The sequence below is a fragment of the Paenirhodobacter ferrireducens genome, from assembly GCF_004022265.1.
GTDB classification, from domain to species: domain Bacteria; phylum Pseudomonadota; class Alphaproteobacteria; order Rhodobacterales; family Rhodobacteraceae; genus Rhodobacter; species Rhodobacter ferrireducens.
In genome coordinates this window covers 54029-108933 of sequence record NZ_SAVB01000019.1, presented here as the reverse complement: position 1 = coordinate 108933, position 54905 = coordinate 54029, and the positions used below count along the sequence as shown (strand labels likewise).

The 54905-nt window shown below is 69.4% G+C and carries 52 protein-coding genes and 1 pseudogene (2 of these 53 running past the window's edge); 28 read left to right on the top strand and 25 right to left on the bottom strand.

The features are described from left to right. Positions 1–475, bottom strand: the 5' portion of a protein-coding gene (locus EOW65_RS13925) for an FAD-binding oxidoreductase (RefSeq protein ID WP_128150422.1). Its footprint begins 911 nt before the window's first position; only the first 475 of its 1386 coding nucleotides appear in the window; its start codon is at positions 473–475; its stop codon lies beyond the left edge, outside the window. 229 nt (positions 476–704) lie between these two features. On the opposite strand from EOW65_RS13925, the gene EOW65_RS13920 reads away from it, so the two are divergent. Further along, a complete protein-coding gene (locus EOW65_RS13920; protein WP_128150420.1) occupies positions 705–2093 on the top strand; it encodes a bifunctional enoyl-CoA hydratase/phosphate acetyltransferase in 1389 nt (462 codons plus the stop codon). Then, positions 2090–3265 carry an acetate/propionate family kinase gene (locus EOW65_RS13915; RefSeq protein ID WP_128150418.1) on the top strand — a complete coding sequence of 392 codons (1176 nt, stop codon included), beginning with the start codon at positions 2090–2092 and terminating at the stop codon, positions 3263–3265. The genes EOW65_RS13920 and EOW65_RS13915 overlap by 4 nt, the downstream gene beginning before the upstream one ends. A gap of 65 nt (positions 3266–3330) precedes the next feature. Here EOW65_RS13915 and EOW65_RS13910 read toward each other — a convergent pair whose 3' ends face one another. Beyond that, positions 3331–5130, bottom strand: coding sequence for an aminopeptidase P family protein (locus EOW65_RS13910; RefSeq protein WP_128150416.1), 1800 nt, complete (start codon positions 5128–5130; stop codon positions 3331–3333). Next, complete coding sequence (cobT, locus tag EOW65_RS13905) at positions 5130–7004, bottom strand: cobaltochelatase subunit CobT (RefSeq protein ID WP_128150414.1); 1875 nt, start codon at positions 7002–7004, stop codon at positions 5130–5132. Before cobT ends, EOW65_RS13910 begins: the two co-directional genes overlap by 1 nt. A 199-nt stretch (positions 7005–7203) precedes the next feature. On the opposite strand from cobT, the gene EOW65_RS13900 reads away from it, so the two are divergent. Continuing rightward, complete coding sequence (locus EOW65_RS13900; RefSeq protein WP_128150412.1) at positions 7204–7788, top strand: NADPH-dependent FMN reductase; 585 nt, start codon at positions 7204–7206, stop codon at positions 7786–7788. A gap of 94 nt (positions 7789–7882) precedes the next feature. Here EOW65_RS13900 and cobS read toward each other — a convergent pair whose 3' ends face one another. After that, positions 7883–8857 (bottom strand): cobaltochelatase subunit CobS, encoded by a 975-nt coding sequence (gene cobS, locus EOW65_RS13895; RefSeq protein ID WP_128150410.1) that lies wholly within the window; start codon positions 8855–8857, stop codon positions 7883–7885. Positions 8858–9009: 152 nt separating this feature from the next. Here cobS and EOW65_RS13890 point away from each other — a divergent pair, with 152 nt between their 5' ends. Further along, positions 9010–9978: a DUF808 domain-containing protein gene (locus EOW65_RS13890; RefSeq protein WP_128150408.1), complete on the top strand. Its 969-nt coding sequence runs from the start codon at positions 9010–9012 to the stop codon at positions 9976–9978. Between the two features lie 183 nt (positions 9979–10161). Here EOW65_RS13890 and EOW65_RS13885 read toward each other — a convergent pair whose 3' ends face one another. Continuing rightward, positions 10162–11166 carry a Hint domain-containing protein gene (locus EOW65_RS13885; protein WP_128150406.1) on the bottom strand — a complete coding sequence of 335 codons (1005 nt, stop codon included), beginning with the start codon at positions 11164–11166 and terminating at the stop codon, positions 10162–10164. Positions 11167–11331: 165 nt separating this feature from the next. Here EOW65_RS13885 and EOW65_RS13880 point away from each other — a divergent pair, with 165 nt between their 5' ends. Together EOW65_RS13880 and EOW65_RS13875 are read left to right on the top strand one after the other, a co-directional pair. Beyond that, on the top strand, positions 11332–12111 hold the full coding sequence (locus EOW65_RS13880; protein ID WP_128150404.1) for an SDR family oxidoreductase: 780 nt from the start codon (positions 11332–11334) through the stop codon (positions 12109–12111). A gap of 61 nt (positions 12112–12172) precedes the next feature. Further along, positions 12173–13261, top strand: a complete 1089-nt coding sequence (locus EOW65_RS13875) for an ABC transporter ATP-binding protein (protein ID WP_128150402.1) — start codon at positions 12173–12175, stop codon at positions 13259–13261. A gap of 167 nt (positions 13262–13428) precedes the next feature. Here the strand turns inward: EOW65_RS13875 and EOW65_RS13870 are convergent, their stop codons facing one another. The 7 genes from EOW65_RS13870 to gltX all read right to left on the bottom strand — a co-directional run bounded on the left by EOW65_RS13870 (position 13429) and on the right by gltX (position 20504). Then, complete coding sequence (locus tag EOW65_RS13870; RefSeq protein WP_164880103.1) at positions 13429–14688, bottom strand: M23 family metallopeptidase; 1260 nt, start codon at positions 14686–14688, stop codon at positions 13429–13431. 50 nt (positions 14689–14738) lie between these two features. Then, complete coding sequence (locus tag EOW65_RS13865) at positions 14739–15407, bottom strand: protein-L-isoaspartate(D-aspartate) O-methyltransferase (RefSeq protein WP_128150398.1); 669 nt, start codon at positions 15405–15407, stop codon at positions 14739–14741. After that, positions 15404–16192 carry a 5'/3'-nucleotidase SurE gene (gene surE, locus EOW65_RS13860; protein ID WP_128150396.1) on the bottom strand — a complete coding sequence of 263 codons (789 nt, stop codon included), beginning with the start codon at positions 16190–16192 and terminating at the stop codon, positions 15404–15406. Before surE ends, EOW65_RS13865 begins: the two co-directional genes overlap by 4 nt. A 308-nt stretch (positions 16193–16500) precedes the next feature. Beyond that, positions 16501–17160, bottom strand: coding sequence for an SDR family NAD(P)-dependent oxidoreductase (locus EOW65_RS13855; RefSeq protein WP_128150394.1), 660 nt, complete (start codon positions 17158–17160; stop codon positions 16501–16503). A gap of 75 nt (positions 17161–17235) precedes the next feature. Beyond that, positions 17236–17655: a DUF1284 domain-containing protein gene (locus EOW65_RS13850; protein WP_128150392.1), complete on the bottom strand. Its 420-nt coding sequence runs from the start codon at positions 17653–17655 to the stop codon at positions 17236–17238. Positions 17656–17732: 77 nt separating this feature from the next. Then, positions 17733–19028: a citrate synthase gene (gene gltA / locus EOW65_RS13845; RefSeq protein ID WP_128150390.1), complete on the bottom strand. Its 1296-nt coding sequence runs from the start codon at positions 19026–19028 to the stop codon at positions 17733–17735. A gap of 75 nt (positions 19029–19103) precedes the next feature. Continuing rightward, positions 19104–20504, bottom strand: a complete 1401-nt coding sequence (gene gltX / locus EOW65_RS13840) for a glutamate--tRNA ligase (RefSeq protein WP_128150388.1) — start codon at positions 20502–20504, stop codon at positions 19104–19106. Between the two features lie 122 nt (positions 20505–20626). Here gltX and EOW65_RS13835 point away from each other — a divergent pair, with 122 nt between their 5' ends. Then, positions 20627–22750 carry a ComEC/Rec2 family competence protein gene (locus tag EOW65_RS13835; protein WP_240664689.1) on the top strand — a complete coding sequence of 708 codons (2124 nt, stop codon included), beginning with the start codon at positions 20627–20629 and terminating at the stop codon, positions 22748–22750. Here the strand turns inward: EOW65_RS13835 and lexA are convergent. Further along, positions 22744–23436, bottom strand: coding sequence for a transcriptional repressor LexA (gene lexA, locus EOW65_RS13830; RefSeq protein ID WP_128150385.1), 693 nt, complete (start codon positions 23434–23436; stop codon positions 22744–22746). The genes EOW65_RS13835 and lexA overlap by 7 nt on opposite strands. A 135-nt stretch (positions 23437–23571) precedes the next feature. On the opposite strand from lexA, the gene trmB reads away from it, so the two are divergent. From trmB to EOW65_RS13765, 13 genes and pseudogenes are all read left to right on the top strand, one after another. Beyond that, positions 23572–24300 carry a tRNA (guanine(46)-N(7))-methyltransferase TrmB gene (gene trmB / locus EOW65_RS13825; protein WP_121534747.1) on the top strand — a complete coding sequence of 243 codons (729 nt, stop codon included), beginning with the start codon at positions 23572–23574 and terminating at the stop codon, positions 24298–24300. Positions 24301–24390: 90 nt separating this feature from the next. Beyond that, a complete protein-coding gene (aroA, locus tag EOW65_RS13820; RefSeq protein ID WP_128150383.1) occupies positions 24391–25737 on the top strand; it encodes a 3-phosphoshikimate 1-carboxyvinyltransferase in 1347 nt (448 codons plus the stop codon). A 121-nt stretch (positions 25738–25858) separates the two neighbouring features. Then, positions 25859–26443 (top strand): (d)CMP kinase, encoded by a 585-nt coding sequence (locus EOW65_RS13815; RefSeq protein WP_128150381.1) that lies wholly within the window; start codon positions 25859–25861, stop codon positions 26441–26443. Between the two features lie 36 nt (positions 26444–26479). Further along, complete coding sequence (locus tag EOW65_RS13810) at positions 26480–27067, top strand: hypothetical protein (RefSeq protein WP_128150379.1); 588 nt, start codon at positions 26480–26482, stop codon at positions 27065–27067. 222 nt (positions 27068–27289) lie between these two features. Beyond that, the gene (rpsA, locus tag EOW65_RS13805; RefSeq protein WP_128150377.1) at positions 27290–28969 is read left to right on the top strand and encodes a 30S ribosomal protein S1; all 1680 of its coding nucleotides are present in this window, start codon (positions 27290–27292) and stop codon (positions 28967–28969) included. A gap of 224 nt (positions 28970–29193) precedes the next feature. Beyond that, positions 29194–30323: pseudogene (locus EOW65_RS13800) on the top strand (IS3 family transposase). A 368-nt stretch (positions 30324–30691) separates the two neighbouring features. Then, positions 30692–31702 carry an ABC transporter substrate-binding protein gene (locus tag EOW65_RS13795; RefSeq protein WP_128150375.1) on the top strand — a complete coding sequence of 337 codons (1011 nt, stop codon included), beginning with the start codon at positions 30692–30694 and terminating at the stop codon, positions 31700–31702. An 80-nt stretch (positions 31703–31782) separates the two neighbouring features. Beyond that, positions 31783–32649, top strand: a complete 867-nt coding sequence (locus EOW65_RS13790; protein ID WP_164880102.1) for an ABC transporter permease — start codon at positions 31783–31785, stop codon at positions 32647–32649. Continuing rightward, positions 32646–33431 (top strand): ABC transporter permease, encoded by a 786-nt coding sequence (locus EOW65_RS13785; RefSeq protein ID WP_206364070.1) that lies wholly within the window; start codon positions 32646–32648, stop codon positions 33429–33431. The genes EOW65_RS13790 and EOW65_RS13785 overlap by 4 nt, the downstream gene beginning before the upstream one ends. Further along, a complete protein-coding gene (locus EOW65_RS13780) occupies positions 33428–34513 on the top strand; it encodes an ABC transporter ATP-binding protein (protein ID WP_128150371.1) in 1086 nt (361 codons plus the stop codon). Before EOW65_RS13785 ends, EOW65_RS13780 begins: the two co-directional genes overlap by 4 nt. Before the next feature lie 99 nt (positions 34514–34612). Next, positions 34613–35254 (top strand): cupin domain-containing protein, encoded by a 642-nt coding sequence (locus tag EOW65_RS13775; protein WP_128150369.1) that lies wholly within the window; start codon positions 34613–34615, stop codon positions 35252–35254. A gap of 50 nt (positions 35255–35304) precedes the next feature. After that, complete coding sequence (locus EOW65_RS13770; protein WP_128150367.1) at positions 35305–36600, top strand: NAD(P)/FAD-dependent oxidoreductase; 1296 nt, start codon at positions 35305–35307, stop codon at positions 36598–36600. Between the two features lie 112 nt (positions 36601–36712). Further along, complete coding sequence (locus EOW65_RS13765; protein ID WP_128150365.1) at positions 36713–38137, top strand: aldehyde dehydrogenase family protein; 1425 nt, start codon at positions 36713–36715, stop codon at positions 38135–38137. 37 nt (positions 38138–38174) lie between these two features. Here the strand turns inward: EOW65_RS13765 and EOW65_RS13760 are convergent, their stop codons facing one another. From EOW65_RS13760 to EOW65_RS13725, 8 genes are read right to left on the bottom strand one after another with little or no spacing between them, the layout of a single operon-like run. Then, positions 38175–38960 (bottom strand): TonB family protein, encoded by a 786-nt coding sequence (locus EOW65_RS13760; protein ID WP_128150363.1) that lies wholly within the window; start codon positions 38958–38960, stop codon positions 38175–38177. Further along, positions 38957–39397, bottom strand: a complete 441-nt coding sequence (locus EOW65_RS13755) for an ExbD/TolR family protein (RefSeq protein ID WP_128150361.1) — start codon at positions 39395–39397, stop codon at positions 38957–38959. Before EOW65_RS13755 ends, EOW65_RS13760 begins: the two co-directional genes overlap by 4 nt. Positions 39398–39400: 3 nt before the next feature. Next, entirely contained in the window at positions 39401–39781 is a 381-nt protein-coding gene (locus EOW65_RS13750; RefSeq protein ID WP_128150359.1) for an ExbD/TolR family protein, read from the bottom strand. Further along, complete coding sequence (locus EOW65_RS13745; RefSeq protein WP_128150357.1) at positions 39775–40458, bottom strand: MotA/TolQ/ExbB proton channel family protein; 684 nt, start codon at positions 40456–40458, stop codon at positions 39775–39777. Before EOW65_RS13745 ends, EOW65_RS13750 begins: the two co-directional genes overlap by 7 nt. 24 nt (positions 40459–40482) lie before the next feature. Beyond that, positions 40483–41250: an iron ABC transporter ATP-binding protein gene (locus tag EOW65_RS13740; protein ID WP_128150355.1), complete on the bottom strand. Its 768-nt coding sequence runs from the start codon at positions 41248–41250 to the stop codon at positions 40483–40485. After that, the gene (locus EOW65_RS13735) at positions 41247–42197 is read right to left on the bottom strand and encodes an iron chelate uptake ABC transporter family permease subunit (protein WP_128150353.1); all 951 of its coding nucleotides are present in this window, start codon (positions 42195–42197) and stop codon (positions 41247–41249) included. The genes EOW65_RS13740 and EOW65_RS13735 overlap by 4 nt, the downstream gene beginning before the upstream one ends. Then, complete coding sequence (locus EOW65_RS13730; protein ID WP_128150351.1) at positions 42187–43140, bottom strand: ABC transporter permease; 954 nt, start codon at positions 43138–43140, stop codon at positions 42187–42189. The genes EOW65_RS13735 and EOW65_RS13730 overlap by 11 nt, the downstream gene beginning before the upstream one ends. A 2-nt stretch (positions 43141–43142) precedes the next feature. After that, complete coding sequence (locus EOW65_RS13725) at positions 43143–44042, bottom strand: siderophore ABC transporter substrate-binding protein (protein ID WP_128150349.1); 900 nt, start codon at positions 44040–44042, stop codon at positions 43143–43145. A gap of 121 nt (positions 44043–44163) precedes the next feature. Between EOW65_RS13725 and EOW65_RS13720 the strand changes: the two genes are divergently transcribed. Continuing rightward, positions 44164–44457, top strand: a complete 294-nt coding sequence (locus tag EOW65_RS13720; RefSeq protein ID WP_128150347.1) for a DUF2218 domain-containing protein — start codon at positions 44164–44166, stop codon at positions 44455–44457. 11 nt (positions 44458–44468) lie between these two features. On the opposite strand, the gene EOW65_RS13715 is transcribed toward EOW65_RS13720, so the two are convergent. Both EOW65_RS13715 and EOW65_RS13710 read right to left on the bottom strand, forming a co-directional pair. Continuing rightward, positions 44469–45338, bottom strand: coding sequence for an alpha/beta hydrolase (locus tag EOW65_RS13715; protein WP_240664688.1), 870 nt, complete (start codon positions 45336–45338; stop codon positions 44469–44471). After that, positions 45338–47416, bottom strand: coding sequence for a TonB-dependent siderophore receptor (locus EOW65_RS13710; protein WP_128150345.1), 2079 nt, complete (start codon positions 47414–47416; stop codon positions 45338–45340). The genes EOW65_RS13715 and EOW65_RS13710 overlap by 1 nt, the downstream gene beginning before the upstream one ends. 139 nt (positions 47417–47555) lie before the next feature. Here EOW65_RS13710 and EOW65_RS13705 point away from each other — a divergent pair, with 139 nt between their 5' ends. Further along, positions 47556–48485 carry a helix-turn-helix transcriptional regulator gene (locus EOW65_RS13705; RefSeq protein ID WP_128150343.1) on the top strand — a complete coding sequence of 310 codons (930 nt, stop codon included), beginning with the start codon at positions 47556–47558 and terminating at the stop codon, positions 48483–48485. A 59-nt stretch (positions 48486–48544) separates the two neighbouring features. Here EOW65_RS13705 and EOW65_RS13700 read toward each other — a convergent pair whose 3' ends face one another. Beyond that, the gene (locus tag EOW65_RS13700) at positions 48545–49756 is read right to left on the bottom strand and encodes a cytochrome b/b6 domain-containing protein (RefSeq protein WP_128150341.1); all 1212 of its coding nucleotides are present in this window, start codon (positions 49754–49756) and stop codon (positions 48545–48547) included. A gap of 150 nt (positions 49757–49906) precedes the next feature. Between EOW65_RS13700 and fabD the strand changes: the two genes are divergently transcribed. Then, positions 49907–50836 carry an ACP S-malonyltransferase gene (fabD, locus tag EOW65_RS13695; RefSeq protein WP_128150339.1) on the top strand — a complete coding sequence of 310 codons (930 nt, stop codon included), beginning with the start codon at positions 49907–49909 and terminating at the stop codon, positions 50834–50836. An 80-nt stretch (positions 50837–50916) separates the two neighbouring features. Here the strand turns inward: fabD and EOW65_RS13690 are convergent, their stop codons facing one another. Beyond that, complete coding sequence (locus tag EOW65_RS13690; protein ID WP_128150337.1) at positions 50917–51108, bottom strand: hypothetical protein; 192 nt, start codon at positions 51106–51108, stop codon at positions 50917–50919. 173 nt (positions 51109–51281) lie between these two features. On the opposite strand from EOW65_RS13690, the gene fabG reads away from it, so the two are divergent. The 5 genes from fabG to mltG form a co-directional block, all read left to right on the top strand. Then, positions 51282–52019 (top strand): 3-oxoacyl-[acyl-carrier-protein] reductase, encoded by a 738-nt coding sequence (fabG, locus tag EOW65_RS13685; RefSeq protein WP_128150335.1) that lies wholly within the window; start codon positions 51282–51284, stop codon positions 52017–52019. 172 nt (positions 52020–52191) lie between these two features. After that, complete coding sequence (locus tag EOW65_RS13680) at positions 52192–52425, top strand: acyl carrier protein (protein WP_068765186.1); 234 nt, start codon at positions 52192–52194, stop codon at positions 52423–52425. A 67-nt stretch (positions 52426–52492) separates the two neighbouring features. Further along, on the top strand, positions 52493–53071 hold the full coding sequence (thpR, locus tag EOW65_RS13675) for an RNA 2',3'-cyclic phosphodiesterase (RefSeq protein WP_128150333.1): 579 nt from the start codon (positions 52493–52495) through the stop codon (positions 53069–53071). Positions 53072–53135: 64 nt separating this feature from the next. After that, a complete protein-coding gene (fabF, locus tag EOW65_RS13670; RefSeq protein ID WP_128150331.1) occupies positions 53136–54395 on the top strand; it encodes a beta-ketoacyl-ACP synthase II in 1260 nt (419 codons plus the stop codon). After that, on the top strand, positions 54395–54905 hold the 5' end (the start) of the coding sequence (gene mltG / locus EOW65_RS13665) for an endolytic transglycosylase MltG (RefSeq protein ID WP_128150329.1). The gene runs 656 nt beyond the window's last position; the window shows 511 of its 1167 coding nt (coding positions 1–511); the start codon lies at positions 54395–54397; the stop codon falls past the right edge of the window. Before fabF ends, mltG begins: the two co-directional genes overlap by 1 nt.

Sequence of the window (54905 nt, the reverse complement as noted above, 5' to 3'; positions counted from 1 at the left end):
CGCGCATCGTGCCATAGCGCACCGTGGTCGTGCCCGAGGCGCGGGTCGAGGCCATGCCGCCCAGCGTCGCATTCGCGCCCGGATCGACCGGGAAGAAGAGGCCCGTCGCACGCAGCTCGGTGTTCAGCTCCTCGCGGGTCAGGCCGGGCTGGATCCGCACCAGCCGGTCCTCGGCGGACAGATCGACGATGCGGTTCATCCGGGTGAAGTCGACGGTGATGCCGCCTTTGAGCGGCAGTGCATGGCCTTCGAGCGAGGTGCCCGCGCCCCAGCCGGTGACCGGCACGCCCTCGGCCGCGCAGATCTTCATCAGCGCCGCCACCTCTTCGGTGGTCTCGGGATAGACCACCGCATCGGGCGGCGTCAGCGGGAACCAGGCCTCGGAATGGCCATGCGCCTCGCGCTCGGGCCGGGTCTGCGTGAACCGCGTGCCGAACAGCGCCTCAAGCGCCGTGATCGCCGCTGCGAGTGCCATTTTCACCTCCGCGAAATCCAAATCCGGTTCCGTCTTATGACGTTGCGGCGGCCGGCGAAAGAGGCGGGAAAAAAACATGCGCGGCGAACCGCTCTTTGTCGTCGATCAAGGTTCGCCGTCGCGGCGCGCGCTAGAAGCGGGCCGGATGCCGCGGCGCAGCGTTGCGGTTGCAGAGACCCCGTCCGGTGGCCGATGATGCCGCGGACGACCAGACCGAAAGGAACGCGCGATGATTCTGGAAAACCGGATGTGGGACGAGTTGCAGCCGGGCACGAGTGCCGAGCTGCGCCGCCTGTGCACCGCCGATGACTTCTACGTCTTCGCCGCCGCCTCGGGCAATTACAACCCGTTGCACCTGGCGGCCGAGGATGGCGACGGCGACGGCAAGCGCGAGGCGGTGGCGCCGGGCATGTTCGTGGCCTCGCTGATCTCGGCGGTGCTGGGCAATTTCCTGCCCGGCCCGGGCACGGTCTACAAGACCCAGACGCTGACCTTCCACGCCCGTGTGGTCGAGGGCGAAGAGCTGATCTCGCGCGTCACCGTCACCGCGAAGGATGCGGACGGCACCATCCATCTGCGCACCGAGGTGCGCCGTGTCGAGGATGACGCGCTCGTCGTCGAGGGCGAGGCGACGGTGGAGGCGCCGACGGTCAAGCTGCGCTTCGACGAACTCGAGGTGCCCGGGCTGATCGTGCAGCGCCACCGCCATTTCGCGGCGCTGCTCAATGTCGCCGAGGGGCTGCCTGAGCTCGACACCGCCGTCGTCTGCCCGGTCGAGGAGCACGCCCTTGACGGCGCTCTGATCTCGGCCGAGCGCAAGCTGATCCGTCCGATCCTGATCGGCGACGGTGCCAAGATGGCGCGCGCGGCGGCCAGCCTTGGCAAGTCGCTCGACGGCTACGAGGTGATCGACGTGCCGACCGATGCGGCGGCGGCGCGGCTCGCCGTCGATCTGGTCAATCAGGGCCGGGCGAATGCGATCATGAAGGGGCATCTGCACACCGATGACCTGCTGCACCCGATGCTCGACAAGGCGGCGGGGCTGCGCATCGGGCGCCGCTTCACCCATGTCTTCGTGATGGACGTGCCGGGCGTTCCGCATCCGCTGCTGGTCACCGACGCGGCGATCAACATCGCGCCCGACCTCGCGACCAAGGTCGACATCGTGCAAAACGCGATCGAGCTTGCGATCTCGCTGGGCATCGAGGTGCCGAAAGTGGGCGTGCTGTCGGCGGTCGAGACGGTGAACCCGGCGATCCCCTCCTCGATCGATGCGGCGCTGCTGTCGAAGATGGCCGAGCGCGGCCAGATCAAGGGCGGCGTCGTGGACGGGCCGCTCGCCATGGACAATGCCGTCGACATCGGCGCGGCGCGCACCAAGGGGCTGCGCGGCGCGGTCGCGGGCCATGCCGAGGTGCTGGTGGTGCCGGGCATCGACTCGGGCAACATGCTGGCCAAGCAGCTCGCCTATATCAGCCATGCCGAAGGGGCGGGGCTGGTGCTCGGTGCGAAGGTGCCGGTGATCCTGAACTCGCGGTCCGACAGCGCGATGGCGCGGCTGGCCTCGGCCGCGGTCGCGGCCATCCACCACAACCGGGTGAAGGGGGGGGCGAAATGAGCACGCGCGCGATCCTGACCGTCAACTCGGGCTCCTCCTCGCTCAAGCTTGGGCTCTTCACCGAGGAGCTCGAGACCCTCGCCATGTGCCACGTCGACCGCATCGGCCGGCGCGAGGCGGCGATGAAGATCCGCGATGCGGCGGGGCGCAACCTGCCGATGCCGGAGCACGCGCCCACGGCCTTCCGCACCAACGGTGCCGCGCTGCGCACCGCGCTTGAGGTGTTTCAGGCGGACTTCCCCGGGCTCGAGGTGATCGCCGTCGGCCACCGTGTGGTGCATGGCGGGGTGAACCATGCCGAGCCGCTGCGCCTGACCGAGGCGACGATGAAGGAGCTCGCGCGCCTTGCCCCCTTCGCGCCGCTGCATCAGCCGCACAACCTTGCCGGTGTGCGTGCCGCGGTCGACACCTTCCCGGGCGTGCCGAACATCGCCTGTTTCGACACCGCCTTCCACCGCGAGCACCCCTTCGTCAACGACACCTACGCGCTGCCGCGGCGCTATTACGAGAAGGGCGTGCGGCGCTATGGCTTCCACGGGCTGAGCTATGACTACATCACCGGCGAGCTGGCCCGGACCGAGCCCGAGCTCCACAAGGGCCGGGTGGTGGTGGCACATCTGGGCTCGGGCGCCTCGATGTGCGGGATGAAGGGTGGCCATCCGATCGACACCACGATGGGGTTCTCGGCGCTCGACGGGCTGCCGATGGGCACCCGCACCGGGCAGATCGACCCGGGCGTTCTGCTCTATCTGATGGATACCGACGGGCTCGACAGCCACGGGCTGTCCGAGCTCCTTTACAAGGAGTCGGGGCTGCAGGGGCTGTCGGGGGTGTCGAACGACATGCGCACGCTCGAAAGCTCGGACGATCCGCATGCACAGGAGGCGATCGACTATTTCTGCTTCCGCATCCGGCGCGAGCTTGGCGGCATCGCGGCGGCGCTTGGCGGCATCGACGGGCTCGTCTTCTGCGGCGGCATCGGCGAGAATTCGGCCAATGTCCGCGCCCAGGTCTGCGAGGGGATGGAGTGGCTGGGTATCACCCTCGATGCCGAGAAGAACGTCACCCATGCGCGCGAAATCTCGACCGGCAAGACCCGGGTGCTGGTGATCCCGACGAACGAGGAAATCGTCATCGCCCGCGCCGCGGCGCAGGTGCTGGAAACGCTCTGAGCGCAGGGGCCGGAAACCGGAAAGGGCGGGTTTCCCCGCCCTTTTTCACATCCCTGAGCCGCGCGTCACAGCGGCGCGCAGGCCGCCTCGAGCCAGGCACGGGTGGGGGCGCTCACCAGCGGTGCGACGCGGGCCAGCACCTCGGCGTGATAGGCGTCAAGCCAGGCGCGTTCCTCGGTGCTCAGCATCTCGGCGAGGATCAGCCGGCGATCGATCGGCACCCAGGTGAGGGTGCGGAAGCACAGATGGTCGCGCCCGTCGCCAAGCTTCGGTGCCTCTTCGATCAGCAGCAGGTTCTCGATGCGGATGCCGAAGGCGCCCTCGCGGTAATAGCCCGGCTCGTCCGACAGGATCATGCCCGGGGCGAGCGTGACGTCGGAAATGCGCGAGATCCGCGCCGGGCCCTCGTGCACGCACAGCGCCGCGCCGACGCCATGGCCGGTGCCGTGGTCGTAATCGAGCCCCGCCTGCCACAGCGGTGCCCGCGCCAGCGCATCGAGGTCGCGCCCGGCAAGGCCGCGCGGCCAGCGCGCGCGCGCCACCGCGATCATCCCGCGCAGCACGCGGGTGAAGGGGGCGCGGGCGTCGTCACGCACCGGGCCCACGGCCAGGGTGCGGGTGATGTCGGTGGTGCCGTCGGGATATTGCGCGCCGGAATCGACCAGCAGCAGCTCGCCCGGGGTGACGGCGCGGTTCGTGTCCTCGGTCACCCGGTAATGCACGATCGCCCCGTTGGGGCCCGCGCCGCAGATCGTGTCGAAGCTGATGTCGAGCAGCACGCCGGTTGCCCGGCGGCAGTCCTCGAGCCGCGTCACCACGTCGATCTCGGTCAGCCCGCCCTTGGGCGCCTCGGCATCGACCCAGGCGAGGAACTCGGCGAGCGCCGCGGCATCGCGCAGATGCGCGGCCTCCATCCCGGCGACCTCGGCCGGGTTCTTGCGCGCCTTCGCGGCAATGCAGGGATCTTCGCCGGCAATTGCCGGAATGCCTGCGGCCTCGAGCAGCCGCCAGACCGCCAGCGGCGCAGTGGCCGGGTCGACCTGCACCGGGCCCGCAAGATCGGTCAGCGCCTCGCCGAAGGCGTCGAAGGGGGCCAGCCGCACCTCGGGTCCGAGATGGGCCAGAAGCGCCGCGTCGAACTTGGCGGGGTCGGCGAACAGCGCCAGGCCGCCTGTGCTGTCGAGCAGCGCGAAGGCCTGCACCACCGGGTTGCGGGGGATGTCGGCGCCGCGGATGTTCAACAGCCAGGCGATCGAGTCGGGCAGCGTCAGCACCGCGGTGCGTGCGCCGCCGGTGGCGATCGCCGCGCCAAGGCGGCGGCGCTTGGTGGCGCTGTCCTCGCCCGCGAACTCGGCCGGGTGGATGCGCGCGGGCGCGCGGGGCGGGGCAGGGCGGTCGGTCCAGATCGCGTTGACGAGGTTGCGGCTCTCGACCAGCGTGATGCCCGATCCGGCCAGCGCCTTCGCCAGCTCCTCGATCTCGCGCCGGGTGTGCAACCAGGGATCGAAGCCGACGGCGCCGCCCTGCGGCATCTGCTCGCGCAGCCAGGGGCCGGGCTTCACTTCGGGCCAGGGCACCGGGGTGAAGGCCGCCAGATCGACCTCGGCGCGGACCTGCACGCGGTAGCGGCCGTCGATGAACACCCCGGCGCGGTCGGCCAGCGCGATGCAGAACCCCGCCGAGCCGGTGAAGCCCGTCAGCCAGCCAAGCCGCGCGTCGCTTTCGGCGACATATTCGCCCTGAAACGCATCGGCGCGCGGCACGATGAAGCCGTCAAGTCCCGCCCGCCCGATCTCGCGGCGCAGCGCGGCCAGACGCACGGGCCCGTTCGCCGGCGAGGATTTCGCAGAAAATTCCTGAAACATCAGCGTGCCGCCCGTGCCATGCCGAAGACGCGCGCACGGGCGCGCGGATCGCTGTCGAACAGGCTTGCCAGCTGTTCGGTCATCGCGCCGGCCAGCTGCTCGACATCGGTGATCGTCACCGCGCGCTGGTAATAGCGGGTCACGTCATGGCCGATGCCGATCGCGATCAGTTCGACCGCACGGCGCTTCTCGACCATCGCGATCACGTCGCGCAGGTGCTTCTCGAGGAAGACCGCGGGGTTGACCGAGAGCGTCGAATCGTCGACCGGCGCCCCGTCCGAGATCACCATCAGGATCTTGCGGGCCTCGGGCCGGGCCAGCATCCGCTTGTGCGCCCATTCGAGCGCCTCGCCGTCGATGTTCTCCTTCAGCAGGCCTTCCTTCATCATCAGCCCGAGGTTCGAGCGCACCCGGCGCCACGGCGCATCGGCCGATTTGTAGATGATGTGGCGCAGGTCGTTCAGGCGCCCGGGCTGCTGCGGGCGGCCCTCGGCCAGCCATTTCTCGCGGCTCTGCCCGCCCTTCCAGGCGCGGGTGGTGAAGCCGAGGATCTCGACCTTGACCGAGCAACGCTCGAGCGTGCGGGCGAGCACATCGGCGCAGATCGCCGCGATCGAGATCGGCCGGCCGCGCATCGAGCCCGAATTGTCGAGCAGCAGCGTCACCACCGTGTCGCGGAATTCGGTGTCCTTCTCGATCTTGAAGCTGAGCGGCATCGTCGGGTTCGCCACCACGCGGGCCAGCCGGCCGGCGTCGAGGATGCCTTCCTCGCGGTCGAACTCCCAGCTGCGGTTCTGCTGCGCCTGCAACCGCCGCTGCAGCTTGTTCGCCAGTCGCGACACCGCGCCCTTCAGCGGTTCGAGCTGTTGGTCGAGATAGGCACGCAGCCGCTCGAGCTCGACCGGCTCGGCCAGATCCTCGGCGCGGATCTCCTCGTCGAAGGCGGTGGTGAAGACGCGATAGTTCGGATCGGCCTGCGACGCCGCGGGCGGCGCCGGCGGCTCGGGCGGCGCGTCGGCGGGCATGTCGATTTCCTCGCCCAGCTCGTCTTCCGAGACCGAGTCGCTGCTGACCGCGCTTTGCTGTTGGTCCTGCGTCTGCTCCTGCGAGCTTTCGGCGCTGGCCTCGCTGTCGTCCTGCTCGCTCTGCTCCTGATCCTGGCTTTCGCCGTTCTCGTTCTCCTCGGCCTCCTCCTCGGGGTCGGCCTCGTCGTTCATCTCCTCGTCGGGGTCTTCGCCAAGCTGGTCGGCATAGCCGAGATCGGCGATCACCTGACGGGCAAGTTTCGCGAAGGCCGCCTGATCGGCCAGCAGGTCGCTGGTCTGGGCGAGCGCGTCGCCCGCGGCCTCCTCCATGAACGGCCGCCACAGGTCGAGCACATGCTCGGCCGCCGCCGGCAGCTTGCGCCCGGTCGCCATCTCGCGCACGAGGTATCCCGCCGCCACCGCCAAGGGCGCCTCGGCACGTGAGCGGATCTGCGCATAGCCCTTGCGCTCGGCCTCATGCGCGATCTTTGCGTCGATATTGGTCAGCGTGCCCGGCATCTCGCGCGCGCCAAGCGCCTCGCAGCGCGCCCCTTCCATCGCCTCGTAGAGCGCCCGCGCCATGTCGCCGGTGGGCAGGTAGCGCGCGCCGAGCGCGTCGTCGTGGTGGCGCCGGCGCAGCGCCAGCGCATCGCCCGTGCCGCGCGCAAGCATGATCTCGTCACGCGTCATCCGCCGGCTGACCTGCGGCAGGCGCATCTGGTCGCCCGAGACCCCCGAAGGGTCGACGGAATAGCTCACCGTCAGCTCGGGCGCGTCGGCGAGCGTCTTGGTCGCCTCGGCGAGGGCTTTCTTGAAGGGATCGGCGGGGTTGTCGATGGGCTTGCTCATGGCTCAGGTAAAGCACCCCGCCGCCCCCTCGGCAAGGGATTTGCGGGGCCGCCGCATGCCGTTGCGGGCACGTTTTCCGCACTGCACCGGATCGGTGCGGATCTGAACAGAACTATGTCTTTGAGCCTTTGCACTCTGCGTTCATAGTGACCTTGCAAACGGGGCAGGAAAGCACCCCGTCGGACCACCGGAGACAGACATGAGCACCCCGAAGATTGCCATCATCATCGGCTCGACGCGCGCCACGCGCTTTGCCGACAAGCCCGCCAACTGGTTCCTCGACTTCGCGACGAAGGAACGCCCTGACCTGAGCTTCGAGCTGGTCGACCTGCGCGATTTCAACCTGCCGCTGTTCAACGAGGCGGCCTCGAACGCCTGGATGCCCTCGGCCTCGCCCGAGGCGCAGGCCTGGCAGAAGAAGATCGCCGACTTCGACGGCTACATCTTCGTCACCGCCGAATACAACCACTCGCTGACCGGCTCGCTGAAGAACGCGCTCGATCAGGCCTATGTCGAATGGGGCAAGAAGCCGATGGGCGCCGTGGGCTATGGCGGCGTGGGCGCGGCCCGCGCGATCGAGCATCTGCGCGCGATCGCGGTCGAGCTGCAGATGGTGCCGGTGCGCAACGCCGTGCATATCGGCGGCGGCGACTTCTTCGCGGTCTCGCCCTTGGGCCAGAACGGCGAGATGGCCTCGATCGAGGGGCACATCGCCGGTTCGGCCAAGGCGCTGCTCGAGGACATCGCCTGGTGGGCGAAGGCCACCAAGGCCGCCCGCGGCTAAGCCCGGGCCTTCCGGCCCCCACTCCCGAAACACCACTCGCGAAACGAAACGGCGCGCCCAAGGGCGCGCCGTTTTTCATTGCTTTCGTCGCGCCTCACCGCGTTGCGATCACCGCGGCGGATTCCGGCAGTTCCTCGTCGAAGAGGCGCTGATAGAACTCGGCCACCGTCGAGCGCTCGAGCTCGTCGCACTTGTTGAGGAAGGTCAACCGGAAGGCATAGCCGACGTTGCGGAAGATCTCGGCGTTCTGCGCCCAGGCGATCACAGTGCGGGGCGACATCACCGTCGAGAGATCGCCGTTCATGAAGGCGGTGCGGGTCAGGTTCGCCACATGCACCATCTGTCCGATGATCTTGCGGCCCTTCTCGGTGTTGTAATGCGGCGCCTTCGACAGCACGATTGCGGTTTCCGCGTCATGGCTGAGATAGTTCAGCGTGGCGACCAGCGACCAGCGGTCCATCTGGCCCTGGTTGATCTGCTGGGTGCCGTGGTAAAGGCCCGTGGTGTCGCCCAGACCCACCGTGTTCGCCGTGGCGAAAAGGCGGAAATACGGGTTCGGGGTGATGACTTCGTTCTGGTCGAGCAGCGTCAGCTTGCCGTCGGTTTCCAGCACGCGCTGGATCACGAACATCACGTCGGCGCGGCCGGCATCGTATTCGTCGAAGACGATCGCGGTCGGGTTGCGCAGCGCCCAGGGCAGGATGCCCTCGTGGAACACGGTGACCTGCTTGCCATCGACGAGCTTGATCGCGTCCTTGCCGATCAGGTCGATGCGGCTGACGTGGCTGTCTAGGTTGACGCGCACGCAAGGCCAGTTCAGCCGCGCCGCGACCTGCTCGATATGGGTCGACTTGCCGGTGCCGTGATAGCCCTGGATCATCACGCGGCGATTGTAGGCAAAGCCCGCGAGGATCGCCATCGTGGTGTCGGGATCGAACTTGTAGGTCGGGTCGAGGTCGGGCACGCGCTCGGTGCGCTCGGCAAAGCCCTTCACCTTGATGTCGCTGTCGAGGCCGAAGACCTCGCGCACGTCGATTTCTTCGGTGGGTCTGGCGTTCTGGTCGAGCATGGCGGGCGTCCTTATCCTGCAGTCGGATGGATTTGTGGACCATCGCACGGGGCCGCGCAAGGGGCGGATTGTCCCGGATACAGGCGGGCGAGCGCCCTTGCATCGCGACGGCCCGCTTCATACCTTGCCGCAAACGATGGACGGGGTTTTTGATGAGCGGGCTTCTGGCGCTTCTCGACGACGTGGCGGGGATCGCCAAGATCGCGGCGGCAAGTGTGGACGATGTGGCCGGACAGGCGGCGAAGGCCGGCGCCAAGGCCGCGGGCGCGGTGATCGACGACGCGGCGGTGACGCCGAAATACGTCCACGGTTTCGCCGCGGCGCGCGAGCTGCCGATCGTTGGCAAGATCGCGCTCGGCTCGGTGCGCAACAAGCTCGTCTTCCTGCTGCCGCTGGCGCTGCTCCTGTCGGCCTTCGCGCCTTGGGCGATCACACCGCTGCTGATGCTGGGCGGCAGCTATCTGTGCTTCGAGGGGGCGGAGAAGGTGCTGCACCTCTTCCACCCCGCGCCCGCCCATGGCGCGGCGACCGAGACCGGCGACCCGGCCCATCTCGAGGCGGCGAAGGTCTCGGGCGCGGTGAAGACCGATTTCATCCTCTCGGCCGAGATCATGACGATCGCGCTCGCTGCGCTGCCTTCGGGGCAACCGGTCTGGATGGAGGCGCTGGCGCTTGCCATCGTGGCGCTCTGCATCACCGCGGTGGTCTATGGCGGCGTGGCGCTGATCGTGAAGATGGACGACATCGGGCTCTGGCTTGCCCGCAACGCGCGGCTCGCGCCGACACGCGCCTTTGGCCACGGGCTGGTGCGGGTGATGCCGGGGTTTCTCGCAGGGCTGATGGCGGTGGGCACGGCGGCGATGCTCTGGGTCGGCGGCTCGATCGTGCTGCATGGCGCCGCGGAAACGTTCTGGGCCGTGCCCTACGAGGCGATCCATCACCTCGCCGGCGCGGTTGCCGGGGGCGTCGCTGAGCGCTTTGCCGGCACCGTCGAATGGAGCGTTACCGCCGCTTGCGATGGGGTCTTCGGTCTCGCCTTCGGCATGGCGCTGGTGCCGCTGGTGACCAAGGTCATCGACCCGGTGATCGCGCGGCTGCGCGGCAAGGGCGGCGCGCACTGAGACCGGGCCGGGGGCGCTGCCGCCTCGGTCCTGCGGTCCTCACCCGGCGATATCGAGGGCAATCAGAAGCGGGGAAGCACCAGTGCCCGCCGCCTCCGGGCTGTCTTCTTGGCAAAAATACCTCTGTCGGCGCAGTCGGTGCAGCGGAAGGGGGCGCCTCGTGGCGACAGCCACACCGCGGCCTCAGTCCCTGTCACGCGGCTTGAAGATCTTCGCGCGGCCGACGCGTTCCACCGTCTCGCGCCCGGCCTCGGTGCCGAAATGCGGCTTGTGTTTCAGGTCGGGCAGGCGGGCGCGGATCTCGGCGGTCAGCTGCTCGGGCAGCAGGCCGAGCGTCGCCTCGCTCACCATCAGGCTCTCGACAGGGATCCCTTCGGCATAGATGATCTCGTGCCGGTCGAAGACCAGCGCATAATAGTCGACATAGCCGCCCTCGCGCCGCCAGACATGCTCGCCATCGACGAGATGCTTGGCCTGCACGAGGATTTCCGAGGTGTCGCCGATCCGCCGCTCGCCGCGCCGGTAGAGGAAGATCCGGTGATGCGGCGAGACGATCAGATCGCCCTCGTTGCCAAGCGTGCCGGCCGAGATCACCACGGGGGCGAGCGAGCCGAGCGCGCGCAGCGTGGCGCGGGCGACAAGGCGCACCGGCTGCGGCCCGGAATCGCGGGTCAGTACCCGGTCGCCGGCCTGCAATGCCTCGATCGGGCGCTGTGCGCCGCCGGCCATGGTGATCATCGTGCCGGTGGTGAAGGCGACGCAGACGAGGTCGCTCAGCCGCGCCGAGCCGGGGTCGGTGTGCACCTCGAGCAGCGTGTAATCGGTGCGCGCCGCGATCGGCGACAGCGGCAGGGCATAAAGCGCGCCGCTTGCTTCGTTGCGCAGCAGCAAGATGTCGACGGTATCGCCTTCGGGCGTCATCATCACATGGCGCGCGACGATGGTGATCGCATCGCCCGGGCTGCCGACCTCGGAGCCCGGGGCGATGCGCTGACAGCCCTCGCCGCCTTCCGCCGCAAGCAGCAACCGCAGCGGCGTGGCGCCGCGCTCGAGCTGATAGACATCGCCCGCGATGCTGTGCGCGGGCACGTCGATCGCATCACCCTGGTTCGCCCCCGAGGTCACCCAGATCAGGTCCGCGTCGAAGACGTGGACGGTCTGGGGTGGCAGGGCCTGGGCTGAGGTCATGGTGTGCTCCCTGTTCCGGGGCGAAATGCGCTCCGGCAAGGCCTGAGAAGACCTGTGGTCGGTAAAGCAACTGCCGCGGCTTGCGTCAAGGGCGCGTGGCGCATTGCCTTTCCCCCCGTCTCCGGTGTTTCCTGCGCCGACCACGAACGGAAGACGGAGGGGAAAATGGATCTGGGGATCAGGGGCAAGCGCGCGATCGTCTGCGCAGGCTCGAAGGGGCTCGGGCGCGGCTGCGCCGAGGCGCTCGCGGCGGCCGGGGTGGAGATCGTGTTGAACGCCCGCGGCGCCGAGGCGCTGACGGCGACGGCGAATGCGCTCGAGGCGCGCCATGGCGTCACCGTGGTGCCGGTCGCGGCCGATATCACCACGCCCGAGGGGCGCGCCGCGGTGCTCGCGGCCGCGGGTGAGGTCGACATCCTGGTGAACAATGCCGGCGGCCCGCCGCCCGGGCTCTGGAGCGACTGGTCGCGCGAGGATTTCCTGCGCGCGATCGACGCCAACATGCTCAGCCCGATCGCGATGATGCAGGCCTGCCTGCCCGGGATGATGGAACGCGGCTGGGGCCGGGTCGTCAACATCACCTCGGCCGCGGTGCGCGCGCCGATCGCGCAGCTCGGGCTGTCGAACTCGGCCCGCGCCGGGCTGACGGGCTTCGTCGCCGGCACATCGCGCCAGGTCGCCCATGCCGGCGTGACGATCAACAACCTGCTGCCCGGCATCCACGCCACCGACCGGATGATCGCGCTCGACAGCCGCACCGCGGCCGAGCAGGGGATCACCCTCGAGGCGGCGGCGGCGCGGCGCGCGGCGGCGATCCCGGCGGGCCGCTTCGGCACCCCGGCCGAGTTCGGCGCGACCTGCGCCTTCCTGTGCTCGGTCCATGCGGGCTTCATCGTCGGGCAGAACATCCTGGTCGACGGCGGCGCGGCGAACCTGACGCTGTGAGCTTGCACGGGCGGGGCTGGGATGCTAGGGCCAATCCCGAGTTTTTCACTCGGGAGCCGCAATGACCCAGACCCACGTTCCGCCCCGGCTGCAGGTCGAGGGCCTGATGCGCAGCTTCGGCGGGCGTCAGGTGCTCGACGATGTCAGCTTCTCAATCCCGGCGGGGCAGGTGACCTGCCTGCTCGGCCCCTCGGGCTGCGGCAAGTCGACGACGCTGCGGATCATCGCCGGCGTCGACATGCAGGACCGCGGGCGCATCCTCGTCGATGGGGCGCTGGTGTGCGACACCGTCTTCCGCGTGCCGCCCGAACGGCGCGCGATCGGGCTGATGTTTCAGGATTTCGCGCTGTTTCCGCATCTGAGCGTGGCCGAGAACGTCGCCTTCGGCCTTGCGGGAAGCAAGGCCGAGAAACGTGCGCGGGTCAGCGAACTGCTCGACCGCGTGCATCTGGCGCGCCACATCGACAGCATGCCGCATGCGCTGTCGGGGGGCGAGCAGCAGCGCGTGGCGCTGGCCCGTGCCCTTGCGCCGCGGCCGCGGATCCTGCTGATGGACGAGCCCTTCTCGGGCCTCGACGAGCGGTTGCGCGACGACATCCGCGACGAGACCCTTGCCCTTCTGAAGGAGGAGGGCACGGCGGTTCTGCTGGTCACCCACGAGCCGCACGAGGCGATGCGGATGGCCGACGAGATCTTGCTGATGCGGGACGGCCGGATCGTGCAGCGCGGCGCGCCCTACAATCTCTACAACGCGCCGGTCGATCGCAAGGCGGCAGCCTTCTTCTCGGATATCAACGTGCTCACCGGGCGGGTTCAGGGGGCGCTGACGCCCACACCCTTCGGCGATTTCCTGACCCCGGGTCTGGCCGACGGCACCGCCGTCGACATCGTGATCCGGCCGCAGCACCTGAAGATCGACTTCGATCGCGCCGGCCGCGGCCCGAACCCGACCGCGCAGGACGGCACGCCCGCCCGCGGCGTGGTCGAGCGGGCCCGCTTCATGGGCCGCGAGAGTCTGGTCGAGTTCCGCATGGAGTTCGACGGCTCGCTGCTGCGTGCGACGGTGCCGAACGTGTTCCTGCCAAAGCCCGGCACGCCGATGTGGCTGATGATCCGTCGCGACCGCTGCTTCGTCTTTCCGTCTGTCTGAGGCGGAGAGCGGGCAAGGGGGGGGCGCTGCCCTCCGCCCTTCGGACACCCCCGGGGATATTTGCGGCAATTGGAAGCGGGAAGGGCCCGGGCTTTCTCCTTGCCCGAAATACCTCGGGGGTGAATTTTGCCGGCAGGCAAAAGCGGGGGCGGCGCCCCCGGCTTGCGTCATTGCAGGTAGGGCATCGGGTCGACGGAATCGTAGCCCTTGCGGACCTCGAAATGCACGAAGGCCGGTTCGCCCGCGCGGAGCTTCGCAATCGCCTGGCCGCGCTTCACCGTATCGCCCTTCTTCACTGCGATGCCGTCGATATTGGCATAGACCGTCAGCAGCCCGTTCGCGTGGCGCAGCACCAGGATCGGCACCTGTTCGGTGTCCTTGGTAATCGCCGCGACCGTACCGGCCTCGGCGGCCCTGATCGGCGTGCCGGCGGTGGCCTTGATGTCGACGCCGTCGTTCTTGCCCTTCACATAGGGGCGGATGATCGAGCCCGCCACCGGCATCTCGAGCTGCGAGGTCGCCGAGGCCGCCGTGCGGGTGGCGCCGAGGTTCGGCACGCCCGAGGTGTCGACCGGGGCCGAGGCCTTGACCGGGCTCTCGGCGGGCAGCGGCTTCGAGGCCGAGGGTGGCTCGGGCGTGGGCGAGGTCGCGCCGGGCGGCGTCACCGCCGCCGCGCTTGCGGTCTGCGTGCCGGTGGCGGCGACCGGGATCAGCAGGTACTGCCCCTCGCGCACGCTCAGATCCGCCGGCAGGCCGTTCCATTCGGCGAGCGCCTTGGCCGAGACATTGTAATAGCGCGCGATCGAATAGGCGGTCTCGCCGCGGGCGACCTTGTGGCGCACCGGCTCGGCCGAGGCGGGCTGCATTCCGGTCGCAGGTTTTGCCGGGGTCGGGGCGGAGCTTGCCGGTGCGGGGGGCACGGTGGTGCTGCCGTTTGCCGCGGCGCGGTCGATCGCCGAGGAGGCGAGCGAGGTGATGTCGATGCGCTCGGCACCGGTGCCGGTGGCCGTGGCGGCGGGGGCGACGGCGGTGGTCGCCGCAGTGGCGACCGGTTCGGCCACGCGGCGCGGCAGCGCCAGCACCTCGCCCCGGTTCAGCGGCGTGTTCGACGAGATCGCATTGTGGCGGGCGAGCTCCTCCGCATTCACGCCGACGCGGGTCGCGACGGTGGCAACGGTATCGCCGCGGCGCGCCACGGCGACCTGGAAGTTCGGATAGGAGATCACGCCGCGGCTGTCGGGCTCGGGGCGGGCGGCAGTGGCGTTGCGCGCGGCAGAGCTGGTGTCGAAACCGAGCTTGCCGAAGCCGCGCAGGTCGGCGTCCATGTCGGAGCAGGCGGCAAGCGTCGCAAGCGCGCAGCCTGCCAGCAGCAGGCGCGGCGCCGCACGGCGCGGCAGGGAAAGGGGCTGGCGCAGGGAAGCGGTCATCGGCTCGGTCCTCGTCATCTTGGTGGCCCCTGTCGCCGGGGCCTTGGTCCTCAGTCGCTTGCCATGCCCTCGACAAGCGGCACGAAACGCACGGGGCGCAATTCTTCGTAATCGAAACCGGTCTCGAGGCGGCGCACGCGGATCAGGCTTTGAACCGTGTCCGACTGGCCGACCGGAAGCACCATGATACCGCCGATCTTCAGCTGGGACAACAGGGGGCCGGGCGGATCCTCGGCCGCGGCAGTCACCAGGATGCGGTCGAAGGGTGCCTGGTCGGGCAGGCCGCGGGTGCCGTCGCCGGCGATCGCGACGATGTTCGGGATCGCCAGGGTCGCGAAGATCTCGGAGGCCTCGCGCACCAGACGGCGAAAGCGGTCGACAGTGTAGACGCGGCGGGCGAGCAGGCTCAGCACCGCCGCCTGATAGCCCGAGCCGGTGCCGATCTCGAGCACGGTGTCGCGCGGCCCGACGCCAAGCGCCTGGGTCATCAGCCCGACGACCGAGGGCTGCGAGATCGTCTGGCCGCAGGCAATGGGCAGCGGCATGTCCTCATAGGCGCGCTCGGCGAAGAGGCCGCGCACGAAAGGGCCGCGATCGACCCGTTCCATCGCGGCCAGCACCCGCGCATCCGTCACGCCCTTGGAGCGCAGCGCGAAGAGGAAGCGCATCTTGCGCTCGGCGATCGGTTCGATGCCGTCCTCCTCGGGCGTGTCGGTCATGCGAGGCGTGCCTCCAGCTCGGCCAGAACGTCATGGGCGGTGAGGTCGCAGCGCATCGGCGTGACCGAGATCCAGCCCTCGAGGTTGAGCGCCGCATCGGTGCCGGGGGCGGTCGCGGTGTGCTGCGGGCCGCCCTTGACCCAGAGGAACCGCCGCCCGGTCGGCGAATGATGCGGCTCGACCGAGAAGAAGCTGTCGGTGCGATAACCCTGCGGCGCCACTTTCCAGCCCTTCACCGCGGCGGCCGGCACCGGCGGGAAGTTGATGCTGTAGAAGACGCGGTAGGGGCCGTCGTCCCAGATCCCCTTCTGCCACAGCTGACGCAAGAGCGCGGGGCCGTGCACGCGCGCGGCCTCGAACGGGTCCATGCCGGCGGCCATGCAGTCCGGCCCGAGGAACTGGCTCAGCGCAATCGCGGGCACGCCCTGCAGCGCCGCCTCCATCGCCCCGCCGAGCGTGCCGGAATAGAGCGCGTTCTCGGCCGAGTTGTTGCCGCGGTTCACGCCCGAGAGGACCAGATCGGGCTTGCCGCCCTCGAAGACGTCGTAAAGCCCGGCCAGCACGCAATCGGCCGGGCTGCCCTCGGCCGCATAGCGGCGCGGGCCGTGCTTGGCGATCATCATCGGCCGGGTGTAGCTGATGCAATGGCCGACGCCCGATTGCTCGAAGGCCGGGGCGACGGTCCAGACCTCGCCCTCGGGTCCGGCCAGCTCGGTCGCAAGGTCGAGCAGAACCTCGAGCCCCGGCGCGTGGATGCCGTCGTCATTGGTGATCAGAATGCGCATGAAGTCCCCGTCCGGCTCGTGTTGCCCCTGCTTAGCCCGCAAGGGCGGGCGCGACAAGCGACGGGGAGACCGGGCCGGGATTTCCGCGAGATGTGTGGTCACAGGGCAGCGCTGCGGCGCGGGTGGCGAGGGGGGCTCTGCCCCCCCGCTGCGCTCCCCCCGAGGTATTTGTGGCAAGATGAAAGCAAAAGGGGCCACGTGCGCAGCCCCCGGCGCCCGAACCGGGCCCCAGCTTTCTCCTTGCCCGAAATACCTCGGGGGTGAGCGGCGAAGCCGCGAGGGGGCAGCGCCCCCTTCGCCCGCCGGACTCAGAGCTCGCCGAGGAGGCGTTTTGCCTCGTCGCGGATATCGGCGAGGGGCGCGCGGTCTTCCGAGGGGAAGAAGCGCGCGCGTGTCGCCGTGGGCATCGGCCGCGGTTCCGCGATCACCACGCGCGGACCGATCTTGACGTTTTCCGCCTGCCAGCTCCGGGCTAGTGCGATCTGCGCGGCCTTGGTCGCGCCATAGGCGCCGAAGAACTTCTGCCCGCCGCGCGGATCGTCGAAGAAGAGCGCGGTGCCGTCGCCCGCGCGCAGGAGCGGCTCGACCAGCGGGATCAGCGTCGCTGTCGCGGTGACATTCGTGGCGACGGATTTCGAGAAGTCCTTGGCGTCGATATGGCCCGCGGGCGCCAGCGGCGCGGCGTGGATCGCGGTGTGCGCCCAAAGCCCGATCCGGCCCCAGCGGCCGGCGATCGCATTCGCCAGATGCTCCATCTGCGCCGGGTCGGTGACGTCGAGCGGCGCAAGCGAGGCCGACCCGCCCGCCGCCTGGATCCGGTCGTCAAGCTCTTCGAGCCCGCCCACGGTGCGGGCGACGGCCATCACGTGCCAGCCTTGGGCGGCCAGGGTTTCGGCAAGTGCCGCGCCAAGCCCGCGCGAGGCGCCGGTGACGAGGGCGATGTTCTTTTCGGTGGTCTCGGTGCTCATGGCGGTTCCTTGCCAGAGGGGGAGGCGGCGCGCAAGCGTTTCGCGCGGGTGCGCCTGCGGCATCCTGTTGCGGTCTCAGCTGTCCGATTGCAGCCGGGCGAGGGCGCCACGGCACATGCCGTAGCGCAGCCATTGGCACGGCGCGCAGATCTCGGTCAGCGCATCGGCGGGCAGCGCGCGCATCCGCTCGAGCGCTTCGCCCCAGCTCAGCCGGTCGCCCGCCGTCAGGCCGAGCGCGCGGGCGTGGGCCGCATCGAGCCGGTCGATCGTCGCCGCGGTGTCGCAGCCTTCGCCGCGGCGCGAGGGGCAGGGGGCGCAGATGTCGTCGGCTGCCGCCGTGACCTCGATCTCCACCCCGGCTCCCGCCGCGGCGCGCAACCGGCCCATGACGATCGCCGTCATGTTGGCGGTGAAGGCATCGGAATAGCCCTTCCCCTCGAAGCCGAGAGAACACAGGAAATGATGCGGGCGGTAGCGCAGCGGGCGGTCGGACATCGCGGGGGGCTCGGGATTTCGGGCAGATATGCGAAGGGCCGGGGAAATCCCCGGCCCTCGAGTGGTTCTGGCGAACCTCAGCGCGCGTCGACGTCGACGTAGTCGCGGAAGGTCGCGCCGGTGTAGAGCTGCCGCGGACGGCCGATCTTGCCGGTGGGGTCGCCGATCATTTCCTTCCACTGCGAGATCCAGCCGACGGTGCGCGACAGCGCGAAGATCGGCGTGAACATCGAGGTCGGGAAGCCCATCGCCTCGAGGATGATGCCCGAGTAGAAGTCGACGTTCGGATAGAGCTTCTTCGAAACGAAATACTCGTCGTGCAGCGCGATGCGCTCGAGTTCCTTGGCGACCTGCAGCGTCGGGTTGTTGTGGATGCCGAGCAGTTCGAGCACCTCGTCGGCCGATTCCTTCATCACCTTCGCGCGCGGGTCGAAGTTCTTGTAGACGCGGTGGCCGAAGCCCATCAGGCGGAAGGGATCGTTCTTGTCCTTGGCGCGGGCGATGAATTCCGGGATCCGGTCAACCGAGCCGATCTCGCGCAGCATCTCGAGGCAGGCCTGGTTGGCGCCACCATGCGCCGGGCCCCAGAGGCAGGCGATGCCGGCGGCGATGCAGGCAAACGGGTTCGCGCCCGAGGAACCGGCGAGACGCACGGTCGAGGTGGAGGCGTTCTGCTCGTGGTCCGCATGCAGGGTGAAGATGCGGTCCATCGCCTTCGCCAGCGCCGGCTCCACGTGATAGGGCTCGGCCGGAACCGAGAAGCACATGTGCAGGAAGTTCTCGGCGTAGCTCAGCTCGTTGCGCGGATAGACGAAGGGCTGGCCGATCGAGTACTTGTAGGCCCAGGCGGCGATCGTCGGCAGCTTCGCGATGAGGCGCATCGACGCCACTTCGCGCTGCCACGGGTCGTTGATGTCGAGGCTGTCGTGGTAGAAGGACGAGAGCGCGCCGACGACGCCGACCATGGTCGCCATCGGGTGGGCGTCACGACGGAAACCGCGGAAGAAATACTGGATCTGCTCGTGCAGCATGGTGTGCCGGGTAATCCGGTACTCGAAGTCCTCCATCTGCTGGCGGGTCGGCAGCTCGCCGTTCAGCAGCAGGTAGCAGACTTCGAGGTAATGGGACTTCTCGGCCAGCTGGTCGATCGGGTAGCCGCGATAGAGCAGCTCGCCCTTGTCGCCGTCGATATAGGTGATCGCCGACTCACAGGCGGCGGTCGAGGTGAAACCGGGGTCGTAGGTGAAGACATCGGCCTGGCCATAGAGCTTGCGGATGTCGATCACATCCGGACCCACGGTGGGCGAGAGAACCGGCAGCTCGTAGGTTTTGCCGTCGAGCGTCAGTGTGGCAGTTCGTTTCGTGTCAGCCATGAGCTTCCCTTTCCTGTCGTCCGGCTGGGCGCGCCGGTCTGTTGGGTCCGGTTTCACCGGAGAGGCGGCCCGCCCTCAGGCCGCCTGATCGTTCACCCTGGCCAAGGTCTCCTCCCGGCCGAGGACATACATCATATCGAACACACCGGGGGTCACCGACCGTCCCGCGAGTGCGGCACGCAGGGGGGAGGCCAGCTTGCCGAGTCCGAGGTCTTTCTCCTCCGCAACCTGCTTCACGATGGCCTCCAGATCTTCGCGCGTCCAGCTAGCATTTTGCAGGCGCGGCGTCAATTCTTTCAGTATACCACGGGATACCGGATCGAGCTGTTTTGCTGCCTTCTCGTCCACGTCGACCGGCCGCTGCACCAGAGCGAAGTGGGCCTTTTCAATGAGTTGCGGGAAGGTCTTCGCGCTAGCCTTGATGTAGGGCATCGCCGCGCGCAGTCCTTTCGCCTGCGTTTCGGTCAGGGCGGGCAGCTCGGCGGCCTCAAGATAGCCCGCGACCTGCGGCATCAGCGCGTCATCATCGGCCACAGCCATGTGCCGGCCGCAGATGTTCTCGAGCTTCTTGAAGTCGAGACGGGCGGGGGAGCGGCCGATTCCTTCCAGCTCGAACCAGCTTTTCGCCTGTTCGTCGGTGAAGAATTCATCATCGCCGTGGCTCCAGCCGAGTCGCGCCAGATAGTTGCGCATCCCCGCCGCCGGATAGCCCATGGCCTGATACTGCTCGAGCCCGACCGCGCCGTGCCGCTTCGACAGCTTCTTGCCGTCCGGCCCGTGGATCAGCGGGATATGAGCATAGACCGGCACGTCCCAGCCCATGGCGAGATAGATCTGCATCTGCCGGGCCGCGTTCACCAGATGGTCGTCGCCGCGGATCACATGGGTCACGCCCATGTCGTGATCGTCGACCACCACGGCGAGCATGTAGGTCGGCGTGCCGTCCGAGCGCAGGCAGACCATGTCGTCAAGCTGATCGTTGCGCACCGTCACATCGCCCTGCACCTTGTCGTGCACCACCGTCGCGCCCTCGCGCGGTGCCTTCAGCCGGATCACATAGGGCGCATCCGGATAAGTCGAGGGATCGGCGTCGCGCCAGGGCGAGCGGAAGAGCTGCGAGGTGCCCTCGGCCTTCGCCTTCTCGCGGAACGCCTCGATCTCTTCCTGCGTCGAGAAGCACTTGTAGGCCGCGCCGCGCGCGAGCATCTCGCGCGCCACCTCGGCATGCCGCGGCACGCGCTCGAACTGGCTCACCACCTCGCCGTCATAATCAAGGCCGAGCCACTCGAGCCCCTTCAGGATCGCCGCCGTCGCCTCGGGGGTCGAGCGGGCGCGGTCGGTGTCCTCGATGCGCAGCAGGAAGGTGCCGCCGTGGCCGCGCGCGAAGAGCCAGTTGAACAGCGCCGTGCGGGCCCCGCCGATATGCAGGTAGCCGGTCGGCGAGGGGGCGAAGCGGGTGACGATCTTTTGCGACATCGGGGGCCTTTCTCGCCCGGTCCGGCGGGCGCCGGGAGGGGCGTTGTTAACGATCTGTAAACCATGCAGCCACTAGGCTGACCTTCGGCGTCTGTCTAAGCGCGGAGGGGCAGAGAAACAAGGTGTCCGAGCCGGGGAGCGCGATCACGACCGGGCGCGCACCGGCGCGCCGGCCCGCGGCCGCGCTGCGGGCGGGGCTGGCGCGGGCGCTTGGCGTGGGGCTCGACGATCCGGCGGGGGCGCTGGTGCGGGCGCGGCTCGACCTGCCGCTCTGGGCGCCGGTGGCGCTTGGCACGGGGATCGGGGCGTGGTTCGCCGCGCCCGTCGACCCGCCCGCGGCGGTGATCTGGGGGCTTGGCGGGCTTGCCGTCGTTGCGTTGCTGATCTGGGCGCGCGGGGCGGAGCCCTTGCGCTTTCCCGCGGCGCTTCTGGCGCTGCTGGCGGCCGGGGTGCTTCTGGCCGAGGCGCGGGCCGGGGCGGTTGCGGCCCCCGTGCTGCCCTTTCGTTATGACGGTCCGGTCGAGGGGCGGGTGCTGCGGGTCGACCGCTCGTCGCGCGACCGGATCCGGCTGACCCTCGATGCGGTGCAGCTGACCGGCATCGACCCCGCCCGCAGACCCGAGATGCTGCGCGTGACGCTGCGCCCCGAGACCGCCGCGCTGCCCGAACCGGGCGAGCGGGTGATGCTGACCGCGAACCTGCAGCCGCCCGCGCCGCCCGCCGAACCCGGTGCCTGGGATTTTCGTCGCACGGCGTGGTTCGAAGGGCTGGGGGCGGTCGGTTTCGCCCGCGGCCCGGTGCTGCGTGTGTCGCCCCCCGACCCGCACGACCGGGCGCTGGCCGGCCACCGGCTGCGGCTGCGGCTCTCGGCGGCGATGCAGGCGCGGATGCCGGGGCAGGCGGGGGCCGTCGCCGCGGCGCTGATGACCGGCGACCGGTCGGGGATTTCCGAGGCGACGAATGCGGTGATGCGGGCGGCGAACCTCTATCACATCATCTCGATCTCGGGGCTGCACATGGGAATGCTGGCGGGCTTTGTCTTCGCGGCGATCCGCTATGGCCTCGCCGCCGTCGGCCCCTTCGCGCTGATCTGGCCGGTGAAGAAGATCGCGGCGGCGGTGGCGCTGGTGGCCTCGACCCTGTACCTCTGGCTCGCCGGGACCGAGGTGGCGACCACCCGGGCCTGGCTGATGACCGGGGCGATGCTGCTGGCGGTGCTGCTCGACCGGCGCGCGATCTCGCTGCGCACGGTGGCGCTGGCGGCGCTGGTGCTGCTGGTGCTCGAACCCGAAAGCCTGACCGAGCCCGGCTTCCAGATGTCTTTTGCCGCGACGGTGGCGCTGGTGCTGGCCTTCGGCCCCTGGGCGCGGATCGCGCCGCGCCTGCCGTGGCTGGTGCGCCCGGTGGCGATGCTGGTGCTGACCTCGCTCGTCGCGGGCACGGCGACGGCGCCGATTGCGGCCGCGCATTTCGGTCGGGTCGCGGAATACGGGCTGGTGGCGAACCTGCTCGCGGTGCCGGTGATGGGCACGCTGGTGATGCCGGCGGGCGTCATCGCGGCGCTGCTCGCGCCCCTTGGCCTGGCCGCGCCGGCGCTGCGGGTGATGGAGCAGGGCACGCGCTGGATGATCTTCGTGGCCGAGCGGGTCGCGGCGCTCGATGGTGCGGTGATCGCCGTTCCGGCGCCGCCCGCCGCGGTGCTGCCGTTGCTGGCGCTTGGCGCGCTGCTGGCGGTTCTGGCGCGCGGGTTGCCGCGCATTGCGGGGCTTTCCGCGATGGCCGTGGCGGCGGGGCTGTGGGGAACGGCGGTGCGGCCCGCGCTGCTGATCGCGCCCGAGGCGGCGCTGGTCGGGCTGGTGACCGCAGAGGGCCGGGCGCTGTCGAAACCCGGTGCCGCCTTCGTCGCCGAAAGCTGGCTAAAGGCCGATGGCGACGATGCCACGCCTGAACTGGCCGCTGCCCGTCCGGGGTTCTCCGGCCCGCGCGGCGCCCGCGTCGCCACCTGGAATGGCCGCACTGTGGTGCATCTGAGTGGCACCGGCGCGCTCGCGGCGCTGAGCGCCGCCTGCCACGACGACGCCCTCGTCATTCTGGCGGCTCCCGCACCCGATCCGGCCCCCGCGGGCTGCGAGATCTGGGACCGGGACCGGCTGCGCGCGGGCGGCGTGGCCTTTGCCGCGGAGGGCCGGCAGATCGGCCCGGGGCAGGGCGCGCGGCGCTGGAGCGGGCGCCCGCGCCGTCAGTAGCTGCGGATCAGCCCGACAAGCCGGCCCTGCACCTTGACCTGATCCTCGCGCAGCATCCGGGTCTCGTACTCGGGGTTCGCCGCCTCGAGCGCGATCATCGCGCCGCGGCGCAGATAGCGCTTCAGCGTCGCCTCGTGCCCGTCGACCAGCGCCACCACGATATCACCGTTGTCGGCGGTGCCCTGTTCGCGGATCACCACGATGTCGCCGTCATTGATGCCGATGCCGATCATCGAATCGCCCCGCACCTCGAGCGCGTAATGCTCGCCCCGGCCCGAGAGCATCGCGCCCGGCACCGCGATGTGATGCGAGATCTCGGCAATCGCCTCGATCGGCACGCCGGCGGCGATCCGCCCCATCACCGGCAGCTCGAGCGCATGCACCGCCTCGACCGGCAGCGCGGCGCGCGGCGGGGCCACCTTCTCGCCCTCGATCACCCGCGGCGTGAAGCCGGGCTTTGCGGTTTCCATCGCGTCGGGCAGCTTCACGATCTCGATCGCGCGGGCGCGGTGTGCAAGGCGGCGGATGAAGCCGCGCTCCTCGAGCGCGGTGATCAGCCGGTGGATCCCCGACTTCGAGCGCAGGGAAAGCGCGTCCTTCATTTCGTCAAAGGAGGGCGGCACGCCGTCGCGTGCCACCCGCTTCTGGATGAAATCCAGCAATTCCATTTGCTTGCGCGTCAGCATCGGCGGTACATCCCGGTTTTGTTCGCGGTGAGTTCACATTAAGTTCTAACCCCGTTCCGCGCCGTGGTCAAGATTTGCCCGGCGCCGCGGCCTGCGGGGCTTGACCGGCCCGCGCCGCCGCCCTAGAGGCCGGCCATGAGCGACGAGAGCGAACATCCCGAGGCAGCGGACGGCGACACGAGCCGGCCCGAATGGCGCAATTTCTATGGCCGCATCCGCGGCAAGACGATGCGCGCCTCGCAAAAGACCTATCTGAGCGAGGATCTCGACAGCCTGCGCCCGCGCGGCATCACCCGGGCCGAAAACCCGGCGCGCGAGGTGATCGACCCGGCCACCATCTTCGGCAATGACGCCCCGATCTGGCTCGAGGTCGGTTTCGGCGGCGGCGAGCATCTGGTGCACATGGCGGCAAGCTATCCGCAGGTGAACATCATCGGCGCCGAGCCCTTCATCAACGGCGTCGCGATGTTGCTCGGCAAGATCCGCGCCGCCGACGTGACGAACCTGGCCGTGCATCCGGGGGATGCGCGCGACCTGATGGATGTGCTGCCCGAGGGCTGCATCGCCAAGGCCTTCCTGAACTATCCCGACCCCTGGCCGAAACGGCGCCACCACCGCCGCCGCTTCGTGACGGCCGAGCATCTGGTGCCGCTCGCCCGGGTGATGGCGCCCGGCGCCGAGTTCCGCGTCGCAACCGACATCCCGAGCTACATGGCCCAGGCCTTGCGCGAAGTGCCGAAGGCGGGCTTCGAGCTTGTCGCCCATTCCGGCACGCCCTGGAGCGACTGGATCTCGACCCGCTACGAGCAGAAGGCGCTGCGCGAGGGCCGCACCCCCGATTACGCCACCTTCCGCCGGCTCTGAGCGCGCGGCAATTTGCGTGCGCCGCAGGCCGGGGGCTTTCGCGGGCGGGCGCGCTGCGCTAACAGGGGCCGATCTTTCAGGGAGGTTTCCATGTCCGGCCACGGCGATCCGATCCGCATGACCGCGCGCAAGAGCGCCGCGCTTTCCGGCGTGGCCGAGGTGCCCGGCGACAAGTCGATCTCGCACCGCGCGCTGATCCTTGGCGCGCTGTCGGTCGGCACCACCAGGATCACCGGCCTGCTCGAGGGGCAGGATGTGCTCGACACCGCGAAGGCGATGGCGGCCTTCGGCGCGGGCGTGACCCGCGAGGGCGCGGGCGCGTGGACGGTCGAGGGCGTCGGCGTCGGTGGCTTCGCCGAGCCTGCCGACGTGATCGACTGCGGCAATTCGGGCACCGGCGTGCGGCTCATCATGGGCGCGATGGCGACCTCGCCGATCACCGCGACCTTCACCGGTGACGCCTCGCTGCGCAAGCGGCCGATGGGGCGGGTGACCGATCCGCTCGCGCTGTTCGGCGCGCGGGCCTATGGCCGCGCCGGCGGCCGGCTGCCGATGACCGTGGTCGGCGCGGCCGAACCTGTGCCGGTGACCTATGCGACGCCGATGGCATCGGCTCAGGTGAAATCGGCGGTGCTGCTCGCGGGCCTCAACGCCCCCGGCCAGACCGTGGTGATCGAGAAGACCGCGACCCGCGACCATACCGAGCGGATGCTGCGCGGCTTCGGCGCCGAGGTCAGCGTCGAGGCGACGCCCGAAGGCAACCGCATCACCCTGACCGGCCAGCCCGAGCTGCGCGGCCAGACCGTTGCCGTGCCGCGCGATCCCTCCTCGGCGGCGTTTCCGGTCTGTGCGGCGCTGATCGTGCCGGGCTCGGACATCCTTGTCCCCGGCGTCAGCCAGAACCCGACCCGCAACGGCCTGTTCCTGACCCTGCGCGAGATGGGCGCCGACATCACCTTCGAGAACGAACGCGAGGAGGGCGGCGAACCCGTCGCCGACCTGCGCGTGCGCTTCTCCGAACTCACCGGCATCGAGGTGCCGGTCGACCGCGCCGCAAGCCAGATCGACGAATATCCGGTGCTGGCGGCGGTGGCGGCCTGCGCGCGCGGCACCACGGTGATGCGCGGCGTGCATGAGCTGCGGGTGAAGGAAAGCGACCGCATCGACGCGATGGCGCGCGGGCTCGAGGCCTGCGGCGTCACCGTCGAGGAAGATGACGACACGCTGATCGTGCATGGCCTCGGCCCCGATGGCGTGCCGGGCGGCGCGACCGTCGCCACCCATATCGACCACCGCATCGCGATGAGCTTCCTCGTTCTGGGCCTTGCCGCGCGGGCGCCTATCACCGTCGACGATGGCTCGCCGATCGCCACCTCCTTCCCGGTGTTCGAGCCGCTGATGCGTGATCTCGGCGCCGAGATCGTCCGGGAAGGCTGAGAACAAGGACGCCTCCGGCGGGAGTCTTTGGGCAAGGAAAAGCCGGGGGCCTTTGCACCTTGGCCTTTTCTTGGGTCAAATGCTCGGACGCGACCGCGAGGCCGGAACTGAGGGGAACGCCATGAGATTCACCGTAGCGATCGACGGGCCGGCGGCGGCGGGCAAGGGCACGATCTCGCGCGCCGTGGCGGACCGCTTCGGCTTTGCCCATCTCGACACCGGGGCGCTTTACCGCGCCGTCGGCGTGAAGGGCGGCGATCCGGTCGCGGCGGCGCGCGGACTGACGCCCGAGGACCTCGCCCGCGACGATCTGCGCACGCTCGAAGCCGGGCAGGCCGCTTCGCGCGTCGCGGTGATCCCCGAGGTGCGGCAGGCGCTTTTGGACTTCCAGCGCGCCTTTGCCCGGCGCGAGGGCGGTGCGGTGCTCGACGGGCGCGACATCGGCACGGTGATCTGCCCCGAGGCCGAGGTGAAGCTCTTCGTCACCGCCTCGCCTGAGGTCCGCGCGCATCGGCGCTGGCTCGAGGTCGGCGGCGACGAGGCGCGGGTGCTCGCCGAGGTGAGGGAGCGCGACGCGCGCGACATGAACCGCGCCGATGCGCCCCTCAAGCCCGCAGCGGATGCCGTGGTGCTCGATACCTCCGAGATGACGATCGACGAGGCGGTGGCGGCCGCTGTCCGGCACATCGAAACCCTGCGCGGCTGACTTCACAAGCGTGCGGGGCAGGCGCATGATGCGGCCATGATGCGCCGTTTGACCCTTGCAATCCTGCTTGTCCTTCTGGCCCTGCCCGCGGCGGCGATCGACCGCCCGGCGGGGCTGATGTGGAACCGCACCGGCCTGCCGCTGACCCTGCCATTGCAGGTGAAAAGCGATCCGGGATCTGATCTTTACCTGCAGCTTTCCGACCCCGCGACCGGGCAGGCGGTGCTGGCGGCCTATGTCCGCGGCGGCGCCTTCTTCCGCGTGCTGGTGCCGCCCGGTCGCTGGGCGCTGACATTCGCCCGTGGGCGCGATGCGCAGGGGCAGGACTGGCAGGGCGAGGACGGGCTTTTCGGCGCCGCGACCGAGGTCATCGCTCTGCCCGAACCGCTGGTCTTCCAGACCGAGGGCGCGGCGCGCAAGAGCGGCCATCTGATCGACCTGCGCGGTGCCAGCCCGGTGTTGCGCGACATCGGCCTGTGCCAGCGCCGCGCGCTCGATCCGGAGACGCTGTCGGGCTCCTGGGCACGGAAGCACCCGCACGGGCTGCCGGACCCGCGCGAGCCCGGCCCATTCACCACGCCGCGCTACGATCTGCGCAGCCATTTCTGCGACGATGCGGGCTGAGGCCGCGTCGCGTCTTGCTGGCGCAGGCGCCGCCCCGCCGCGGGGCCGCCCCGGCTTTCCCCGGCGCCGCACCGAAACTCCTTGCCCCACAGGCGAATTGCGCCTATACGGCGCCGACCGAAGGGGGCAGACGCCTGTCTGCACCCGCCTCGGCGTATCCACAAAAGACCGGCGGAGCCAACCGTCAGGCCAGTGAAACACACGCAAAGGAAACTGAAACGCATGTGCGCTAAAGCAACCATGGAAGAATTCGAAGCCCTCCTGAACGAGAGCCTCGAGATCGACACCCCCCAGGAGGGGTCTGTCGTCAAGGGCAAGGTCATCGCCATCGAGGCGGGCCAGGCCATCATCGACGTCGGCTACAAGATGGAAGGCCGCGTCGACCTGAAGGAATTCGCCAACCCGGGCGAGGCCCCCTCGATCGCCGTCGGCGACGAAGTGGAAGTGTACCTCGACCGCGTTGAGAACGCTCGTGGCGAGGCCGTGATCTCGCGCGAGAAAGCCCGCCGCGAAGAGGCCTGGGACCGTCTCGAGAAGGCCTATGCCAGCGAAGAGCGCGTCGAAGGCGCCATCTTCGGCCGCGTCAAGGGTGGCTTCACCGTCGATCTCGGCGGCGCCGTGGCCTTCCTGCCCGGCTCGCAGGTCGATGTGCGCCCGGTGCGCGACGCCGGCCCGCTCATGGGGCTCAAGCAGCCGTTCCAGATCCTCAAGATGGACCGTCGTCGTGGCAACATCGTTGTCTCGCGTCGTGCGATCCTCGAAGAGAGCCGCGCCGAACAGCGCGCCGAAGTCATCTCGAACCTCACCGAAGGCCAGGTGGTCGACGGCGTGGTCAAGAACATCACCGAATACGGTGCGTTCGTTGACCTCGGCGGTGTCGACGGTCTGCTCCATGTCACCGACATGGCGTGGCGCCGCGTGAACCACCCGTCGGAGATCCTGTCGATCGGCGAGACCGTCAAGGTCCAGGTCGTCAAGATCAACAAGGAAACCCACCGCATCTCGCTCGGCATGAAGCAGCTGCAGAACGATCCGTGGGATTCGGTCGAAGCCAAGTTCCCGATCGGTTCGGTGCACAAGGGCCGCGTCACCAACATCACCGACTACGGCGCGTTCGTCGAGCTGGAAGCCGGTGTCGAGGGTCTCGTTCACGTCTCGGAAATGTCCTGGACCAAGAAGAACGTGCACCCCGGCAAGATCGTCTCGACCTCGCAGGAGGTTGACGTCATGGTGCTGGAGATCGACACCGCGAAGCGTCGCGTGTCGCTCGGCCTCAAGCAGTGCATGCGCAACCCGTGGGAAGTCTTTGCCGAGACCCATCCGGTCGGCTCGGTGATCGAAGGCGAAGTCAAGAACATCACCGAATTCGGTCTGTTCATCGGCCTCGACAACGACATCGACGGCATGGTGCACCTCAGCGACCTGTCGTGGGACAAGCGCGGCGAGGAAGCGATCCAGGACTACCGCAAGGGCGACGTGGTCAAGGCCGCGGTCACCGAGGTGGACATCGAGAAAGAGCGTATCTCGCTCTCGATCAAGGCGCTCGACGCGGACACCTTCTCGGATGCGGTTGACGGCGTGAAGCGCGGCTCGGTGATCACCGTTGCCGTGACCGCGATCGAAGACGGCGGCATCGAGGTCGAATACAACGGCATGAAGTCCTTCATCCGCCGCTCCGACCTCGCCCGCGATCGTGCCGATCAGCGCCCCGAGCGGTTCCAGGTTGGCGACAAGGTCGACGTGCGCGTCGTCAACGTCGACAGCAAGACCCGCAAGCTCGGCGTGTCGATCAAGGCGCGCGAGATCGCCGAAGAGAAGGAAGCCGTGGAACAGTACGGCTCGTCCGACTCGGGCGCCTCGCTCGGCGATATCCTGGGCGCTGCGCTCAAGGGCCGCGAGTAATCCGCGATACGGGCAGGGGCTTCGGCCCGACCCGGAAACCCCGCCCGAAAGGGCGGGGTTTTTCTTTTGCGGCGGCGCGCCCGGCGTGGCGGGGGGAGGGAGCGGCCGGAGCGAGGCCGTCGGGATCTGCCGTCGGACGGCCCCGTGCCGGCACTCAATGAGGTGGCCCCTGAAAACCGGACACTTTTCTAAGCTTGCGGCCAACGATGATGAGGAAGAACAGCGTGGCTGGCGAACGAAAGAATTACGGCGCCGGGGTCAAGGCGAAGGTGGCGCTTGAGGCGATCCGAGGCGAGCTGACGGTCGCCGAACTGGTGGCAAAGCTCGGGGGACAGCAGACCCTTATCAACACCTGGAAGAGGCAGGCTCTCGAGGGCATGTGCGGGATCCTCTCCGGCAAGGCCGAGGCGAAGGCAGCCGAGAAGGAGGGCGAGATCGAGAATCTGCACGCCAAGATCGGTCAGCTCGTGGCGGAGCGGGATTTTTAGTCAAAGCCTCCGGACGGTGAGCGTGTCCCGGAGGCGAGAGATGATCGCGCCAAGGCACCCGGTGCTGTCGATCACCGGGCAATGCGCGCTGATCGGAGGCAGCCGGTTGGCATGGTATGGCCCGGGCAAGTCCGAGAGCCCGCTGAACCTGGCATTGAGGAAGCTGATCGGCGCGCAGTTCATGGAGACGCCGTTCTACGGCAGCCGTCAGATGGCGAGGCAGCTGCGCAACCAGGGCTGCTGCGTCGGGCGCAAGCGCATCCGGCGGCTGATGGCCGGGATGGGGCTGCGCGCTGTCTGCCCGCGTCCACGCACGATGGTGCCGCACCCGGAGCACCGCAGGATCCCTATCTGCTCAGGGACTTGGGGATCGAGCGCCCGCACCAGGTCTGATGCGCGGAGATCCCCGACATTCCGATGCGGCGTGGCGTCCCCGACCTCGTCGTGATCATGGACCGGGCGACGCGCCGGGTGCTGTCCTGGCGACTCTCCAACACGATGGACACCGAGTCCTGCATCGAGGCGCTGGAGGATGCCTTTCGGCGTCACGGACGGCCCGAGATCTTCAACACGGATCAGGGCAGCCGGGTCACCAGCCCGCGCTTCACGCAGCCCTTTCTGGACGCGACGGAGAAGGTCTCCCTGGACGGCTGCGGGCGCTGGATGGGCACCGTCATGATCGAAGGGCGATGGGGTCCCTGAAATACGAGTGCGTCGACCTCCACGCCGTCGAAACCGGGGCCGCGGCTCGGGCAGGCATCGGCGAATGGATGACCTTCCTCAACACCGAGCGCCCGCATTCGGCACGTGGAGGCAGAACACCCGTCGAGGCCCATCAGGGCCCCGGCCTTAAGGCGGCAGCATGATCACCAGGCAAGCTTAGCAGCGCCGCAAACCGGTCCGGGAAATGGGGGCCACCTCAATGCGCTGCTCTATCCGGCGCACTGGACGCCCGAGCGCCAGCTCGAGGCGGCGCGCGTCTTCGCCCGGGCCCCGCGGCCGGGGCCGGGAGGCTGAACGGCGCCGGGGCTGAAATTCACCATAGTGAAATCCCGGCGCGGCGAAGGCTTCTGATCCGGAGATTTCATTATTATGCATATTTTCTGGCCTAAAATACCGGAGATACCGCTCGTTTTTGTCGATGCTGGCGACAGCTTTTCATTTAACTAAAGAATCAGTTTGACTGATTTCGTTTTTGTGACGACGCTCCGAGTCACCAACAAGGGAGCCAAGAATGCAGAACAATCTGTGGCGCGCGCTGCTGGCCGGGGCCTTCGTGCTGACCGCCGATGCGGCGCTGGCCGAAACCACCCTCACCGTGTCGAGCTATGGCGGCGGCTATCAGGAGGCCCAGGCCAAGGCCTATTTCGCGCCTTTCGCTGCCGCCCATCCCGAGATCACCATTCGCCAGGACAGCCCCTCGAGCAACGCCAAGCTGAAGGCGATGGTCGAAAGCGGCGCGGTCGACTGGGACATCATGGTCACCGACGACAGCTTCGGGCTCGACAGCGATGCCGAGTGGCTCGAGCCGATCGACTATTCGATCGTGAACCGCGACAAGTTCATCCCGGGCACCGCCGGCACCTACCGCATCGCCTCGGACATCGAGGCGACGGTGCTCGCCTATGACGCGAACGCGCTGCCGGCCGCGCCGCAGGGCTACAAGGACTTCTTCGACCTCGAGAAATTCCCGGGCATGCGTGCGGTGTGGAAATACGCGCCGAGCGGCATCTTCGAGACCGCGCTGCTGGCCGATGGCGTGCCCGCCGACAAGCTCTATCCGCTGGATGTCGAGCGCGCGCTGAAGAAGCTCGACACGATCAAGGACCACATCGTGTGGTGGGATACCGGCGCGCAATCCGAACAGCTTCTCGACAGTGGCGAGGCGAACATGGGCCTCGTCTGGGTCAGCCGTGCGGTCAGCGGTGCCGATCAGGGCATCAAGATCGACTGGACGCAGTGGACCTCGCAGAGCGGCTATTGGGTGGTGCCGAAGGGCACGAAGAACCGCGAGGCGGCAATGAAGGCGCTCGAGTTCTTCACCGAGCCCGCGCAGCAGATCGCCTTCACCCAGTACATGCCCTATGGCCCGTCGAACAAGACCGCGGTCGCCGGGGTGAGCGAGACCTTCAAGGGCAACCTGCCGACCGATCACCTCGACAACCGGGTGCTGATGGATGCCGACTGGTGGGCGAAGAACGGCGCCGATGTCGACATGCGCTTCCAGGAATGGCTGCTCGAGTGAGCCCTGCGCCGCACGTCTGACATCCAGACCCTCCGGCCCGCGCGATGGCGGGCCGGACGCAAAGTCCCCGAAGGCCTGACATGACCCTTTCTTCCCCCGCCATTCCCCGCGGCCCGACACTGGTCGAGCGGCTGCCCCGCGGCAGCGCGCTTCTGGTGCCGGCGCTGCTGTTCCTGCTGCTGTTCTACGTCTACCCGCTTGCCCAGCTGATCGGCGCCTCGCTGCCCGGCGGCAGCGGCAAGAACTATGCGCTGATCTTCTCCCGCCCGGTCTTCCTGCGGGTGATCGCCGAGACCTTCCGCGTCTCGCTGGTGGTGATGGCGGTGACGGTGCTGGTGGCCTTCCCCTATGCCTATGCGATGGCGAATGCCGGCCGCCGCGCGCTGCTGTTCCTGACCATCGCGCTCCTGATCCCGTTCTGGGTCAGCCTGCTGCTGCGGTCCTTCTCGTGGATCGTGCTGTTGCAGAACACCGGGCTGGTGAACCAGGTGCTGCTCGGCCTTGGCCTGATCGAGAAGCCCCTCAAGCTCATTCGCACCGAGACCGGGGTGATCCTCGGCATGGTGCATGTGCTGCTGCCCTATGCGGTGCTGCCACTCTATTCGGTGATGAAGAAGATCGACATGCGGCTGATGGAGGCCTCGTCGATCTGCGGCGCAAGCTGGTTCCACGGCTTCCGCCGGGTCTATCTGCCGATGGCGCTTCCGGGCGTGATGGCGGCGGCGATCCTGACCTTCACCCTCGCGCTCGGCTTCTACATCACGCCCGCGCTGCTCGGCAGTCCGCGCGACATGATGATTGCGCAGATGATCGCCGGGCAGTTCTCGGAACAGCTGAACTTCGGTCTCGGCGCGGCGCTCGCGGTGGTGCTGATGGGGCTGACGGCGCTTGCCTTCGCGCTCTTCGGCCTCGGCCGGGTGCTGCTCGCGCGGAGGGCCGCGGCATGATGACGGACCGTCTGCGCAAGACCCTGTTCTGGGCCTTCGTCTGCGCCACCGCGCTCTTCCTGCTGGTGCCGACGCTGATCATCGTGCCGATGTCCTTTTCCGCGGGCAGCCGGCTGGTCTTCCCGCCCGAGGGGGTCTCGCTGCGCTGGTATGGCAAGGTGCTGAGCGATCCAGACTGGCGCGCGGCGCTCGGCAACAGCCTGCTGGTGGGCTCGGCGACCGCGGTGCTTGCCTCGGCGCTCGGCACGGCGGCGGCGATGATGCTGAACGCGGCGAGCTTCCGCGGCAAGGCGCTGGTGCTGGGCTTCCTGCTCAGCCCGATGGTGACGCCGGTGATCGTCTTCGGCGTCGGCAGCTATCTCGTCTTCGCGCGCTGGGGGCTGGCGGGCACCCATGTCGGGCTGATCGCCGCCCATACCGTGCTGGCGATCCCCTTCGTGCTGGTCTCGGTGCTGGCCAGCCTGCGCATGGTGAACCCGAACCTTGCGCTGGCCAGCGCCGGGCTGGGCGCCTCGCGCCTCTTCACCTTCCGCCGGGTGACGCTGCCGCTCATTCTGCCGGGTGTGATCTCGGGCGCGGTCTTCGCCTTCATCACCTCCTGGGACGAGGTGGTGGTGGCGATGTTCGTCGCCAATACCGGCACCCGCACCGTTCCGATCATGATCTGGAACCAGGTGCGCACCAGTCTCGACCCCGCCACCGCCGCCGTCGGCGCGATCCTGATCGCGGTCTCGGCGCTCGGCGTGGTGCTGTCCTATACCCTGAAGGAGTCCGACCGATGAGCTTTGAGCACAGGGCGCTGCAGCTCGACCGCGTGAGCAAGCACTATGGCGAGGTGAGGGCGCTCGAGGACGTCTCCTTCGAGCTGAGGAAGGGCGAGTTCCTGACCATGCTCGGGCCGTCCGGGTCGGGCAAGACGACGACGCTGCGGGTGATCGCGGGCTTCGTCGAGCCGAGCAGCGGCGCGCTTCTGATCGACGGGCGCGACATGACCGGCGTGCCCCCGCAGCGGCGCAACATCGGCATGATGTTCCAGGACTATGCGCTCTTCCCGCACATGACCGTTTTGGAAAACGTCGCCTATCCGCTGGAGACCCGCGGCGTGAAGCGGTCTGAACGCGAGTCGCGGGCGCGCGAGATGCTGGGCATCGTCGGGCTGGCCGATTTCGCCAAACGCTTCCCGAAGCAGATGTCGGGCGGCCAGCAGCAGCGCGTGGCGCTCGCCCGCGCGCTCGTCTTCCACCCCGATATCGTGCTCCTCGACGAGCCGATGGCGGCGCTCGACAAGAAGCTGCGCGGCCAGATGCAGATCGAGATCATGCATATCGCGCGCAAGGTCGGTGCGACGGTGGTCTCGGTCACCCACGATCAGGAAGAAGCGCTGGTGATGTCGGACCGCATCGCCATCTTCCGCGCCGGCCGCCTTGCCCAGATCGGCACGCCGCAGGAGCTTTACACCCGGCCGAACTCGGAATTCGTCGCCGATTTCATCGGTGAGGCGAACCTGTTGCGCGGCACCGCGCGGCGCGAGGCGGGCACCTGCCGGCTCGAGGGACCGGGCTGGCGGGCGATCCTGCCCGCGGACGATCCGCGCGCGCCGGCAAAGACCGCCGCGGTGACGGTGGTGCTGCGCCCCGAGGTGATCGCGCTTGCGGCCGAGGGCGAGCGGCCGGCCAATGCACTGACGGGCACGATCGAGGACCGGATCTATCTCGGCGTCGAATTCCGGCTGATCGTGCGCCTTGCCGACGGCTCGGCGGTGCAGGTGCGCAGCCGCGACCTTGCGCGGATTTCGGCGCTGGCGCAGGGCGATGCCGTCACCCTGTGCTGGCGTGACGAGGATTTCGTCGTCATCCCCGGCTGAGCCCGGACCGAGCCCCGGCCGGGCCGCGTCGGGTTTGACCGCGCGGCCCCGCTCCCGCACTCTGGGGGCATTCTCCCCATTCGTTTCCGAAGGACCGCCATGACTTCCGACACCGACACCGACCCCGCCGAGCCGCAAGGCGACATCTCCGCGCCTCCGCCCCGCCGCGTCGCCGAGCCGAGCGAGGCCGACAGCATCGGCATGCGCCTGCGCGAGGAGCGGCTGAAGCAGGGCATGACGCTTGGCCGCCTGTCCGAGGAGGCCGGGCTGTCGATCGGCGCGCTGTCGCAGGTCGAGCGCGGCCTCGTCTCGCCCACGGTGCGCACGATCTATGCGATAGCGGGCGTGCTCGGCATCTCGCCCGCCTCGGTGATCGACCCGGTCGGCGCGCAGGCGGCGGCGCCCGAGGACAGCCCCTTCATCGTGCGCCGCGTGGCCCAGCCCAAGGTGCTCGACACCAATGGCGTGACCAAGCTGCTCGCCACCCCGATCGGCCATTCGCGCTACAAGGGCTATGTCGTCACCATCGCCCCGGGCGGCAGCTCGGGCGAGAACAGCTATGCCCATGAGGGCGAGGAGGTGGGCGTCGTCACCGCCGGCAGCTTCTCGCTGCAGATCGAGGGGCGCATCCATCTGCTCGGCCCGGGCGACAGCTTCACCTTCCCGAGCACGCTGCGCCATCGCTTCTTCAACGACGGCGACGTGCCGGCCGAGGTGATCTGGGTGAACAGCACCAGCTGAGCGGACCCGGGCGTGAGACACATGGCCAACAGGCAGACAGGAGAGAGACGGTGAAAAGCAGTCAGGAGAGTTTTGCGGACTCTCTGTGGTGGAACGAGAGCGAGGAACCGCCGTGCGGTTTCGCGCCGCACACGGGGCAAAGCGATGTCGACGTGGCGATCGTGGGCGGCGGCATCACCGGCGTCTCGGCGGCGCTGCATCTGGCCGAGGCGGGGCTGCGCGTCGCGCTCTTCGAGGCGCGGCACATCGGCTTTGGTGCCTCGGGGCGCAATGGCGGGCAGGTGATCCCGGGGCTGAAATACGACCCCGAGGATCTGGTGGCGAAATACGGCCCCGACCGCGGTGGCCGGCTGGCCGAGATGGCGGGCGGTGCGGCCGATCTGACCTTCGATCTGATCGCGCGCCACGGCATCCGCTGCAACCCGGTGCGCGGCGGCTGGATCCAGGCCGCGCATTCGCCCCATGCGCTCGAGGCGGTGACGACGCGTGCCCGGCAATGGCAGGCCCGCGGCGTTCCGGTCGAGATCCTGTCGCGCGACGAGGTGGCGGCGCGGACCGGCACGGCCCGCCAGTTCGGCGGCTGGCGCGACCCGCGGGCGGGGGCGATCCAGCCGCTCGACTATACCCGGGGTCTCGCGCGGGCGGCCGCGCGGGCGGGCGCGATGCTTTACGAGCAAAGCCTGGTGCGCGAGCTTGTCCGCACCGCCTCGGGCTGGAGCCTGCGCGCGGGGCAGGGGCGCTGCACCGCAAAGCGGGTGATCCTCGGCACCAATGCCTATACCGACCGGCTGAAGCCCGGCCTCGCGCAATCGGTGCTGCCGGTGCAGAGCATGCAGCTTGCGACCGACCCGCTGCCGGCGGATCTGGCGGCGCGGATCATGCCGGGCGGGCTGATGATGTCGGAAACCCGCAAGCTGGCCTTCTACATGCGCCAGACCCCGCGCGGCGGTTTCATGATCGGCGGGCGCGGGGCCGTGGGCGATGGCGAGGACGGGCGGCTGATGGCGGCGCTCGAACGCGGCATGCTGAAGCTCTTCCCCGATCTCGCCGGCGTGCCGGTGCGCTATCGCTGGTCGGGGCATGTGTGCCTGTCGCTCGACGGGCTGCCGCATTTCCACGAGCCCGAACCCGGGCTGATCTGCCTGCTCGCCTATAACGGGCGCGGCGTGGCGCTCGCCTCGGCCTTCGGGCGGATGCTCGCCGAGGAGATCGCCGGGCGGGGCGAGGCGGTCTATCCGCGCACCCGGCTTACCCGCATCGGCTGGCACGCGCTGCGCCGCCCGGTGATGGGGCTTGGCGTGCGCTGGTACTGGTTGAAGGACGGCCTCGGCTTCGCCTCGAAATGACCTTTCCGGCCGGGCGGGGCGCAGATGCCGCGCCCGCCCGGCCCCCCATCCCGAACCGGCGGCCCCTGCCGCCCGAACCCGGCCGGGAGCCCCGGCCAAGAACGGAGCTGACATGACCGATACCCGCAAATTCTTCATCGACGGGGCCTGGGTGGACCCGGTGTCCGCGGCCGAGATCGAGGTGATCGACCCGGCGACCGAGACCGCCTACGCGGTGATCTCGGCCGGCACCGCGGCCGATGTCGAGCGCGCCGTCGCGGCCGCGCGCGCGGCCTTCCCGGCCTGGTCCGCCACGCCGCCGGCCGAGCGCATCGCGCTGCTGAAACGCGTGCTCGAGGTCTACAAGGCCCGCTACGAGGACATGGCGCAGGCGATCAGCCACGAGATGGGCGCGCCGATCACCTGGGCGCGCGAGGCGCAGGCCTATGCCGGGCAGGGCCATCTCGAGGCGACGATCGCCGCCGCCGAGACCTTCGCCTGGGAGGAAAGCCGCGGCACGACGCAGATCCTGCGCGAGGGCGTCGGCGTCTGCGCGCTGATCACCCCCTGGAACTGGCCGATGAACCAGATCGTGTGCAAGGTCGCGCCGGCGATCGTGGCGGGCTGCACCGTGGTGCTGAAACCCTCCGAGATCGCGCCGATGAGCGGGCTTCTCTTCGCCGAGATCATGGCGGCCGCGGGCACCCCGAAGGGCGTCTTCAACCTGGTGAACGGCACCGGCCCCGACGTCGGTCAGGTGATGGCCGCCCATCCCGAGGTCGACATGGTCAGCTTCACCGGCTCGACCCGCGCTGGCATCATCGTCGCGCGCACCGCGGCCGAGACGGTGAAGCGCGTGGCGCAGGAGCTGGGCGGCAAGTCGCCCAATCTCGTGCTGCCCGATGCCGATCTTGAAAAGGCGGTACACGAGGGCACGATCGGGGTGATGAACAACACCGGGCAGAGCTGCGACGCGCCGACCCGGATGCTGGTGCCGCGCGCCCGCCATGCCGAGGCGCTGGAAATCGCCAGGGCCGCGGCGGAAAGCGTGGTGATCGGCGATCCGCGCGACGAGGCGACGACGATGGGGCCGCTGGTCTCGGCGCTGCAGTTCGACAAGGTGCAGCGGCTGATCGAGGCGGGCATCGCCGAGGGCGCGACGCTGGTCATCGGCGGCCCGGGCAAGCCCGAGGGCCGCAACACCGGCTATTTCGTGCGCCCGACGGTCTTTGGTGATGTCACGAACGACATGACCATCGCGCGCGAGGAGATCTTTGGCCCGGTGCTGTCGATCCTGCCCTATGACACGGTCGAGGAGGCGATCGCGATCGCCAATGACACGGTCTATGGCCTGGCCGCCTATCTCCAGTCGGGCAACCTCGAGACGGCGCGCACGGTGGCGCGGCAGCTGCGCGCGGGCTCGGTCTATGTGAACGGCCCGGCCTGGGATCTGTTTGCGCCCTTCGGCGGCTACAAGCAGTCGGGCAACGGCCGCGAATATGCCGACTGGGGCATCCACGACTTCACCGAGGTGAAGGGCGTGTGCGGCTGGAGCTGATCCGGCCGCCTTGTCCCCGGCCCGACGGGCCGGGGACTTACCGCGAAAAGCGGATGGTCAGCGAGAAGGCATAGGCGGGCTGGCTCAGCCCCTTCGGCGCAGGCGGGAAACGGCCGGCCCGCCGCACCGCCGCAAGCGCCGCGGCATCGAGGGCGGCATTGCCCGACGAGACCGCGAGTGCCACCGAGGCCAGATCGCCGCCCCGCGTCACGCTCAGCCGCACCGTGACCGTGCCGCCCACGCGCCCCGCGGCCGAGGGATAGCGTTTCGCCCGCTCGATCCGGGCGCGGATCGTCGCGCCCCATTGCGCGCGCAGGTTGGCGACCTTGCCGGTGCCGGCGACGGTCTCCTGCGCCGTGCCGTTGTTGCCGGCGATGCCGCCGCCGCCAGAGCCCGCCGCGCGTTGCCCCGCCGAGCCATGCGTGCCCGTGGCGCGGGGCTTCGTCTTCGGCGGCGGCTCCTTTCTCGGTGCGGGTTTCGGTGCCTCGACCTTCTGAGGCGCGGGGTCGGCTTTCGGCTCGGGCGGCGCCAGATCCGGCGCAGGCAGGGGGGCAAGCGCGGGCAGCTCGACCTCGGGCACCCGGAACTCGGGCGGCGGCAGCGGGGTGGCCAGCGCCGCCGCGGGAACCTCGGGGGCGTCGAAGCGGGCGACTATCGCGGCCACGTCGGCGCTGGCAGCCTGCAGGCTGATGCGTGCCGCACCGCCGTCGCCCGCGCCTTCGACCGCCGCGGTGCCGCCCGGCGACCAGCCGAAGACGGCGACATGGAGGGCAAGGGCAAGCCCGGTGAAGCCCGCGATCTCGAGGCCGGTGCGAGCGCTCATCTTGCCGCCTCGCTCACGATCAGCTCGACGCCCGCGAAGCCCGCCGTGGCCAGTGCCGGGAGCAGCGCCGCCAGACGCTCGACCGGCGCCGCCCTGTCGGCGCGCAGCAAAAGCCGCGGCGCCGCGGCGCAGTCCGCGCCCTCGCAGGCGGTGCCGCGCTCGGCGGCCAGAGCGGCCAGAAGCGGGGCGTCGGTCCCGGCGCCGTCGCTTGTCAGCTCGCGAAAGCCGAGCCGCCCGCCGGCGTCGAGATGCAGCGTCAGCTCGGCCGTGGCCTCGGCTCCCGCCTGTGCCTCGGGCGGGGTCACGGCGAAGGGCTCGGGTGGGGCGAGCTTGGCCGAGATCAGGAAGAAGATCAGCAGCAGGAAGACGACGTTGATCATCGGCAGCAGGTTCGCGTCGCTGCCGCGCCGTTTCGGCGGGGAAAGGTCGATCGCCATCGGCTACTCCACCAGCACGAGCCGCGAGAAGCCCGCGGCCTCGAGGCTGTCCAGCACCGTGACCAGCGCCTGCAGCGCCGCGCCCTTGCCGCGCAGCACCACCGGCGCGGCCGGATCGGGGCTGAGTTCCGTCAGCGCCGGGGCCAGCTCTGCCGTCGTAATCGGGCGGCCGTTCAGGCGCAGACCGCCACCCGCGTCAAGCTCGACCAGACGCAGCACGGCCGGGGTCTCGCTCGCCGTGCCGGCGCCGGTCGCCAGCGGCAAGGTGCGGTCGGTGCCAAAGCGCGAGGCGAGCATGAAGAAGACGAGGAGCAGGAACACCACGTCGATCATCGGGGTCAGGTTCGGGCGGCGCGCGCGCCGCGGTTCGGCAAGGCTCAGCATGCCTCGGCCGCCACGCGGTCGGGCCGGGCCTCGTGCCGGGCGACGAAGACGCGGGTCGCGGCGTCTTCCATGTCGTGGCGCAGCCGGTCGATCACCGACTCGAACCAGGTCAGCGCGACCTGCGCCGGGATCGCCACCGCCATGCCGGCCGCGGTGGTCAGCAGCGCCTCCCAGATCCCGCCTGCAAGCGTTGCCGGGTCGGCGTGGCTCCCTGCCTGCTGCAGCGCCTGGAAGGCCGAGATCATCCCGGTCACCGTGCCCAGAAGCCCCAGAAGCGGCCCGATCGTCGCGGCAAGCTCCAGCCCGCGCAGGCCGGCCTGGGCGCGGGCGAGCAGGGCGCGGGCGACGCGGGCGGTCTCGGCCTCGGCGTCCTCCCCGGTCAGCGCGGGATCGGCCGCGGCGACCATCGCCGCCCGCACCAGACCCGCGCGCAGCGAGCGGCGACGGGCGAGGCTGTCGATCGCGGCCTGATGCGCGCCCTGGGTCCACAGCGCGATCGCCGCGGCGCTGTGGCTGCCGCCCGACCAGGCGCCGCAGGCGGCAAGCCGCCAGATCTTCCACAGGATCAGCGCCACCGTCGCGACCGACAGCGCGGCAATCGCCGCCATTGCGGGGCCGCCCATCTCGACGAAGGCGCGGGTGCGCTCGAGGGCATCGGTCAGGTTGAACGCGGTCATCTCTTTCCTCCTTGCGTCAGGCGATCACAGGTGGTGCAGCACGAGCGGGCGCCCGCCATGCGTGCCCACCCGGATCTCGGTGTCGTAAAGCGCCGACAGGCGGTCTTCGGTCAGCACCGCCTCGGGCGGGCCCTCGGCCACGACATGGCCGGCCTTCATCGCGACCACGTGGTCGGCCCATGCGGCGGCGAAATTCAGATCGTGCAGCACGACGAGGATCGAGCCGCCGGCATCGCGCAGCCGCGCCAGATGCGCCATCAGCGCGCGGGCATGGGCGAGGTCGAGGTTGTTCAGCGGCTCGTCGAGGATCAGCCAGGGTGTCTGCTGCGCGACCGCCATGGCGAGGTGTGCCCGCTGTGCCTGTCCGCCCGAGAGCGTGTCGAGAAAGCGCCCGGCAAGCGGCGCAAGGTCGAAATCGTCCAGCGCGCGCGCGACCGCAGCGTGGTCCTCGGGGCCCGGGCGGCCATGACAATGCGGCCAGCGCCCGAAGGCCACAAGCTCGCGCACCCGCAGCCGCGAGGCAAGCGTGGTGTGCTGGCCCAGAAAGGCCAGCTCGCGCGCCAGCCGGCCGGTGCGGGTGGTGGCGACATCGAGCCCGTTCACCGCTACCGTGCCGGCGGGAGGCGGCTCGATCCGCGCGATCAGGCGCGAAAGCGTCGACTTGCCCGCGCCATTCGGCCCGATCAGCGCGGTGATCCGGCCCGCGGGGATCGTCAGCGTGGCGGGGGCGAGGATCTCGGTGCCGCGGATCGCGTGCCGCAGCCCGGAAATCTCGATGCCGGTGGCTGTCATCGGATCCGTCCTTTCAGAAGCAGGGCGAGGAAGAAGATCCCGCCCGCGAATTCGATCACCACGCTCAGCGTGGCGCGCAGGCCGAGCAGGCGCTCGAAGGCCCATTGCCCGCCGATGAGCAGCGTCGCGGCAAGGGCGGCCGCGGTGAGCAGCAGCACCCGGTGCCGCGCGCCCGGGGCGAGTGCATGGGCAAGCCCGGCGACGATCAGCCCGAAGAAGGCGACGGGGCCGACGAGCGCGGTCGAGACCGCGGTGAGCAGGGCGACGAGGGCGAGGGTCACCAGAACCATCGCGCGATGCGGCAGCCCGAGCGAGACGGCGCGTTCGCGGCCAAGCGCCAGCAGATCGAGCCGCGGCCCGAGGGCGAGGGCGAGGGCCATCGCCGGCAGCGCCACCGCCGCCGCCCAGCCGAGCGTCCCGGCGGCCGGGCGGCCGAAATCGGCAAAGCTCGCGGCCTGCACCACAGCATGGGCGTTCGGGTCGAGCATCCGCGCGATCAGCGTCGCGCCCGAGCGGAAGAGGATGCCGAGCACCACGCCGGTCAGGATCGTGCGGCCGATCGCCTCGGGCGCGGCGCGGCCCAGAAGCGCGCCGAAGAGCGCCACGGCGACGGCGGTCATCAACAGGGTCTCGGCCGCGAACTTGGCGCCCGCGGGCAGCATCGCGAAGCCGACGGTGCCAAGGGTGGCGACGGCAAGGCTTTGGATGAGCAGGTAAAGCGCATCGAAGCCCATGATCGCCGGGGTCAGGATGCGGTTTTGCGCGACGGTCTGGAACAGAACGGTCGCCATGCCCACCGAGGCCGCGACAAGGGCAAGTGCGGCTAGTTTCGTCGCCCTCAGGCCAAGGACGAACGGTCTGTTGCCCGGGCCGAGGCCCTGGAACAGCCACAGCGCGACCGCAAGCGCCAGCAGCAGCGCGACGACGAGGGCGGTTCTAGGACGCATCGCGCGGCCTCCACCACAGCATCGCAAGGAAGCCCGCCGCGCCGGTGACGCCAAGGATGGTGCCCGCCGGGATCTCGTAGGGGTGGATCAGCAGCCGCCCGAGCAGGTCCGAGCCCAGCACCATGATCGCGCCGCCCATTGCCACCACCGGCAGCGAGGCGCGCAGGTTGTCGCCCATCAGCCGGCTGACGAGGTTCGGCACGATCAGCCCGACGAAGGGCACCATGCCGACGGTGACGACGACCATCGCGGTGACCAGCGCGACGACGCCGAGGCCAAGCCGCACGACGCTGCGTGGATGCAGGCCAAGCGCGGTGGCGGCCTCGGGGCCAAGCGCGAGAATGGCGAAGCGGTCGGCGGCGAACCAGGCGAGTGCTGCCGCCGCGCCGGCGATCCACAGCAGTTCATAGCGCCCCGCGATGACGCCCGAGAACTCGCCCGACATCAGCCAGACCGAGACATATTGCATCAGATCCGTCTGCCAGCCGATGAAGGTGACGCCCGCGCCGATGACGCCCGAGAGGACAATCCCGGTGAGCGGCACGAGGAAGATCTCGCGCGGGGGGAGGCGGCGGATCAGTGCGGCCAGCAGCACCGCGCCGGCGAGCGCCGACAGCGCCGCGACGCCCATCTTCGCCCAGATTGGTGCATGCGGCGCGAGGATGGTGACGGCCAGCAGGCCGGCGGCCGCGGCCTCGGGCGTGCCGGCGGTGGCGGGCTCGACGAAGCGGTTGCGCAGGATCTGCTGCATCACCACGCCCGCGACGGCGAGCGCCGCGCCGGTCAGCATCGCGGCGAGCGTGCGCGGGATCCGCGACACGCTCAGCACCAGCGCCGCCATCGGATCGCTGGGAGCGATCCGGGCGGCGCCGGTGGCGAGGCTTGCCGCGGCCAGAAGCGCAAGCGCCCCTGCGGCGAGGATCCAGAGCCGGCGCGGCGACATGCTCAGCCCTCGAGCGCCGCGGTCATCTGCGCGAGCGTGCGGCTCAGCGCGGTGTAGCCGCCGCCCGAGATGTAGAGCTTGGAGGCGTCGAGATAGACCACGTGGCCGGCCTTCGCGGCCTTGGTGCCATTCACCAGCGGGTTGTCGAGTGTCTCGCGCGCCGAGGCGCCCTCGGCCCCGACGGCGGCGCCGCGGTCGACCACGATCAGCCAGTCGGGGTTCACCTCGGCGATGAACTCGAAGGAGATCGCGTCGCCATGGGTTTCGGGGGCAAGGCCCGGGCGCGCCTCGGGCAGGCCGATCACGTCATGCAGCCAGCCAAAGCGCGAGCCGCGGCCATAGGCCGAGATCTTCGGCCCGTTGGTCAGCACGATCAGCGCGTTGCCCTTGCCGGTCGCGGCGGCCTGCGCGGCGGCGATCTGCGCATCCAGCGCGGCGGCGAGCTCGGCCGCCTTCGCCTCGCGGCCGAAGAGCGTGCCATAGGCCGCAAGCCGGGCCTTGGCGTCGCCCGCGACGTCGGGCGAGATCGTCATGTCGATGGTCGGCGCAACCTGCGCCACCGCATCGAACTTCGGCGCCGAGCGGCCGCCGACCACGATCAGGTCGGGGGCGAGGGCGGAAAGCGCCTCGAGGTCGGGCTCGAACAGCGTGCCGACCGGCGTCGCGCCCTGTTCCGCCGCGGCGAGGTCGGGATCATAGAGCTTTTCCGGCACGCCGACGGGCGTCACACCAAGCGCGAGGAGGGTGTCGATCGCCGCCGCGTCATAGGCCGCGACGCGGGTCGGGGAGGCGGCGAGCGTGACCGGGCCGCGGGCGGTGGCGATCTCGACTTCGCCCGACCGGGCGGCGATCGCGGACGCGGCGACAAGGGCGAAGGCGCCCGCAAGAGCAGCGAGTCTCATCGGAAATCTCCTGTCAGATGGTCTGCGCGTGGCTGGGACTGGCTTCGCGGCGGGGCACAGGTAGCCCCTTGCACCGCGATTGACCAGAGGATAGTTTACGAAAAAAATCAGGATTTGACGAATGCTCGTGACAACTGCCCGCATGACGACCCCGCATGGTGCGAAATACATCGCCCAGCTGTGCAAGCACTTCGCCCACAAGGTGGAGGTCGAGTGGACTGAAACCACCGGCCGCGCCGCGCTTCCTCCCGGTCCGGCCGAGATGGTGGCCGATGCCGAGGGGCTCAGCTTCCGGCTGCAGGCCGAGGATGCCCGGGGCATCATTCAGGCGCGGTTCGCCATCGACTCGCATCTTGTCATCTTCGCGCATCGCGAAACCTTCTACGGCCTCGACTGGGTGATGGAGGCGGGCTGAACCCCGCCGCCTCAGCGCCACAGGACACCCGCCGCGAGGCCAAGGAAGGCGGGCACGGAACTGCCATGGCTGGCGCCGCCGAGGATCGCGGTGCGGGTGCCAAGCCGGGCGGCCATCGCCTCGGCCCGGCCGGCCATGTCGCGCGTGCGCAGCCGCTCGAGGCGCGCGGGATCGGTGCCGACGGCCGCTGCCGCCTCGGGAAATTCGAGCGCGCCGAGGGTGATGAGGACCTTTGGCCTGATGGCCGGCAGCGGCGCATTCAGGAACCACTCCGGACCGGTCCAGATCGACGGGCTTCCCGCTGCGACATGCGAGAAAAGGTCGGGGCGGGTGAGCCCCGCGCGCAGGGCGAAGGCGCCGCCGAAGGAATGGCCGAGGATCATCCGGTGTGCCGGGTCGACCGGCAGTGCCGCCTCGACACGCGGCACGATGGTGTCGGTGAGCAGCGCCAGCGTGGCGGCCGCGTTGGCGCCGACCAGATCGGGCCCGCGCCGCGTCATGTCGATCAGATCGGGCGCCGGCCAGCCAAGCGCCACGACCACCGTGGCCCCTGGCGGGCTCTCGCCGCCCTGCAGCCGCAGCGCATCGCGCAAGGTGCCGAAGGTCCAGCCGGCGTCGATTGCATAGATCACGCCATAGCCCGAGGGCGGGGGCGGGACATCGGGGGCCGAGACCAGCACCCGCAGCACGCCCATGGGCCCCTCGACGTCGAACCGGGCAGAGCGTTCCAGCATCACCGGGTTTCCAAGCCCGGCCAGCGCCATCTCGGCTCGGGGCATGGCGTCGCCGGCGGGCAGGTTCCGGGCGGGTAGATCCTGTGCAAGCACCTCCCCACCCGCGAGGGTGGAGAGGCCGAGGACCAGACTGGCGACGCGCTTCATCAGAACCGCTTCGTCAGCGCGAGCGAGACGGTGCGCGGTTCGCCGCGGAAGTTGAACACCGTGGTCGAGCCGACGCGGCTGTAATAGGCCTTGTCGAAGAGGTTCGACACGCTCAGCCGCAGTTCCGCATTGCCCGGGAGTTGCCGGGCCGCCGAGACGTCGACGACGCCATAGCCCGGCGCCTTGATCCCACGCGAGGAGAAGCTCGACATCGCGCGCAGCCGGGTGCCGAAGCTCCAGCCCTCGAGTGCGCCCTCGGTCACGTCATATTCAAGCGCGATCTTGAACAGGTGATCCGGGGTATAGGTCGAGTAATCCTCGCCCTCGCTCGGGCCCGACAGGTATTCGGTGTCGGAATAGGTGTAGCCGCCCGAGAGATGCAGGTTGCGCCCGATCTCGCCCGCCGCTTCAAGCTCGACGCCCTGCACGCGGACCTTCTCGCCGGCGACGGAATAGGTCTCGCCGGTGACGGCGATCGGCCGGTTCACCTGTTCGAGCCGGTAGAGCGCGGCCGACAGGTTGATGCCGCTGGCCAGTTCCGATTTCACCCCGATCTCGTATTGCTTGCCCTCGAGCGGGTCGAGAAGCTTGCCCGCGGCGTCGGTCACGCTTTGCGGCGCGAAGATCTCGGAATAGCTGGCGTAAAGCGTGGTGTCGGGGCTGATGTCCCAGGTTGCGCCGGCGAAGGGGGTGAGGTGGCTGTTCACCTGGGTGCGCGCAGGCACGCCCGCGGTGGTGACGGTGCTGTCATACCACGAGAAGCGCGCGCCGCCGATCAGGGTCAGCGCCGAGACCGGCTTGACCCGCATCTGGGCATAGACGCCCTTGCTGATCGTGTCGGTGCGGGTCGGGGTGCCGTAGGTCACGCCGGGGTTCGCAACCGAGGACACATCCCAGTCATCGAGATCGAAGCTGCCGGTGATCCGCCCCGAGGCGGCATGGAGCGTCGAATTCGTCTTCTGGTAGTCGGCGCCGAGGATCGCCGTCGCCTGCCAGCTGCCGAGGGTGAAGGGCAGTTCGGCATGGGCATCGAGGGCAAGCGAATCCTGGCTGAACCTGCGCGAGATCCAGGCCAGCTGCGAGATCACGTTGTCGGCGTCGGCGGTGCCCGCGGCATAGGCGTATTTGAAGTCGGCCGTCTGGTGCGACTGGCGCAGGCTGAACTTCAGCCGCCCGCCGCCCGCCAGCCGGTGCTCGACCGCGGCGATCGCGTCGGTGACCGAATTCTCGAAATGGTTCCAGTCGGCCGCGGTGGTCGCCGAGGGGGCGATCCAGATCAGCGAGCCGTCGGCATAGGTCGGCAGCCCGTTGAACGGGTCGATGTCGCGCTCCATGTGGTTGAGCGAGAGCGTCACCGTGGTGTCGGGCGTCGCGTCCCAGGCGAGGGTGCCGTAATAATCGGTGACGCCGTTCGTCTGCTTGTCGACGAAGCCGTCGCCCCGGGCATAGGCCACCACGGCGCGGCCGCGCAGCGTGCCCGCGGCGTTCAGCCTGCCGCCGACGTCGCCCTCGATCCGGGCATGGCCGTTGTCGTCGACGGTGGTGGTGACGTAGCCGCCCGCCTCGGTGCGGTTCGCCTGCTTGAGCCGCATGTTGACCGAGCCCGCGGGCGAGCCGGTGCCGATGAAGAGACCCGAGGGGCCCTTCAGGATCTCGACATGGTCCATGATCGCCAGGTCGGGCTGGGTGCCGTAGATCGAGCTGACCGGCGCCGGCAGACCGTCGTAATAGAGATAGTCGAACTCGAAGCCGCGCGAGAACAGCGACGAGCGCCCGGCGTCGTTGTTCAGCACCATGATGCCCGCGGTGTCCTCGAGTGCGGTCTCGAGCGCGGTATAGCCGCCGTCCTCGATCTGCTTGCGGGTGATGACCGTGGTCGACTGCGGCACCTCGCGCGGCGTCATCGTCGCCTTCTCGCCGACCGAGATCAGGCCCGAGCGATAGCTGTCGCTGCCCTCGGTCTGATAGCTTGCCCCCTCGACCGTGATGTCCTCGAGCGCATAGGTGTCCTCGGCCCAGGCCCGGGGCGCACAAAGCGCCGTCGAGACCAGAAGCGCCACGCGCAGCTGCCGTTTCATCGTTTCGCCATCCCTTCGGTTCTTGAAACTTGAGTATTTTAGTAGTCCTTTAGGCGCGACGAGACCGCTCCGCCATCGGCGAACCTTCGCGAGAGAGCCAGAAGTCTTGCGCGGACGATCAATTTCGGAGGCTGAGCCGATGCAGGACCTGATCAGGCTGGGAGAGATCGCGGCGACGGTGCGCCGCGCCGGGCGTGATTTCGGGGCCACGATTCGCGATGATCGGGTGGCGCTGCGCGGCCTGCGCGAGGCGCATGCGCTGCCTGCGGGGCCCGAGACGCACAGCCTTGATGCGACCGCGGAGACCGATTTCGAGACCCGGGTGACGCGGCCTGCAGGGCTGGTGCTGCACCTTGTCTTCGACGGGCAGGTGACGGCGACGATTGGCGGCGCGCCGATGGCGGTGGCGCGGGCCCCCGGAGCGCCGGTGCAGCTTGTCCATTCGGCGACGGCGCGGCCCTTGCCCTTCGTGCGCCGCGCCCGCCGCGGCGAGCGGCTGCGCAAGATCACCGTCTCGGTCGGCTGGGACTGGCTCGAGGCGCGCGGCATCGGCCGCGAGACACTGCTGGCCGGGCGGGAGCTGGTGCAGGGCGCGCGCGCCGCGACGCCCGAGGAGGCGGCGCTCGGCGCGCGGCTGGTGGCGCTGGATGCCGGCGGCGGCCCGGCGGCGCTCGAACGCGAGGCGCTGGTGCTGGCGCTGTTGTCGCGCTGTGTCGAGCATCTGGCGCGCGGCACGGTGTTGCGCCCCGAGGAGGCCGAGCGGCTGGCGCGGATGGAGACCTTTGCGCTCACGCCCGGGCCGGTGCCGGACCTGGCCGAGATCGCCCGGGCAGGCTCGATGAGCCTGTCCTCGGCGCAGCGGCTGTTTCATCGTGCCCATGGTGTGCCGGCCCGCGCCCGCATTCGCGAACTGCGTCTGTGCCGGGCGCATGAGGCGCTGTGCCGGGGCGAGAGCGTCGCCGCGGCGGCGCATCTGGCCGGGTTCCTCTCGGCCGAAAGCTTTGCCACCGCATTCCGGCGCCGCTTCGGCATGCCACCCTCGGCGCTGCTTGGGCGGGGGCGGGGCTGAGTGCAGCAAAAAGGCCGGCGTGGGCACGCCGGCCTTGTGTGCGGGATGGCGCGGGGCGCTCAGTCCTTGCGGGTCGCGGTCAGCGCGATCTGCACGCCGACGTTGAAGCCCACCGTCGCCTCGTCGGGATAGCTTGCGCCCATGCCGAAGGCGCGCCGGTCGAGCGTGGTCTGGCCGCTCATCGTCGCGGTGTCGCCCTCGATCGTCAGGGTGAAGGGCAGCACCACCGGCACCTCGGTGCCGCGCAGGGTGAGGGTGCCGGTTGCGGTATGGGCCGTGCCCTCGGTGCGGGCGATCGCGGCGGTGAAGGTGGCACTCGGGTGGGCGGCGGTGTCGAAGAAATCGGCGCCCTTCGCCTGATCGCTGACCGAGCCGAGCACCAGCGTCGTGGTGTCGATCGTCACGGTGACGGTGCCCGTGCCGGTCGCCTCGTCATAGGCGATGTCGGCCGTCCAGTTCGGCAGGCTGCCGCTGACCTCGGCGCCCATCTGCTTCACGGTGAAGCCGAGCGTGCCCTGCGTCACCTGCCAGTTGCCCGCGGTGCTGGCCGGGGCGGCGGCAGACGGGGTGGCGGGGGCCGTCGCGACCGCGGTGGGCGCGGCGCCCTCCTCGTCGGGCAGCGGCACCAGCAGCGCAAAGGAGATCACCGCCGCCCAGATCACCACCGCGAGAAGCGGGGCGAGGGCCGAGTGATCGGCCTTGCCCGGGCCCGCCGCAGTGCCGCGCGTCATCCGCGCCAGCGTCGCATCGCGGTCAATCACCACATGTTTCAGCGCACCGAGCACATGCAGCGCGAGGGCGGCATAGAGCACCAGGGCCGAGAGCTTGTGCACGATTTCCGCGCCATGGGAGACGGCATCCGACTGCGGCACGAAGGGCAGGGTCTGGCCGAAGGGCCACAGGATGGGCGCAAAGCCCGCCTGCGCGGCATGGCTGATCCAGCCCGAGGCCGGCATCACCAGCATCGCGCCGTAAAGCGCCCAGTGCACCAGCTCGGCGCCGAAGGTTTCAAGCCGGCGCTCGGGGTGCAGCGGCGTCGGGCGGGGCTGGACCAGCGCCCAGAGGATGCGGGCAAGCGCGGTGAAGAAGGCCGCGACGCCGATCGTCTTGTGCGCGGAATAGAGCGTCTTCAGCGTGTCGATCGTCTCGGCGTTGCGCGGCAGGCTTTCACCATAAAGGCCAAGCGCGATGGCACTGAGGATCAGCAGCGCGACGAGCCAGTGGAAGGCGCGGGCAAGCGTGCCGTAGGACGTGGGGGTATTGGAAAGCATCGAAGCCTCGGGCCGTTGTTCGGGACCGGCGCAGGATAGTCGCTTGCGCCCCGGCCGGCCACGCCGGGCTTTGCACAGACGCTGTGCGCAGGAGTTGCCCCGGCGGCAGGGCCGGGCTAGAGGTGGGCAAATTCGGACACGGAGGATGGCATGAGCCGAGCATTTGTTTTCCCGGGGCAGGGCGCGCAGGCGATCGGCATGGGGCGGGCACTGGCCGAGGCATGGCCGGCGGCGGCCGCAGTCTTCGACGAGGTCGATGCGGCACTGGGCGAGAAGCTGAGCGCGCTGATCTGGGACGGCGACATCGAGACGCTGACGCTGACTGCGAATGCACAGCCGGCGCTGATGGCGACCTCGATGGCGGCGATGCGGGCGCTCGAGGCCGAGGGCTTCGCGGTGACCGATGCGGCCTTTGTCGCGGGCCACAGTCTCGGCGAATATTCGGCGCTGTGCGCGGCGGGCAGCCTGAGCATCACCGACACGGCGAAACTGCTGCGGGTGCGCGGCGAGGCGATGCAATCGGCGGTGCCGGTGGGCGTCGGCGCGATGGCGGCGCTTCTTGGCCTCGATTTCGAGACCGCTACGGCGGTCGCCGCCGAGGCGGCACAGGGCGAGGTCTGTCAGGCCGCGAACGACAACGACCCGGCGCAGGTCGTGGTGTCGGGTGCGAAGGCCGCAGTCGAGCGCGCGGTCGAGATCGCCAAGGCGAAGGGCGCGAAGCGGGCGGTGATGCTGCCGGTTTCCGCCCCCTTCCATTGTGCGCTGATGCAGCCCGCGGCCGAGCGCATGGCAGAGGCGCTGGCGGGCGTCGAGATCAAGGCGCCCATGGTGCCGGTCGTTGCGAACGTGGTTGCTCAGGGCGTCACCGACCCCGAGGAGATCCGCAAGCTTCTGGTGGCGCAGGTCACGGGGTCCGTGCGCTGGCGCGAGAGCGTGCAATGGATGGTCGGTCAGGGCGTGACCGAGTTCTGGGAGATCGGCGCCGGCAAGGCGCTGTCGGGGATGATCAAGCGCATCGCCAAGGAGACGACGCAGGCGGCCGTGGGCACGCCCGAGGACATCGCCAAGCTGAAGGGCTGAGCCCGGGCGGCATCGGGACGTGAAGGGGCGGGGAACCGCCCCTTTTTCATGCCGGCGGCGTCATCTGACGCGGCGGACCGTCAGAACAGCGGCCTGCGCGGCCGGTCGCGCCGCTCGTTGACAGGATGATGCCATTCGCGCAGGACGGCGGCGGCGAGGATCAGCAACACCGAGAGGGTGAGCAGCGCAAGGCCGCCCCCGAGACTGAAGATGCCGTCGAAAACGGAGGTGCCCGGAGAATCCGGCCGGGTGATCGGGGTGATGAATGCCATGGATTTGCCAATTTGGTGAATCTGAGGTCGTCAATTGGGGAGTCATTTTTCAATGCGGCGGACGGTGATGACGAAAAGCGGCAAATTTATGGCAGCGGCGCCGCGGATGCGACGGCTGGCGGGACGGGCGGAACGCTGCTAAGGAGACGCGACGGCAATCCGAGGGGAAAGCGATGTTTGATCTGACGGGGAAATCGGCGCTGGTGACGGGCGCTTCGGGTGGCATTGGCGGGGCGATCGCGAAGGCGCTGCATGGCGCGGGGGCGAAGGTCGCGCTGTCGGGCACGCGGGTCGAACCGCTCGAGGCGCTGGCCGCGGAGCTGGGCGAGGGCGCCTATGTCTGCCCGGCGAACCTGTCGGATGCAGACTCGGTTGAGGCGCTGCCGAAGGCGGCGGTCGCGGCGATGGGCTCGCTCGACATCTTGGTGAACAACGCCGGCATCACCCGCGACAACCTGTTCATGCGGATGTCGGACGAGGAATGGCAGTCGGTGCTCGACGTTAACCTGACCTCGGCCTTCCGGCTGATGCGCGGCAGCCTGCGCGGCATGATGAAGGCCCGCTGGGGCCGGATTGTCTCGGTCTCGTCGATCGTCGGCGCGACCGGCAACCCCGGGCAGGGCAACTATGCCGCCGCGAAGGCGGGTCTTGTCGGCATGTCGAAGAGCCTTGCCTATGAGGTTGCAAGCCGCGGCATCACGGTCAACTGCGTCGCCCCGGGCTTCATCGCGACGGCGATGACCGAGAAGCTGAACGACGAGCAGAAGGGCAAGATTCTTGGCCAGATCCCGGCCGGGCGCATGGGCTCTGCCGAGGAAATCGCCGCTGCGGTGCTTTATCTGGCAAGTCCGGAAGCGGGCTATGTCACCGGGGCCACGCTGCACGTCAACGGCGGCATGGCGATGATCTGACGCGCCGCCCGCGCTTGCGAAACGGCTTGCCTTGGGGCATGACTGTGCTATAGGCGCGGGGGAACAGGTCAGGGCCTTTGCCCTGGGCTTTCAGCCCCGGCCGGGGGCGCCAAGCCGCTCTTGCGAGCACGGAATACGGGACGGGCCAAGGCCCTCAAATTGAGGAAGAGACATGAGCGACATCGCTGATCGCGTGAAGAAGATCGTCGTGGAACACCTGGGCGTCGAAGAGGACAAGGTCACCGAGACCGCCTCGTTCATCGACGATCTGGGCGCTGACAGCCTCGACACCGTCGAGCTGGTGATGGCCTTCGAGGAAGAGTTCGGCATCGAGATCCCGGACGACGCCGCGGAAACGATCCAGACCTTTGGCGACGCGGTGAAATTCATCTCGGAAGCCGTCTGATCCTTCCGGACAGAATTTCCTGAACGGCGCCCTTTGCGGGGCGCCGTTTTTCATTGCCGGAGGGGGGATGCGGGTCTTCGTCGCGATCATGCTGCCCGAAGAGGTGGCGGCGCGCCTTGGTGCGCTGCAAGACGAGCTGGGCTGTGGCCGGACCGTCGCCGAGGAGAACCTGCACCTGACGCTCGCCTTCGCGGGCGAGATTGACCGGATGCAGGCGGGCGAGCTTGATGCGGCGCTGGATGCGATCCGGCTGCCGGGGTTCTGGCTCGCCCCGGCCGGGATCAGCGTTTTCGGTCCGTCCGAGCGGCCGGAGGCGGTGGTCGTGGGGCTGCGCCCCGAGCCCGGGCTTGACGCGCTGGTGCGCGCGGTTACGGGCGCGGCGCGGACCGCGGGGCTGGTGCTGCCGCGGCGCCGCTTTCGCGCGCATGTGACGCTGGCACGCTTCGGGCGCGACTTCGGCGCGCCGGAGGCCGGCCGGCTGGGCCGCTTTCTGCAGGTGCGGGGCGATCTGGCGCTCAATCCCTTCGAGGTCACGGGCTTCTCGATGATGCGCTCGCACCTGCGCGCCGAGGGGCCGATCTACGAGGAACTTGCGGCCTATCCGCTCGATTTCCCGGGCGCTTTGCCGCGCCGCGGCGGTGCTTGACGTTGCGCGGTTCCGCCTGCGCGTGTATCAGGACGCGAACGAGCACTACTCTGAGAGGTCGAGCATGCGTCGCGTTGTCGTCACGGGTCTGGGTCTGGTCACGCCGCTGGCCTGCGGGGTCGAGGAAACCTGGTCGCGGCTGATCGCCGGGCAGTCGGGCGCCGGCCCGATCACCCGCTTCGACGCGAGCAACGTGACGACCAAATATGCCTGCGAGATTCCGCGCGGCGACGGCAGCAACGGCACCTTCAACCCGGATCAGTGGATGGAGCCGAAGGACCAGCGCAAGGTCGACGAGTTCATCCTTTACGCGATGGCGGCCGCCGAGCAGGCGGTGAAGGATTCGGGCTGGATGCCCGAGGACGAGGAGAGCCGCGAGCGCACCGGCGTGATGATCGGTTCGGGCATCGGCGGGTTGCAGACGATCGCCGAGACCGCAGTGCTGATCAAGGAGCGCGGGCCGAAGCGGGTCAGCCCGTTCTTCATCCCTGCCTCGCTGATCAACCTTGCCTCGGGACAGGTGTCGATCCGCTTCGGCTTCAAGGGCCCGAACCACTCGGTGGTGACCGCCTGTGCGACCGGCGCCCATGCGATCGGCGATGCGGCGCGGCTGATCATGCTCGGCGATGCCGATGTCATGCTGGCGGGCGGCGCGGAAAATCCGATCTCGGAAATTGGCATTGCCGGCTTCAACGCCTGCAAGGCGCTGTCGACCGCGGCCGAGGACCCGGTGAAGGCATCGCGTCCCTGGGATGCGGAGCGCGACGGTTTCGTCATGGGCGAAGGCGCGGGGGTCGTGGTGCTCGAGGAATACGAGCATGCGAAGGCGCGCGGCGCGAAGATCTATGCCGAGGTGCTGGGCTATGGCCTGTCGGGCGATGCCTATCACATCACTGCCCCGGCCTCGGACGGCGACGGCGGTTTCCGCGCGATGAAGGCGGCAGTGGCGCGCGCCGGCATCAGCCCGGGTGACATCGACTACATCAATGCGCATGGCACCTCGACGATGGCCGACACGATCGAGCTTGCGGCGGTCGAGCGCTTCCTCGGCAATGCCGCGACGCAGGCGACGATGAGCTCGACCAAATCGGCGATCGGGCACCTTCTGGGCGCGGCGGGAGCGGTCGAGGCGATCTTCTGCATCCTCGCGATCCGCGATCAGGTGGCGCCGCCGACGCTGAACCTTGACAACCCGGCCGCCGAGGCGACGATCGACCTGGCGCCGAAGGTGGCGGTGAAGCGCAAGATCGACGTGGCGCTGTCGAACAGCTTCGGCTTTGGTGGCACCAATGCGAGCCTGATCATTGGCAAGGTCCGCGCCTGATGTGGCGGCATATCGTCTCGAACTTCCTGACGGTACTGATCGTGCTGCTGGTGGCGGTTGGCGGACTCGTCGCCTGGGCGCAGAAGCAGTATGAGGAGCCGGGGCCGCTGGCCCGGGCGGTCTGCCTGAAGGTCGAGCCGGGCGCAAGCTTTGCGCGGGTGTCGGAGGAGCTGCGGGCGCAGGGAGCGATCTCGTCGGCCTATATCTTCCGTGCCGGGGCGGATTACGCGAAGAAGAGCGGTGATCTGAAGTTCGGTTCCTATCTGATCGAGCCTGAGGCGACGATGCAGGGCATCGTCGAACAGATCACCTCGGGCGGGCCGTCGACCTGCGGCACCGAGCTGAACTATCGCATCGGCGTGACGGGCCAGCAGCTGATCCTGCGTGAGCTTGACCCGGCGACGGGCGATTACGTCGAGCAGGCGAAGTTCGATCCGAAGACCGAGACCCCGCCCGAGGGCTTTGCCGAGGCCGCGGGCAAGGCCGATGTGCGGTTGCGGGTGACCGTGG

Excerpts from the sequence above, each read along its gene's own strand:
- EOW65_RS13680 (WP_068765186.1), top strand. The coding sequence starts at position 52,192 with ATGAGCGACATCGCTGATCGCGTGAAGAAGATCGTCGTGGAACACCTG.
- EOW65_RS13720 (WP_128150347.1), top strand. The coding sequence starts at position 44,164 with ATGCTCGTGACAACTGCCCGCATGACGACCCCGCATGGTGCGAAATAC.
- EOW65_RS13875 (WP_128150402.1), top strand. The coding sequence starts at position 12,173 with ATGACCCAGACCCACGTTCCGCCCCGGCTGCAGGTCGAGGGCCTGATG.
- rpsA (WP_128150377.1), top strand. The coding sequence starts at position 27,290 with ATGTGCGCTAAAGCAACCATGGAAGAATTCGAAGCCCTCCTGAACGAG.
- EOW65_RS13700 (WP_128150341.1), bottom strand. The coding sequence starts at position 49,756 with ATGCTTTCCAATACCCCCACGTCCTACGGCACGCTTGCCCGCGCCTTC.
- EOW65_RS13815 (WP_128150381.1), top strand. The coding sequence starts at position 25,859 with ATGAGATTCACCGTAGCGATCGACGGGCCGGCGGCGGCGGGCAAGGGC.
- EOW65_RS13810 (WP_128150379.1), top strand. The coding sequence starts at position 26,480 with ATGATGCGCCGTTTGACCCTTGCAATCCTGCTTGTCCTTCTGGCCCTG.
- EOW65_RS13915 (WP_128150418.1), top strand. The coding sequence starts at position 2,090 with ATGAGCACGCGCGCGATCCTGACCGTCAACTCGGGCTCCTCCTCGCTC.
- EOW65_RS13785 (WP_206364070.1), top strand. The coding sequence starts at position 32,646 with ATGATGACGGACCGTCTGCGCAAGACCCTGTTCTGGGCCTTCGTCTGC.
- fabG (WP_128150335.1), top strand. The coding sequence starts at position 51,282 with ATGTTTGATCTGACGGGGAAATCGGCGCTGGTGACGGGCGCTTCGGGT.
- EOW65_RS13880 (WP_128150404.1), top strand. The coding sequence starts at position 11,332 with ATGGATCTGGGGATCAGGGGCAAGCGCGCGATCGTCTGCGCAGGCTCG.
- EOW65_RS13780 (WP_128150371.1), top strand. The coding sequence starts at position 33,428 with ATGAGCTTTGAGCACAGGGCGCTGCAGCTCGACCGCGTGAGCAAGCAC.
- EOW65_RS13735 (WP_128150353.1), bottom strand. The coding sequence starts at position 42,197 with ATGCGTCCTAGAACCGCCCTCGTCGTCGCGCTGCTGCTGGCGCTTGCG.
- EOW65_RS13690 (WP_128150337.1), bottom strand. The coding sequence starts at position 51,108 with ATGGCATTCATCACCCCGATCACCCGGCCGGATTCTCCGGGCACCTCC.
- trmB (WP_121534747.1), top strand. The coding sequence starts at position 23,572 with ATGAGCGACGAGAGCGAACATCCCGAGGCAGCGGACGGCGACACGAGC.
- EOW65_RS13705 (WP_128150343.1), top strand. The coding sequence starts at position 47,556 with ATGCAGGACCTGATCAGGCTGGGAGAGATCGCGGCGACGGTGCGCCGC.
- EOW65_RS13710 (WP_128150345.1), bottom strand. The coding sequence starts at position 47,416 with ATGAAACGGCAGCTGCGCGTGGCGCTTCTGGTCTCGACGGCGCTTTGT.
- EOW65_RS13760 (WP_128150363.1), bottom strand. The coding sequence starts at position 38,960 with ATGAGCGCTCGCACCGGCCTCGAGATCGCGGGCTTCACCGGGCTTGCC.
- EOW65_RS13775 (WP_128150369.1), top strand. The coding sequence starts at position 34,613 with ATGACTTCCGACACCGACACCGACCCCGCCGAGCCGCAAGGCGACATC.
- EOW65_RS13725 (WP_128150349.1), bottom strand. The coding sequence starts at position 44,042 with ATGAGACTCGCTGCTCTTGCGGGCGCCTTCGCCCTTGTCGCCGCGTCC.
- EOW65_RS13885 (WP_128150406.1), bottom strand. The coding sequence starts at position 11,166 with ATGACCTCAGCCCAGGCCCTGCCACCCCAGACCGTCCACGTCTTCGAC.
- thpR (WP_128150333.1), top strand. The coding sequence starts at position 52,493 with ATGCGGGTCTTCGTCGCGATCATGCTGCCCGAAGAGGTGGCGGCGCGC.
- aroA (WP_128150383.1), top strand. The coding sequence starts at position 24,391 with ATGTCCGGCCACGGCGATCCGATCCGCATGACCGCGCGCAAGAGCGCC.
- EOW65_RS13755 (WP_128150361.1), bottom strand. The coding sequence starts at position 39,397 with ATGGCGATCGACCTTTCCCCGCCGAAACGGCGCGGCAGCGACGCGAAC.
- gltA (WP_128150390.1), bottom strand. The coding sequence starts at position 19,028 with ATGGCTGACACGAAACGAACTGCCACACTGACGCTCGACGGCAAAACC.
- EOW65_RS13730 (WP_128150351.1), bottom strand. The coding sequence starts at position 43,140 with ATGTCGCCGCGCCGGCTCTGGATCCTCGCCGCAGGGGCGCTTGCGCTT.
- EOW65_RS13790 (WP_164880102.1), top strand. The coding sequence starts at position 31,783 with ATGACCCTTTCTTCCCCCGCCATTCCCCGCGGCCCGACACTGGTCGAG.
- cobS (WP_128150410.1), bottom strand. The coding sequence starts at position 8,857 with ATGCTCGACCAGAACGCCAGACCCACCGAAGAAATCGACGTGCGCGAG.
- EOW65_RS13855 (WP_128150394.1), bottom strand. The coding sequence starts at position 17,160 with ATGAGCACCGAGACCACCGAAAAGAACATCGCCCTCGTCACCGGCGCC.
- EOW65_RS13795 (WP_128150375.1), top strand. The coding sequence starts at position 30,692 with ATGCAGAACAATCTGTGGCGCGCGCTGCTGGCCGGGGCCTTCGTGCTG.
- surE (WP_128150396.1), bottom strand. The coding sequence starts at position 16,192 with ATGCGCATTCTGATCACCAATGACGACGGCATCCACGCGCCGGGGCTC.
- EOW65_RS13765 (WP_128150365.1), top strand. The coding sequence starts at position 36,713 with ATGACCGATACCCGCAAATTCTTCATCGACGGGGCCTGGGTGGACCCG.
- EOW65_RS13910 (WP_128150416.1), bottom strand. The coding sequence starts at position 5,130 with ATGTTTCAGGAATTTTCTGCGAAATCCTCGCCGGCGAACGGGCCCGTG.
- EOW65_RS13750 (WP_128150359.1), bottom strand. The coding sequence starts at position 39,781 with ATGCTGAGCCTTGCCGAACCGCGGCGCGCGCGCCGCCCGAACCTGACC.
- EOW65_RS13870 (WP_164880103.1), bottom strand. The coding sequence starts at position 14,688 with ATGACCGCTTCCCTGCGCCAGCCCCTTTCCCTGCCGCGCCGTGCGGCG.
- EOW65_RS13890 (WP_128150408.1), top strand. The coding sequence starts at position 9,010 with ATGAGCGGGCTTCTGGCGCTTCTCGACGACGTGGCGGGGATCGCCAAG.
- EOW65_RS13715 (WP_240664688.1), bottom strand. The coding sequence starts at position 45,338 with ATGAAGCGCGTCGCCAGTCTGGTCCTCGGCCTCTCCACCCTCGCGGGT.
- EOW65_RS13920 (WP_128150420.1), top strand. The coding sequence starts at position 705 with ATGATTCTGGAAAACCGGATGTGGGACGAGTTGCAGCCGGGCACGAGT.
- fabF (WP_128150331.1), top strand. The coding sequence starts at position 53,136 with ATGCGTCGCGTTGTCGTCACGGGTCTGGGTCTGGTCACGCCGCTGGCC.
- gltX (WP_128150388.1), bottom strand. The coding sequence starts at position 20,504 with ATGTCGCAAAAGATCGTCACCCGCTTCGCCCCCTCGCCGACCGGCTAC.
- EOW65_RS13745 (WP_128150357.1), bottom strand. The coding sequence starts at position 40,458 with ATGACCGCGTTCAACCTGACCGATGCCCTCGAGCGCACCCGCGCCTTC.
- EOW65_RS13850 (WP_128150392.1), bottom strand. The coding sequence starts at position 17,655 with ATGTCCGACCGCCCGCTGCGCTACCGCCCGCATCATTTCCTGTGTTCT.
- cobT (WP_128150414.1), bottom strand. The coding sequence starts at position 7,004 with ATGAGCAAGCCCATCGACAACCCCGCCGATCCCTTCAAGAAAGCCCTC.
- lexA (WP_128150385.1), bottom strand. The coding sequence starts at position 23,436 with ATGCTGACGCGCAAGCAAATGGAATTGCTGGATTTCATCCAGAAGCGG.
- EOW65_RS13900 (WP_128150412.1), top strand. The coding sequence starts at position 7,204 with ATGAGCACCCCGAAGATTGCCATCATCATCGGCTCGACGCGCGCCACG.
- fabD (WP_128150339.1), top strand. The coding sequence starts at position 49,907 with ATGAGCCGAGCATTTGTTTTCCCGGGGCAGGGCGCGCAGGCGATCGGC.
- EOW65_RS13865 (WP_128150398.1), bottom strand. The coding sequence starts at position 15,407 with ATGACCGACACGCCCGAGGAGGACGGCATCGAACCGATCGCCGAGCGC.
- EOW65_RS13740 (WP_128150355.1), bottom strand. The coding sequence starts at position 41,250 with ATGACAGCCACCGGCATCGAGATTTCCGGGCTGCGGCACGCGATCCGC.